Genomic DNA, 54,545 nt, shown 5'->3' with positions numbered 1-54,545 from the left:
TCAAACCCCAGAAAGGCCGGTGTGTGCAGCAACGCCTCGAGGTCGAGATCAGCGCTATCACACACCAGTTCGACGTCAAACGAGAAGGGGCTGCTGATCGCTTCGTCACCGCTGAATGCCAGCACCTGAACCGGGTGAGCGCAGGCCGTGAGGGTCAGACTGAACGTGTTGTCGCGAGGTAGTGCGGGCATCCATGATTCCTCTGACGTACGGGCGCACTTCAGAGGAAGCGGCCTCGACACAAAGGGATGAACGCTAAAGGATGGAGATCGGAGCGGATGTAGGACGCATCCGTAATCTGCGGAAGAAACAGGCCTTACTTCCAGCTATAAAAATGATCGTGCGAGCGATCATTTAAAAGATCAAAAGATCGCGAGCACGCTCGCTACACACAGAACGGGGCGTTCTCGGTCAAGCCGACGCCTGCAACTGCGTAACCCAAACTTCGAAGGCCACTGCGTCCAGCGGTCTGCTGATCAAGTAACCCTGCGCCGTGTCGCAGTGCCAGCGCTTGAGTAAGTCGAGGCTGTGCTGGTATTCCACGCCTTCGGCCACCACTTTAAGCCCAAGGTTGTGGCTCATTTCGATGGTCGATCGCACGATAACTGCATCTTCACTGGCTTCGTCTAGGTTACGCACAAAGGATTGGTCAATTTTCAATTCCTGCACCGGCAGCCGCTTAAGGTGTGCCAGAGAGGAGTAGCCGGTGCCAAAGTCGTCTACCGACAGGCTGATACCGCAATTACGCAGCCCTTCGAGTACGTTGAGCGAGTGTTCGGGGTCGTGCATCACTGCACTTTCAGTGATCTCAAAAATCAGTTGCTGAGCCGATACCTGGTAGCGGGCGAGCAACGCCGCAACCTTTGTCGCCAAGTCATCGCCACGTAAATCAGCGGCCGAAATGTTGATCGACAGTTGCAGGTGCAACCCACGCTGGCTCCACTCGGCCATCTGTCGAATACACTCCTCGATCACCCAATCTGTCAGCAAGTTCATGCTGCCTGAGCGTTCTGCCAACGGAATAAATTCTGCCGGCGATACCAGTCCAAACTCCGGGTGCTGCCAGCGCAGTAACGCCTCGGCCTGGCGCACATGACCATTACGCAGGTCTAGCTTGGGTTGATAGTGGATAAACAATTCGTCTTCGCCCGCCGCTCGGCGCAAGCCGCGAATCAACTGAATTTGGCGCTGGTGCGCCAAGTCTCGGTCTTGCTGATAGACCTGCAAGTAGCCCGGCGAGGACGCTGCATCACTGCGCGCAATGGCGGCTCGGGCGATCAAATCGTCGGCGGTTTGGCCGTGGGTCGGGTACACCGATATTCCCATGCAAATTTCCAACTGCACGTCGTGCCCGTCAATGTTGAACGGGCGACTTAGTAATCCATATAAGCGATCCGCCATCGCGACCCCGGCATCAACCTGGGTGTTTTCAAGCAGAAGTAAAAACTCGTTATCCGTGAGGCGCGCGGCGGTAGAACTCTCTGGGAGCGTTTCGAGCAGCATACGACTGGTTTCGCGCATGATCAGTCCTAACCCTTGCGGGCCGGAGCTTTCATTAATCAGGCGGTAATTTTCGATGCCAAAGTAAATCAAAACCACGCTCCGGCGGGCGCTGATGGCGCTGCCCAAACGTTCGATGACCAACGCACGATTGGGCAAACCGGTGAGGGAATCGTGAAGCGCGTTATGCGCCAATTGCTGTTCGCGAACGGCAATTCCGTTTTGCATCACGTTGAATACTCGGGCCAGAAAGCCCAGCTCATCGCGACGTTTGAGTACCACAGGCGTTGAGTAATCTCCTCGGCCAATGCGTTGCGCCGCTTCGGCCAACAGACTCACGGGGCGAGATACTTCGCGGGCCAGCCACAATGTACCCACTAACGACGCCAGCAAGGCTGCGAGGGAGATCCACAGGAACTTGCGATCCAGCGTGGCAAAGGCTTGAAGGGTTTTATCCAATGGGCTTTGCAACAACGCCAAAACCTGGCCGTTGGCTGCGTCGCCAGAGTTCGCCAGTTGTAACAACTGGCCCAAGAAGCGCTGATCGCCGAACTCACTGAAATGGGTCATGGGCCCCGGCGGATGGTCACGCAGAAACGCAACAATACCGGCGCCCATCGCCTCTGGCTGGGTGCTGACCAAGGTACCGGACTGGCCGTCTTTTATTGCCAGAAATGACACTTCGAGGTTACTCAGGGTTCGCAGTTCTTGAGCAAATACGTCATTCATCGGCATGCCCGAGACAACCCGCATCACAGGCAAAGGTGCCAATACGACACCTTGGACCATCATGTATGGCCGCCCGTCGAGCACACCGATCATCAGCGTCTGGGCAGCGCGCCGCGCCTGCCCCATGGCGCTGGCGTAGGGGAATTGCATCCCGGGCGGCAAGCTCTTCAGGGTACTGATGATGATCTTGTCTTGCATATCGAGGACAAACACATCACTGCCGCGAAGGCTCGGCTCGAAGGCTTCCAGTGCTTGCTCAATTATCTGCGGGCGACCGTCGATGGCGGCTTCACGAAAGTCTTGATCGTTGGTTAACCAGTTAAGGCCGTACTGAATCCGGCGCCCGCGAAAGTCAATAAAGCGCTCGAACACCCGGGTACCGTTTTTCAGTTGCTCTTCAGCCTGATCACTGGCCGCCGTCACCGTTGCCACTTTCACAGCAAAATACACCGATCCGATCACCAACAGCAGAAGCAGCCCCAACACCATACTGATATGGGCTTGAAAACTATTGCGCAGTTTCATGGGGGCACCCTCAATCCATTGACGATACCCAGCCTTTTTAAAAAAACCCTCTGGCATACGTGCACCCTCTGCATCCTGAAGAAAGTCAAATAACTGACTTTCTATTCAATCCTTATTGTTTTCTAGCGCCGTTGCCACGGGATAGAAGATCGCCTAATAAACACGGGCCGTCCACCGTCAAGTTGTTGGCGACAAAGCACTAACTGTTGGCAGACTTTCCACGCACTGTCGCCTTCCAGGAAAGAGTAAGGACATTAGCCTAATGTGGGTCATTGGCCGATTTACACGGTGAACAAAACTTCACCATTGAAACCTCTACCGCAGTGCCCCATCTAAGACACATACCCCATTGCGCAGGTGCCCCATGAGCGACCAGCAAGATTTTACGGACAACGCAGTTGAGTACACTGATGTAGAGCACACCGAGAACGAATCAACGGTACACACTGGAGGGACTGAGTTGGCTCTGCCAGGCCAGAATCTGCCGGACAAGGTTTACATCATCCCGATTCATAATCGGCCGTTCTTCCCGGCACAAGTGCTGCCGGTCATCGTCAATGAAGAACCTTGGGCCGAAACCCTCGACTTGGTCAGCAAGTCACCTCATCACTCGTTGGCGCTGTTTTTTGTCGACACGCCAACTGACGATCCGCGCCATTTCGACACCACCAGCCTGCCGGAGTACGGCACGCTGGTAAAAGTGCACCACGCCAGCCGAGAAAACGGCAAATTGCAATTCGTGGCACAGGGCCTGACCCGTGTGCGCATCAGCACGTGGCTCAAACATCACCGCCCACCGTATCTGGTGGAGGTCGAATACCCGCAAGAAATTAAACAGCCCACCGATGAGGTGAAGGCTTACGGCATGGCGCTGATCAACGCGATCAAAGAGCTGTTGCCGCTCAACCCGCTGTACAGCGAAGAGTTGAAAAACTACCTCAACCGCTTTAGCCCCAATGATCCATCGCCGCTGACCGACTTTGCGGCAGCGTTGACGTCGGCTACCGGCAACGAGCTGCAAGAAGTGCTCGATTGCGTGCCGATGCTTAAGCGCATGGAAAAAGTGTTGCCGATGCTGCGCAAGGAAGTCGAAGTCGCGCGACTGCAAAAGGAAATTTCGGCCGAGGTAAACCTTAAGATCGGCGAGCATCAGCGCGAGTTCTTCCTTAAAGAACAACTCAAGGTCATCCAGCAAGAGTTGGGGCTGACCAAGGATGATCGCAGCGCCGATATTGAACAATTTCAGCAGCGGCTGGAAGGCAAGACCCTGCCCGCCCAGGCGCGCAAGCGCATCGACGAAGAGATCAACAAACTGTCGATCCTTGAGACCGGCTCACCCGAATATGCCGTCACCCGCAACTACCTGGACTGGGCCAGTTCGGTGCCGTGGGGCGTGTTTGGTCAGGACAAACTGGACCTCAAACACGCGCGCAAAGTGCTCGATGCACACCACGCAGGGCTTGATGACATTAAAGACCGCATCCTCGAGTTCCTCGCGGTAGGGGCTTACAAAGGTTCAGTTAACGGTTCGATTGTCTTGTTGGTTGGCCCACCGGGTGTGGGTAAAACCAGTGTCGGCAAATCCATTGCTGAATCGCTGGGTCGCCCGTTCTATCGCTTCAGCGTGGGCGGCATGCGTGACGAAGCCGAGATCAAGGGCCATCGTCGGACCTACATTGGCGCCCAACCGGGCAAGCTAGTGCAGGCGCTCAAAGACGTTGAAGTGATGAACCCAGTAATCATGCTCGACGAAATCGACAAGATGGGGCAGAGCTTCCAGGGCGATCCTGCCTCTGCACTGCTTGAAACCCTAGACCCGGAACAAAACGTCGACTTCCTCGACCACTACCTGGATTTGCGCCTAGACCTGTCGAAAGTGTTGTTTGTGTGCACTGCCAACACCCTGGATTCGATCCCTGGCCCCTTGCTCGACCGCATGGAAGTGATTCGCCTCTCGGGCTACATCACCGAAGAGAAAGTCGCGATTGCAAAGCGTCACCTGTGGCCAAAACAGCTCGAAAAAGCCGGCGTTGATAAAACCAGCTTGAGCATCAGCGACAGCGCTCTGCGCACGGTCATCGACGGTTACGCCCGTGAAGCCGGTGTGCGTCAGCTGGAAAAACAGCTGGGCAAACTGGTGCGCAAATCTGTGGTCAAGTTGCTGGATAAGCCTGACGCAGTGATCAAGATCGGCCCCAAAGACCTCGAAGCCTCGCTGGGTACGCCAGTGTTCCGCAACGAGCAGGTCATCAGTGGGACCGGGGTAATTACCGGTCTGGCCTGGACCAGCATGGGCGGTGCAACCCTACCGATTGAGGCCACGCGCATTCACACGCTCAATCGAGGCTTTAAGCTGACCGGGCAACTGGGCGATGTGATGAAAGAGTCTGCCGAAATTGCCTACAGCTATGTCAGCGCCAACCTCAAACAGTTTGGCGGCGATCCGCGTTTCTTCGACGAAGCCTTTGTGCACTTACATGTGCCTGAAGGGGCCACGCCTAAAGACGGCCCAAGTGCCGGGGTAACCATGGCCAGCGCTTTGCTGTCCCTGGCCCGTAATCAGCCGCCGAAAAAAGGGATTGCAATGACTGGCGAACTGACGCTCACCGGGTATGTTCTGCCGATTGGTGGCGTGCGTGAAAAAGTGATTGCGGCGCGTCGGCAGAAGATTCACGAATTGATCTTGCCCGAGGCAAACCGTGGCAACTTTGACGAACTGCCGGAATACTTGAAAGAAGGCATCACCGTGCACTTTGCCAAGCGCTTTAACGATGTGGCCAAGGTGTTGTTTTAACAACATCTAGTAGGAGCGAGCTTGCTCTCGATCTTTTGATCTATTAAAAGCTCGCTCTTACAGTTGGAGCCGCACTGCAAGCCGTTGCAAACTTGGTTCCACTAAACACCCTGTTATTTCTGACAGTAGACACGTGTTTACATCCCATCGTTAATAGGGTTTTAGCCGACAGACATTAGCGTTGGGGATCACCATGCCACTTCATCATCCTGCGTATGAAAACCCTGATGTACTTTGGGCCAGTGTTCAGAGCCCGAATGTGTTCAATCCCATAACACGCGGCGAACTCAAGGCAGAGCTGCTAGACAGACCGTCTTTTGCCGCTCAGGAAATGACCTTCGCCAGCAGCCAAAAGAAAATTGTCATTACTGGGGAACTCGATGAGTTCGGTTCCACGTTATATCGCGCTATTTCCCTGACCCTGGACATCAACATTCAATCGGGTATTTACCTGTTCCGAAAAGGCGAGCATGGCCCAGTGCGGGCGATGTCTTACATCGAATGCGTCGAAGTCGATGGTCGCGATCGCTATCACTTGAACGAAGCCAATATCGGCACCTTGCACTTGAGCGTCATCGAGAGTTGCTACAGCGCCCGTCTGTTCACCCTTGAATGCCTAGACCACATGGGCGAATCGTTAGAGCTGTGTGGCGATTTTAAAATCAGCCCACCGCACGCCAGCTTCTAAACACTGACAAGGCTAGGTCACACGTGGCCGACGACACATAGCGCAGCCGCCATCATGGGTTATGCTGCGCGCTTGTGTTTGTCCGACCGGAGCCTTCAATGTCCCTCGCACGTCTTATTCCCCTGCTCAGCCTGAGCTTGCTGTCAGCCTGTACACATCAATCTGCCAACAACACCTTGACCGTTGAAGAACAGAGCGACTGCCCGATACAACTGCACACAGGGCAAAACCTGATTGTGTCGTTACCCAGCAACCCCACCACCGGCTATCGCTGGGCCATTCAAGACTCTGCCGGCGGCGTACTACGCAGCCTCGGCCCTGAGGTCTACCAAAGCAGCGATGACGGCCAACTGCTCGGCAGTGGCGGGCAATCGACATGGCGCTTTCAGGCCTTTGCACAGGGCACCGGACGCTTGCGCCTGACCTCTCAGCAACCGTGGGAGCCAGAGGCCGAACCCGCAGAAAGTGTTGACTGCCCAATCACCGTGAAATGACAGGGCGCGGTTTATCAGACAGACCGCGCATCCCGGCGCCAACTTGGCTAAAATGCGGCCCCTTTTCAACTCTCCAGCGCCGGAACTGTCGTGAGCAAAGAAGTCGTGAGCAAAGAACCTGACCGTATTTTCGCCCAGCCCCTGGCCCAGGTGCCGGACTTCGCCTTTAACGAAGACGTGGTGCGGGTGTTCCCGGACATGATCAAACGCTCGGTGCCCGGCTACCCGACGATTGTCGAGAACCTCGGCGTACTCGCTGCCCAATTCGCCCAGCCCAACAGCGTGTTGTATGACTTAGGGAGTTCGTTGGGCGCCGTGACCCAAGCGTTGCGCCGCCATGTGCGCAGCGAGGGGTGCAAGGTGATTGCCGTGGACAACTCGGCGGCCATGGTCGAGCGCTGCCGCGAGTACCTCAATGCACAAAACTCTATGTTTCAGGAGTTGCTGCCCGTTGAAGTGATTGAAGGCGACATTCTTGCGCTGGCGTTTGAACCCGCCTCGGTTGTAGCGCTGAACTTTACCCTGCAATTTATCGCGCCTGAGCAGCGTCTGGCCTTGCTCGGCCGGATTCGCAAATCGTTGCTACCAGGGGGAGCGCTGATCCTGTCAGAAAAGCTGCGCTTCAATGATTGTGAAGAACACACGTTGCTGACCGACTTACACATCGCGTTTAAGCGCGCCAACGGTTACAGCGACCTAGAAATCGCGCAAAAGCGCAGCGCCATCGAAAATGTCATGAAGCCCGACAGCCTCGAAGAACACCGCGAACGCCTGCTGGCGGCCGGGTTCTCGAAAGTCGTGCCGTGGTTCCAGTGTCTTAACTTTGCCTCGTTGATTGCCTTGCCATGATTGATCTTTCCCCCCTCGCCCGCCGTCTGGCGGGCACGCCATTGGCTGAATGGGCGAACACCCTGCAAGCACAACTCGACACCAAAATGGACAAAGGTCACGGCGACCTCGAACGCTGGCAAAGCGCGCTGGATGCATTGCCCAACGTACTACCCACCGAGATCGACTTGCTCAACGGCCTGACCCTGGACACTGACTGCGACGACGAAACCCGCGCACACATGCGCACAGCGCTGCTCGGCTTGTCGCCGTGGCGCAAAGGGCCGTTTGATCTGTTTGGCGTGCACGTCGATACCGAATGGCATTCAGATTGGAAATGGTCGCGGGTTGCGCCGCATATCGACCTCAAGGATAAACGCATCCTTGATGTCGGCTGCGGTAATGGCTATTACATGTGGCGCATGCTCGGCGCAGGCGCCCACAGCGTGATCGGTGTCGACCCGAACTGGCTGTTTTTCTGCCAGTTCCAGGCCGTGCAACGCTTCTTGCAGCAAGAAGCGGCTTGGCACCTGCCATTCCCATTTGAAGACCTGCCGCCAAACCTCGAAGGTTTCGACACCGTGTTTTCCATGGGCGTGTTTTACCACCGCCGCTCGCCTATCGAGCATTTGCTGGCGCTGAAAGACTGCCTGGTCAAAGGCGGCGAATTGGTGCTGGAAACCCTGGTGATCGAAGGCGACGTGAATCAAGTGCTGGTGCCTGAAGACCGTTACGCGCAGATGCGCAACGTGTGGTTCCTGCCCTCGATCCCGGCCCTTGAGCGCTGGCTGCGCCGTGCTGGCTTCAGTGACGTGCGCTGTGTAGACGTGAGCATTACCACGGTTGAAGAACAACGTGCGACCGAGTGGATGAAATTCCAGTCACTGAGCGACTACCTAGACCCAAATGACCCCAGCAAAACCATCGAAGGCCTGCCCGCACCCATGCGGGCTGTGATCGTCGCCAGGAAATAACCCTACCAAAACTCTGTGGGAGCCTGGCTTGCCAGCGATGCAGGCGATGCGGTTTTTCTGTTAAACCGCGTCGATACTTTCGCGAGCAAGTCCGCTTCTACAAAGATCGCGGGTTATTTGGCCCTACGGGCCTTAAAGAATTCGCTCAGGATAGCGCCGCACTCGTCGGCCAAGACCCCGCCTTCAAATAACACCCGGTGATTCAAAAAGCCCTGGGTAAAAAATTGCCCCTGACTTTGCACAATCCCGGCCTTGGGCTCCAGCGCGCCGAATACCACCCGCGCCACACGCGAATGCACAATTAAGCCCGCACACATGCTGCACGGCTCCAACGTGACGTACAGCGTGCTGCCAGGCAAACGGTAATTGCTGGCCCCAGCCGCAGCTGCACGAATGGCGACCATTTCGGCATGCGCGCTGGGGTCGCTGCCGCTGATCGGGCAGTTAAAGCCGCGACCGATGATTTCACCGTTTTGCACCAAAACCGCGCCCACCGGTACTTCGCCCAGCACTGCACCCTGAGTGGCCAGCGCCAGCGCTTCGCGCATAAAGTCTTGATCGCGGCTGCGGTCGATAATCTGGGGTTGACGCCCTTGTCGCATCAGGAAACCTCAATAGCGGCCATGAGGCCGGTTTCCATGTGGTCAATCACATGGCAGTGGAACATCCACACGCCGGGATTATCCGCCACCAAGGCCACGCGGGCACGTTCGTTTTTACCCAGCAGGTAGGTATCGGTGAAATACGGGGTGATCTTTTTGCGGTTGGAGGCCAGCACCTTGAAGCTCATGCCGTGCAGGTGAATCGGGTGCTGATACTGAGTCATGTTCTTCAATTCGAAGATGTAGCTTTTGCCCAGCTTAAGCTTTGCGATAGGTCGGTCGGCGCAGGTCTTGTCTTTGATGTCCCACGCCACGCCGTTGATCTGCCACAGGCTTGGTGGCTGGTCGGTGCCTAGGTTCTCAGACACGGAACCGACCCATTCAAAATTGAAGTTAATCTTCTCGGCATTCGCCACATCCGGCTCGGCAATTGGGTTGGCGGGCAATGCAGGCGGCCACTCGCTGGGCGCATCGTTATTGGCCACAGACAACAGCGTGCCCAAACGCACCGGGCCATCACGCAGCGACAGTTCTTCGCCTGCGGGCGGCGCCTTGATTGCCAGGCAAATACGCATGCCGGGGCCTAGCCAATATTCCTTGCCCAAGGGCCGTGGTTCGATAGGGTTGCCATCCAGCGCATAGATTTGCGCTTGCACATCAGGAATATTCAGGCGGTAGGTCAAGGTGTTGTCGAGGTTGAGAATACGTACGCGGGTAATCTGCCCGGCGGGCAACTCAATGGTCGGCACGTGCGTGCCATTAATCGTCGACAAGCGCCCCGGCGTACCACCGCGCGCGGCTTCGCGGGTGATGCTGAATGGCAGAAAACCGCCCTCTTCATCCACGTGCCAGTTTTTGATGCTCAAGGTACGTTCATGCTTGAAGCCGGTGGGCTCACGCTCTTCGATAATCAGCGGGCCGACCAGGCCACGGCCCAGTTCTTCGCTGCTGTTGACGTGCGGGTGATACCAATAGCTGCCAGCATCGGGCACGCGGAATTTGTAATCGAAGTATTCACCCGGTAACACCGGTAATTGCGAGACGTAAGGCACGCCGTCCATTTCCAGCGGCAGACGGATGCCGTGCCAGTGAATCGTGGTGGCGACGGGCAGATGGTTGATAAACCGTACGCGCAGCCATTCACCCTGACGCACCCGTAGTTCCGTGCCCGGCGCCGAAGGGCCAAAAGCCCAGGCTTCGGTCTGATGGCCCGGCACCAGCTCAACGTCCAGTGGGGCGGCAATCAACTCATAATCGTGACCGGCCTGCTCATCGGCCATCTTGCCCAACCAGTAACGCGAAGCGCCTCCTGCGCCAACACCCACCACTACCAGGCCAGCTAAACCACCGAGTATTTGTCGACGGGTAAAGGACATGGAATTAACTACCTCTCGTATCCGACGCGGGCTCAGCGCCCGCAAAAGGCGAATACGATACACCTGCAACTGCGAAACGGTAAGGGTGGGGTGACGATGGGCCTTAAAGCCCCACCAAATGCACTACACCACCCGCCAGCGTCATCACCCCCGGCACACCCGCCAACCGCAAGGCTTGTGGGTCGATGCGCGTTGCATCGTTGAGTTCGACGCGGATACGGGTCAGGGCCACTCGCTGTTCGCACTTGAGGTTGCTGGCACCGCCAAGGGCCGCCACGACTGCCGCGCTCAGGGTCGAGGACGATGCCTTCGGCTCATCCGCCACCAGATCTGGGGTCAGGGCTTTCCAAAACGCCTGCTGAAATTTTGCAAACATGTTCAGTTCTCCAACACCAGTGAGGGGGCGGCTTGGGCCGCTTGGGGCTGTTGCAGTGCGGCACGAACCTGATCGGCACTTTCCAACGCCAGCACCTGTTGCGCCAAGCGTTGACAGGCTTCGTAGCTCTGCTCGCGGACCCGCGCTTTAATCGCCGGAATCAACGGCACGCTCACCGATAACTCATCAACCCCCAGACCCACCAGTACCGGGACCGCCAGTGACTCGGACGCCAGCGCGCCGCACACACCCACCCATTTGCCGTGGGCATGCGCGGCTTTAACGGTGGTGGCGATCAGGCGCAATACCGCCGGGTGGAAGCTGTCAGCCTGACTGGCCAGACGCGGGTGGTCGCGGTCCATCGCCAAGGTGTATTGGGTCAAGTCGTTGGTGCCAATCGAGAAGAAGTCGACCTCGGGCGCAAACAGGTCAGCCATCAATGCGGCCGCTGGCACTTCAATCATGATCCCGAGTTTAGGCAACTGCTGGACGCCCAAGCGCTGCGCCTGTTCTTCCAGTAACTGGCGCGCCACGCGCAATTCAGATACTTGCGTGACCATCGGCAACATGATGTGCAGACGTGTCAGGTCGGCGCTGGCCAGAATCGCGCTGAACTGTTCACGCAGCAGTTCTGGACGCTCAAGGCATAGGCGAATCCCGCGCATGCCCAAAAATGGGTTGGCCTCTTGCTCCATCGGCACGTAAGCCAGTGGTTTATCGCCCCCCACGTCCAGCGTGCGTACGACCAGGTTGTAGTCAGGCCCCACGGTGCGGGCGATGGCGCTGTAAGTGGCGACTTGTTCATCGTGGCTGGGCGCGCTGCTGCGTTCCAGGTACAAGAACTCCGAACGCAACAAACCGACACCTTCCGCGCCCCGTGTCATGCCCTGCTCCGCCTCGGCCAGTGACGCAATGTTGGCCGACACCTCGATGTGACGCCCATCGCGGGTATCAGCCCGCAACGACGCGTGCGCCAGCTCGCGCTGTTGGCGAAGACGCTGTTGCTCACGCTTGGCCGTGAGCTGTTCAATCGCCGAGTCACTCGGCCGCACATGCAACTCACCCTGCTCAGCATCCAGTAACACCGGGGTACCGCTGGCCAGCGACAAAACCCGTGCAGGCAAACCGCACATCGCGGGCAAGCCCAAGGCACGCGCCAAAATCGCCACGTGACTGGTCGCGCCGCCACCGACGGTGGCAAAGCCCACCACCTTGCCCGTGTCGAGCCCTGCCGTTTGCGACGGGCTAAGCTGATCGGCAATCAGGATGGCATTGTCCGGCAGCGTTTGAAGGGTGTCCTCAACCCGCAAAATCAGCTTGAGCACGCGCTTGCCGACATCCGCCAGGTCTTGAGCCCTTTCAGCAAGGAAGGTGTTATCCATATTTCGAAACAGGTTTTCGTTCACTTCAACTGCATCGGCCCACGAGAAGGCGGCACTTTTACCTGACGCCAGCAACGCTTGCGCGTGCTCCAACAGGCTTGGGTCTTGCAGCAACTCACGGTGCGCAGTAAAGATCTGCGCTTGTGGCCCCTGACTGAACTCGCGGCCCAGCAGGTCGAGTGCTTGATCTGCCTCACGCAAGGCACGCTGCAATAGCGCCTGTTCAACCGATTCACCGGCGCCCGCTTGCGGGTAGTGCAGGGTTTGCTCGGCGATTTGCACCACCTGCCCGAACACGGCACCGGGCGAGGCACAAATGCCGCGCAGCAACGTGTCATCCACAGCAGGCGATTCAAGGGCCGTGACCGGCGCGGGTTCCACGCTGGTAGGCGCAACAGGCGTTACCGCCTCGCCGCAGCCCGCCAGTAACAGTTGCGACAACACGTTAATGGCCTGCTCGGCATCGTCACCTGTCGCACTGACTCGCACTACATCCCCGTGGGTCGTTTGCAGGGTCATGATGGCGACCAGCGACTTGGCGTTGATGCTTTCTTCGTGTTTGTGCAACACGATGGTTGCGCGAAACCCCTTGGCAGCCTGCGCGAAAACCGCTGCCGGACGCGCATGTAAACCGTTGGGGTTGGGCAGCGCAATGGGCGCCGAGAACACTGCTTCACCTTGGCTCACAGCCCCCAGCGGCGCGGCCTGCGGCTCGGTGGCGCCCAGGCGCAATACTGGCTGGCCGCACTCGACCAATGTGCTGTTGCCCGTTTCTGGGGTAAAACGTTGGCCGCTTACCACCAACATCAACGTCAGCAGGCTGCGCGCATGCTGAGCGATGTAGTCGGCATCAAACTCGATCAACGCTTGCCCGGCCGTCACCTGCTGCCCCTCTTTGACCAAGGCGGTAAAGCCCTGGCCGCCGAGGTTCACTGTGTCCAGGCCAATATGCAGCAACACTTGCACACCATTAGCGTGAGTGATGCTGACCGCATGCCCACTGTGTTGCAGGTTGCTGACCACCCCGGCCAGCGGCGCGCACAGCACCTGCGACGTGGGGTCGATACACAGGCCATCGCCCATCAAGCGGCTGGAGAACACCGGATCAGGAACGTGATCCAGTGGCATCAGAACACCCGACAGCGGCGCCAGCAGTTCCAGTTGTGGGGATGTGATCATGTGACTTCACCTGCGGTTGATTCGGTTAAATGCCGATGGAGCACGAGCCCCGACAGCGTCGCTTATTTCCACCAGTACTCAATTTGTACACCGGCGTTCGAACCATGCCGCGCCGAGCCAAAGGCGCCGCTGTCAGACAATGCCGAACCTGCATCGAACTCATTGGCCGCACGTTGCGCCGCCGCGTTCCAACGGGCGTAGGTGTAGTACAAACGAACCTCGGGGCGCGCCCAAAAGCTTGGGCCGTTGGGGGACCACGTCGGTGCGAACGTAAACTTGCTCAGCGTGCGTGTGCCATCGGTGGCCTTGACCTGATCATGACCAAACTCGGTCACCAGCTTGAACCGCTCGGTGATCGCATAGGTAGGACGCACGCCCAGCGAAAGCCACTCTTGGTTGCCACCGTCCGGGCGGAAGTCCTTTTGATACACCGCTTCGATCTGCCCACCAAAACGTGGCGTCACTTGCCAGTCAAAGAACTCGACCACCCGATAACGCTTGCTGCTGTTATCCAGTTGGGTATTGCCGGTGTAGCCCAGGCCCGTGCCGGAGCCTTCGCCGTACTGCACGGCGAATTTGTTTTTACCGCCCAAAAAATCGCTTTGCACGTGCTGTGCGGTGATCGCCCAGCCGCTGTGTGCATCCGTTTTCTGCGGTTTTTCAAGGTAACTGAGGCCGAACTCTAGCTGACCGCCAGGGTTGGTATTGAAGCCCGCGACGTTGAAATCGTGACGCGTGACGTAGTCTTCCTGATACAGGCTGTCTTTGCGCGACAGGGCGTAGCTGTATTTCAAACCACCGATTAACACGTCTTCGATACCGGCGCCCGTGGCGCTCTGGTTCCAGTAATAGAAGTCGGAAATGTGAATGTCGTTACGTTTGTAGTAGCGCCGCCCGGCCCACACCGAACCGCCATTGAGGCTCGGCAGGTTGGACCACTGCGCGTACAACTGCGGCAACCGTGCCGAGCCGTTGTCGCCCTGAAAGGTCAATTGACGGTTGTATTGGTTGTACAGCGAGGCCATGCCGTCGACGCTAAGTACCGAGCCGTCCTCAAAGCTGTAAACGTCTTGGCGCAGTTCGAGCTCTGCATACTGTTCGCACTCGTTGCCCAAGCGATATTTGGACTCAGCGCCGGGCAGTTTGAAGCACGATTGCTTGCCACCTTCGAGCGAGTTGCCGATGCCGCTGCGCAAATACCCCGCAAACTCCAGGGCGTGGGCTGAAAGAGGTGCCAGCAGGCACACGCATGCGGTGAAAAGACTGCGGTTGAGCGTTGTATTCATGTGTGGCCTTTTTATTTTTATTGTTGGATATGAAACGTTTTGATCTGTGTAGAAGCGAGCTTGCTCGCGATCTTTTGATCGTTAAAAGATCGCGAGGCAATCGAGCGTCGACCGGCTGCTCCTACAGAGTTATTGCGTTGTCAGGTGCAGGGCGAACGACTCGTAGGGGCGCAAGGTGATACGCCGTGTACGCAACGGGTTGTCGTTGTAGTTGCTGATCAACAGGCGCTGCGTCATGCCATCGGTGATCACGTCATCCGGCAGTTCGATTTCGCACGGCGTGCCATAGAAGTTGTTGAGCACCAGCACGCTTTCGCCCTCGCCCTGGCGCAGATACGCCCAGACCTGCGGGTGCTCGGCCAGCAGTTGACGGTATTGGCCGAGTGACAGCAGCGGCTCTTCACGACGCAGCGCAATGAGCCGTCGGTAGTGATGCAACACCGAATCCGGGTCATTCATCTGCACTTCGACGTTGATCTGCGCGGCGTTTTCAGGAATGCCGATCCATGGTTCAGCCGTGCTAAAACCGGCATTGGTCTGGTGATCCCATTGCATCGGCGTGCGGCTGTTGTCCCGCGATTTCTGCATGATCGCGGCCATGCATTCGTCATGCGACACACCGGCTTCACGCTTGAGGCGATAGATGTTGAGGGTTTCGACGTCGCGGTACTGGTCGATGCGCTCGAAGCCAGGGTTGGTCATGCCAATTTCTTCGCCCTGGTACACATACGGCGTGCCTTGCAGGCAATGCAGTGCGGTGGCGAGCATCTTGGCTGAAACCCCGCGAAACGCACCGTCCTCGCCAAACCGCGACACGGCGCGGGGCTGGTCATGGTTACACCAGAACAAGGCGTTCCAGCCGCCACCCGCCTGCATGCCCACTTGCCAGTCCGACAGGATGCGTTTGAGTTCCAAGAAGTCGAAGTCAGCGCGCACCCATTTCTGCAGGTTCGGGTAATCAACTTTCAGGTGATGGAAGTTGAAGGTCATCGACAGTTCTTGGCTTTCTGGGCGCGAGTAGCGAATGCAGTGTTCAAGGCGGGTGGATGACATTTCACCCACGCTGACCAGATCGTGCCCGGCGAAGACTTCGCGGTGCATCTCTTGCAGGTACTCGTGCACGTTAGGGCCATCGGTGTAGAAGCGCCGACCATCGGTGTTGTCTTCCGGGAAATGCGCGGGTTTGGAGATCAGGTTGATCACGTCAAGACGGAAACCGCCCACGCCTTTGTCACGCCAAAAGCCCATCAGTTTGTAGACTTCGGCACGGACCTTGGGGTTGTCCCAGTTCAAGTCGGCTTGGGTGTGGTCAAACAGGTGCAAGTAGTACTGACCGGTTTGTGCCTCGTATTCCCAAGCCGAGCCGCCAAACTTGGACTCCCAATTGTTCGGCTGATCGCGCCAGATATAAAAGTCGCGGTATGGGTTGTCGAGGCTGCTGCGCGCCTGCTGAAACCACTCGTGTTCAATGGAGGTGTGATTGACCACGATATCGAGCATCAGCTTGATCCCGCGCGCCTTGGCTTCGCTGATCAACAACTCGCAATCGGCCATGTTGCCGTAGCTCGGATCGATTGCGTAGTAGTCGCTGATGTCATAGCCATTGTCGCGCTGCGGCGAGCGCAGAAACGGCGTCAGCCACAGGTAATCAACGCCCAGCCATTGCAGGTAATCCAGTTTGTCGACCACGCCCAGCAAGTCACCGGTGGCGTTGCCTGCGTGGCTGTAAAAGCTTTTTGGGTAGATCTGATAGATCACCGAACGCTGCCAGTCTTGCATGAGAGGCTCCTTGCATACTCTTTGTTAAAGGGGCCGCTTCGCAGCCCATCGCAGCCTTCGGCAGCGACTACGGAACGAGGGTCAGGCGACGCGATAGCCGGGGCGAATGATTTTCAGGCTCAGCGCACACGTCAGGACAAAGGGCACGACCAGCGCAACCAACATGCCGATCACGAACATCGGGATGTACTGCGGAATAATCGAGATAAAACCCGGTAGGCCGCCGACCCCGATGGCCGATGCCTGGACCTTGTTCAGCGACAGGAAAATGCTGCCCAGCGCCGAGCCGATCAAGGCGGCGTAGAACGGAAATTTGTAGCGCAGGTTGATCCCGAACATCGCGGGTTCAGTGATGCCGAAATATGCGGATACCGCCGAAGTCGACGCCATGCTGCGTTCGCGCACATTGCGGCTCATGTAGAACACCCCAAGCGCCGCGCTGCCCTGGGCGATATTGGACATGACAATCATGGGCCAGATAAACGTACCGCCTTGCGTCGAGATCAGTTGCAGGTCAACGGCAAGGAACATGTGGTGCATGCCGGTGATCACCAGCGGTGCGTACAGCAGGCCAAAGATCATCCCACCGAGTACCGGCGCCAGATCAAACAGCATGACCACGCCTTCGGTGATCAAAATGCCCAGGTGGCGAGTCACCGGGCCAATGATGGCTAGCGCCAGCACCCCGGTAATCACGATGGTGGTAATGGGCACCACCAACAATTGAATGGCATTCGGTACGCGTGCGCGCAGCCACTTCTCGATCACGCTCATGACGTAGGCGGCCATCAGAATCGGCAAAATTTGCCCTTGGTAGCCAACCTTCTCAATTTGGAATACCCCCAGGATGTTGAAGTACGGCAGGCTCTGACCGTCGAGTCCGGCCACGGCCTTGCCGTAGTTCCAGGCGTTGAGCAGATCCGGGTGGACCAGCATCAGGCCAAGCACGATGCCGAGAATCTCGCTGCCGCCAAAACGCTTGGCCGCCGACCAGCCCACCAGCGCGGGCAAGAATACAAACGATGTGTTGGCCATCAGGTTGATCAGGCTCCACACGCCGTCCAGTGACGGGTAGGCATCGAGCAGGGTTTTATCGGCGATAAACATGCCTTTGGCGCCAAGCAGGTTGTTAACCCCCATCAGCAGGCCGGCAATGATCAGCGCGGGCAGAATTGGCATGAACACATCAGAAAACACCCGCACCAGACGCTGGAGGGCGTTGGTCTTGTCGGCGCCCTTTTGCTTGACGTCAGCAATGGTGGAGGCGGCGAGACCGGTTTGTTCTCGCAACGCGGCGTAAACCTTTTCGACGTCGCCGGGGCCGATGACCACTTGGTACAGGCCACCGGTAAAGAAGGAACCTTTTACCAGGTCAATCTGATTGAGGGTCGCGCTGTCTACCAGGCTCGGGTCTTTGAGCGCCAAGCGCAGACGCGTGACGCAATGCGCTGCCTGCTCCAGGTTGTCGGCGCCACCAAGGCTGTGCAGTAACTCGCTGGCGATCTTCGAATAATCGTGGCTCATGCGTTGTCTTCCGCGCGAAATTTTTATTATGGAGCGTCGTTATGGCAGCACGCCTAAGCGAAAAATACTCGTCTGTACGAGTTAAAGCAACAACTGGTACAGACGAGTTTAAGAAATCATTAAGAGCATCTGCTTAACTGTGCAGAAGTCGGCGATTACAGCAATCAGTTGCATCCAGAAAGCGTGTCTGAAAACTCCTAACATGCCGTCTTTGCAGCAAGACTTGCGCTGCCTACCCCCTGCCCTTAAGGTTCGGGCCCAGAACACCCAACGGCAAAGACCCATCGTCATGAGTAAATACAGCCAGATCTACACCGATCTGCTTGCGAGCATCACCACTGAGCGTCTGGCGCGCGGGGCTCGCTTGCCGTCTGAAACCGAGTTAATGACTCGCTACCAAGCCAGTCGCGGTACGGTGCGCAAGGCGATTGAGCAGCTTCAGGAACGTGGCTTTGCGCAGAAAGTCCATGGCAAAGGCACCTTTGTGTTGTCATCCAGCCCGATTGAGTTTCAATTGGGCGGCATCGTCAGTTTTCAGGAAACCTACCCAAGTTTGGGCAATGACGTGAGCACTGACGTGGTCGAGTTCACTCACTTTGCGCTGGAAGGCGCGCTGTGCGAAAAGATCGACGCCGAAGCAGGCAGCCTGATTACCCGCATCAAACGGGTACGGCGAATTGACGGAAAGCGGGTGATTTTAGACATCAACTGTTTCGTCAGCGAGCTGATTCCGGGCCTGGATCAAGAGATTGCCCAGCACTCGATTTACGCGCATATCGAACAAACCCTGAACCTGCAGATCAGCTACGCGCAGCGCACCATCGAAGCGGTGCCGCGCAGCAAGGACGATCAACTGCACCTCGATCTGGATGGGCAAAGCCATGTGATTGTGGTGAGCAACCAGACGTTTTTGCAGGATGGCAGGCAGTTTGAGTACACCGAATCGCGGCATACGTTAGACAAGTTTTACTTTTCAGATATTGCTCGGCGTTAAGCGACTTCTAGGAGGAGCTTGGCGCTGGGCATGGCCGCATCTTACGCACAGTCATGAGGCGGCCTCCAAGATGACAACCCCCTAAGGCTGCACTGAGAACTCGCGCTGAACAGGCCATTGCAGTGTGAAACAAGTACCTGCACCCGAGGGCTGACAAACGGCATGACCGCCGTGCGCCTCAGCAATGGCCTTGACCACTGCCAAGCCAAGGCCGCTGCCGCCACTGCTCCTGGACCTTGACGGGTCACCACGGCGAAACGCCTCAAACACACTAGGCGCAATATCAGCTGAAATACCGGGTCCCTCGTCTTCAACACTCACCGTGAAAAGACCGTCCTTCACGCGAGCACTGATTTTTAAAACCCCAGGATCGGCATGATTCAGGGCATTCTCCAGTAAAACACTCAGCGCTTGGCGCAGACGAAAGGCATCGCAGACCGCAACGTCTTGCGCTTCAAGTTCAACCTGCAAGCTGAAACCACGGGCTTGCAAGTGGCTCGTGAATGCCTGAACGGTGGAAGACACGTCTTCAGCAATCCGTGTCGGCGCCAAGTCCAGTTGCAGGTGCCCGCTGTCATTGAGACTAACCACACGCAGGTCTTCGATCAGTCGGCTGAGCCCTTCTACCTGGCGCAACAGACCATCGAACATCTCGGTACTGGGCACGAATACGCCCTCGGCCAGACCTTGCAGACGACCGCGCAGGATCGTGACCGGTGTGCGCAATTCATGAGCCACCGCAGCGTTCCAGAACTGCTGCTCGTGGGTCATGCTCTGCAAGCGTTCAGCCATGGCATTGAAGTCCCTGACCAACTGGCCAGTCTCGCCAAGCGAGTAGTCATCAGGGCTGGCACGGGCGTGCAAATTACCTTGGGCCATTTCTCGTAGGCTGTGGGCGACCGAGTTCAGCGGCGTGAGGATACGCCGTGAAAGCCTGATCGCCACATAACCGGCCACGCACAACGCCACAATGATGGTGCCGATCATCCAAACCAACTCTGCCCTGGACGGCATCCACGTTTGCGAGATACTGCCGGGCGAATAGGTGGACGCCACCGCGTAGAACACATAGGTGCCCACCACCGAGAGCAGAATGACGCCCAAAACCATCAGGCTCAACGACAATGCGATCTGCCTGAGCAGGCTTGCCCTGCGGCTCATACGCCGTCCCCAAAGCGATACCCCACGCCACGCACGCTGACCGGCGTACCGTGGATGCCCAGACCTTCCAGCTTTCTGCGCAGTTTGCTGATGTGACTGTCCACCGTGCGCTCCTGAGTGTCGCCTTCAGGAAGACAGCCAACCAGCAGCTCGCCACGACTGAACACGCGCTTGGGTGAGCGCATCAGGGTGGCCAGTATCTTGAATTCAGTGAGTGTTAGGTCAAGCGTATGCGGCTGATCACGACAGGTGACAGTAGCCTCGTGTTGATCCAGGTCGATCTGAAACAGCCCCACACGCAACAGCCTGCTGTCAGCGGCACCATCGGCCTTGGTGCGCCTTAGCACTGCCGCGACCCGGGCGACCACTTCTGCGGGGTTAAAAGGCTTGACCACATAGTCGTCGGCGCCAATGCGCAGCCCCATCAGTTTGTCGATGTCCTGATCGAACGCGGTAAGCATGATCACCGGTGTTTCGCCCCGGTGACGAATTTCACTGAGGACTTGCCAACCGTCTATGTACGGCATCAGCACGTCGAGCAGAACCAAGTCCGGCTTGAGGGCCGAATGCAGGGCAAGGGCCTCGCGACCGTCGCGAGCATGGACAGTGCGCAACCCACCTCGCTGTAGATAAGCCATAAGAATTTCTGCGATTTCGCACTCATCCTCGGCGATCAAGATTAAGGCGCTATTCAGACCAGACGGGGCAGTCTTGCTGATCGGGTACTCGGGTGTGGGGCGCAACGTCATAAAATCCACCTTTTATTTCGGCCTCCACATTATCTCCACAATAGCTCGAACAAATCCCGACTGTTTGCGCAGAAACTCGCGTTTTAATGCTGCCCGCCCAAGCGAGCAGCAGCGATTCATCTGGCGAAGGCGGCGAGTTATGAGTAGTCGAAAAACACAGTATGTCGCGGGGCTTTGTCTGTGCGCTCTGATGCTGGGCGGTTGCGACTCTGCAGAGCAGGATCAAGAGACAACAGTTGCGGCCAAGGTGTCGGTACTCACGCTGGAACCGGCAGCACTGAACATTAGCGAAGACTTGCCCGGACGTGTCGCGGCGTTCCGAACGGCAGAGATCCGTGCACAGGTCGGCGGCATCGTGCAGCAACGGTTGTTCGAGCAAGGCGCCGATATCAAGGCCGGTGCCGCGTTATTCCAGATCGACCCTGCGCCCTTCAAGGCCGAGGTGCAAACCTCTGCCGCGGCCTTGCAACGCGCCCAAGCAGTGCTGGCAAGGGCGCGCCTTCAAGCCGTACGCCTGGAACCGTTGGTGCAGGCTGAAGCTGTCAGCCAGCAACTTTACGATGATGCCGTGTCCCAACGCGATCAGGCCGCGGCCGATGTAGCACAGGCGCAGGCGGTATTGGCCCGCAAACAGCTCGACCTGACGTTCGCCACAGTCAAGGCGCCAATTGCCGGGCGTGTCGACCAGGCCGTGACCTCGGAAGGTGCGCTCGTTGCAACCACCGACAGTTCACCCATGGCCACCGTCCAGCAGATCGACAAGGTGTATATCGATGTACGCCAGTCAGCGACCAGCCTTGAACGCTGGCGCGATGAGCTGGGCGAACAGCTGACGACAGGCGGCGTTACCGCGCAGGTACTCGACAGTAACGGCAAGGCCTATGGGCTGAACGCGAAAATTTTGTTTTCCGGGATCAGTGTCGATCCTGGGACCGGCAACGTGCTGTTGCGCATTCAAGTCGACAATCCCACCCACCAACTCCTGCCCGGCATGTACGTCCTCGCGAAAGTGCCTAGAGCTCATCACGCCGCGGCCCTGAGCGTGCCTCAGGAGGCCGTGTTGCGCCGCAACGGGCAGGCCAGCGTGTGGGTGGTAAACGAGCATGAGCAAGCCCATCGCGTGCCGGTTGAGGTGGGCGAGCTTGCCAATCGCCATTACCGCATTAGCAGCGGACTCAACACAGGTCAGCGCGTGGTGATCGAAGGGACTGAGCGCTTGGTCGAGGGCGCGCCCGTCAGCGCCAGTGTCTGGCTGCCTCCAGCCCAGCGCTCGCAGGAGCAAAAATAATGCCGGAGTTTTTCATCCATCGCCCAGTGTTCGCCTGGGTGATCGCGCTGTTCATCGTGTTGTTTGGCGTGATTGCCATTACACAATTACCCATTGCTCGCTACCCGTCAGTGGCGCCGCCATCGGTGACGCTCTACGCCAGCTACCCGGGCGCTACGCCCAAAACGCTCAACGATTCGGTGGTCAGCCTGATCGAGCGCGAGCTGTCAGGCGTCAAGCACTTGCTGTATTTCGAGTCGTCGGTCGACACCTCAGGTACCGCGCAGATCACCGCGACATTCAAACCGGGGACCGACCCTGAACTGGCTCAGGTGGATGTGCAAAACCGCATCAAGGCGGTAGAGCCTCGCTTGCCCCAAGCCGTGCGACAAAACGGCTTGCAGATAGAGTCTGCCGCCTCGGGCTTTTTGATGATGGTCGGCATAACGTCGCCCGGTGGACAGTTCAACGAAGTGGCCCTGAACGACTATCTGGCCCGTAACATCGTCCAGGAATTGCGCCGCATCGAAGGTGTGGGGCGGGTTCAGTTGTTCGGTGCCGAGCAGGCGCTACGTGTCTGGGTCGATCCCAACAAGCTGATCGCTTATGGCCTGACCATGACCGATTTGGCCCAGGCCATCGAACAACAGAATGCGCAGATCGCACCGGGCCGGGTTGGCGATGAACCGGCCTTGCCCGGTCAACGCTTGACCCTCCCGCTGACCGTCGAAGGGCAGTTAGAGACACCTGAGCAGTTTGCGGCCATCGTGCTGCGGGCCTCCGCTGACGGTGCTCGAGTGGTGATCGGCGATGTCGCGCGCGTCGAGTTGGGCGCGCAGTCCTACGGTTTTTCCAACCGCGAAAACGGCGTGACAGCGACCAGCGCTGCCATTCAGTTATCACCCGGTGGTAATGCGGTGCGAACGGCCCAAGCGGTGCGCGAGCGACTGGCCGAACTGGCATTGAGCATGCCCTCGGGCATGACGTATTCGGTACCGTTCGATACGGCGCCGTTCGTCAAAGTGTCCATCGAAAAAGTCGTTTTCAGCCTGCTAGAAGCGATGGTGCTGGTGTTTCTAGTGATGTACCTGTTTTTGCAGAACATGCGCTACACCCTGATCCCGGCGATTGTCGCGCCTATCGCGCTGCTGGGTACGTTTGCGGTGATGCTGCTCGCCGGATTTTCGATCAATTCACTGACCATGTTTGGCATGGTGCTGGCCATCGGCATCATCGTCGACGATGCCATCGTGGTCGTAGAGAACGTCGAGCGGCTGATGGCAACCCACGGGCTTTCGCCGCGCGAGGCGACTTCGCGGGCTATGAAGGAAATCACCGGCGCGGTGATCGGCATCACCTTGGTGCTCACCGCGGTGTTCATTCCCATGGCGTTCGGCAGCGGCTCGGTGGGGGTGATTTACCAGCAGTTCACCGTGTCGATGGCCGTGTCGATTCTGTTTTCTGCCTTCTTAGCGCTGACCCTCACACCGGCCCTGTGCGCGACGCTGTTGCGCCCGGTGAGCGCCGACCATCATCAAAAGCGCGGGTTCTTTGGCGCCTTCAATCGCGCTTTCGAGCGCCTGACGGACCGTTATACCGGGCGCGTTGCCCGAACGGTCGCGCGCAGCGCAAGGATGATGGTGGTCTTCGCCTTGTTGTGCGGTGTTTTGGTCTTGGTTGCACGGGAACTGCCGTCATCGTTTCTGCCCGAAGAGGATCAGGGTTATTTCATGACCTCCATCCAATTGCCCAACGGTGCAACCAGTGAGCGCACGCTCGATGTAGTCAAACGCTTCGAGGCCCACGTCGCGTCACGCCCCGCATTGGATGCGAACTTGGTGGTTCAGGGGTTTAGCTTTTCTGGATCAGGCACCAATGCGGCAATGGCCTTTACCATGCTTAAAGACTGGGGCCAGCGTGACGGCGCCACGGCGGCCGAGGAAGCCGAGTTGGCACAGCACGCCATGGCTGACAGCGTTGAAGGCACGGTAATGAGCCTGATGCCGCCTGCTATCGACGAGCTGGGCACCTCATCGGGGTTCACGCTGTTCCTTCAAGACCGGGGCAACCGGGGCCAGGCCGAGCTGCTCAAGGCCCAGGCGCAGTTGCTGACATTGGCCGCGCGCAGCAAGATCGTCAGCGACGTTTACCCCGATGGCCTGCCACCGGGCGAGAGTATCCGCCTGAACATTGATCGGCAGAAGGCCGAAACAATGGGCCTGTCGTTCTCGGCGGTGAACAGCACGCTGTCCGCGGCGATGGGCTCACTGTACGTCAACGACTTTCCAAATGGCGGGCGCATGCAACAGGTCATTCTGCAAGCTGATGCAGCCGCGCGCATGCAACTGGACGACGTCCTGAACCTGCGTGTGCGCAACGCCACTGGCGGCATGGTACCGCTGCGCGAAGTGGTCACCCCGGTATGGAGCGAATCACCGCAGCAGATGATGCGCTTCCAAGGCTTTGCTGCCGTGCGTATCTCCGGGGGGGCGGCGCCAGGCGTATCCAGCGGTACGGCCATGACCGAGATGGAAAATCTGGTGGCGCAATTACCGCCGGGGTTCGCCGTCGCCTGGACCGGGCAGTCGTTGCAGGAGCGCCAATCGGCCAAGCAAGCGCCGATGTTGATGATGCTGTCCGCCCTGGTGGTTTTTCTGGTGCTGGCCGCCTTGTACGAGAGCTGGTCAATCCCGCTGTCGGTGATGCTGGTAGTGCCACTGGGTCTACTCGGGGCCGTGGCCGCTGTGATTCTGAGAGGCTTGCCTAATGATGTGTTCTTTAAGGTAGGCCTGATCACCATCATCGGCCTGTCAGCGAAGAACGCGATCTTGATCGTCGAGTTCGCCCGGCAATTGCACGCCGAAGGCCGCACGCTGGTTGATTCTGCCGTGACTGCATCGCGCTTGCGCTTGCGGCCTATCCTGATGACCTCATTGGCCTTCACGCTTGGGGTGGTGCCACTGATGGTCGCCTCCGGCGCCAGCGCCGAAACCCAACACGCCATCGGTACCGGGGTATTTGGCGGGATGATCAGCGGCACCTTGCTGGCGATTTTCTTCGTACCGGCGTTCTTCGTCTTCGTGATGGGTGCGCAAAAGAAAATTGAACGTTGGCGCGGTAAGCCCGGTGGCGTCGATCAGCCTATGTCTAGGGAGCAATGAAAATGCGTGTATTCGTTCTGTTATCCCTGGTGTGCAGTTTGTCGGCCTGCTCCCTGACTCCGACGCTGCACCGCCCTGATTTACCGGTACCGGCCAGCTTCCCGAGCCTGGCCCCTACAGTGGCGGTTGGCGAGGCCACTGAGCCGGCGAGCGAGCGCGGTTGGCGGACGATGTTCGCCGATCCACAGTTGCAGCACTTGATTGCGCTCGCCTTGCTGAACAATCGCGACTTGCGCTTGGCAACGCTGAATGTGCAGGCGGCGCAGGCCATGTCAGGTATTCAACAGGCCGCACGGCTGCCGTCGTTCTCGCTGGATACCAACCACTCCCGCGAGCGGGTACTGGCCGCTAACGAGAGCGCTGATGCTCGCCGCCAAACCCAGCAACAGACGGGCGTCAGCATCGGCGTCAGCGCCTTCGAGCTGGACCTGTTCGGCCGAGTCAAGGCGTTGTCCGAGGCGGCGCTGGCCCGCTATCTGGCCAGCGAGCAAGGGCGCGACGCCGCACAGATCACCCTCATTGGCGCCGTGGCCGAAGCCTACTACGCCCAGCAACTGGCGCAGGAGCAACGTCAGTTGGCCGAGCACACCCTGACGGACTGGCAGCAATCATTGAACCTGGCTCGCCTGTTGCAAAAGGCCAAACAGAACAACGGCCTAGACGTGGCTCAAGCCGAGAGCCAGGTGGCCACTGCAGAAGCCGATATACAGGCCCGTCAACGCGCACTGATTCAGGCAAACAACGCACTGCAGTTGCTGGTTGGCGACACACTGTCCAACGATTTGCCGCCGCGCCTAGCCTTGCAGCAACCGCCGCTGATAGCCCCTCTGCCCAGTGGGCTGGGGTCCGATCTGTTGCTAACACGCCCTGATTTGCGTCAGGCCGAACTGGCGCTCACGGCGGCAAATGCCGATATCGGGGCAGCACGCGCGGCGTTCTTTCCACAGATATCACTCACCGCGTCATTCGGGTATGCCAGCTCTTCGCTAGGCAACTTGTTCGATCCTGCACGTCAGGTCTGGCGTTTCGCACCGCAACTCTCGCAACCGCTGTTCCAGGGCGGGCGACTGCGTGCCGAGCTGCGCCTGGCCAAGGTGCGTAAATCAGAAGCCGTGGCCCAGTACGAGCGCACCATTCAGATTGCGTTTCGCGAGGTGGCTGATGCGCTGGCGGGTACGGCCACACTCGACAAGCAACTCCAGGCCCAGTCACGGGCAGTGGCCAGCGCACAACGCCGGGTGACGCTGTCTGCACTGCGCTACCAAGCCGGGCTCGATGGCCGACTGGAACTGCTGGACGCCCAGCGCCAGCTTTATACGGCGCAGCAGGCAGAACTGGAACTGCGGCGCGATGAGATCATCAACAGCGTGGCATTATACAAAGCGCTGGGCGGCGGCCTGCACGAGCGTAATACCCTGCCGCTGGCGGCGAACAGGGTTACTGGCGTTATCCCGCTAACTGATCATCGAGAACCTTAGTCATGCCCACTGCTGCCTCCAAACGCTGGTTGATTCTGATCGCCGTAATGCTGGCCTTTGTGCCGATCGTGATTGATATGACCATCCTGCATATTGCAGTGCCGTCGCTGACGCTGGCGTTAGGCGCCTCTGGGGCGCAGGTTTTGTGGATCATCGATATCTACCCGCTGCTAATGGCTGGCTTGCTGGTGCCCATGGGCACCCTCGCCGACCGAGTTGGTCATCGACGCATCCTGCTTTACGGCCTGAGTGTGTTTTGGGTGGCCTCATTGCTCGCGGCGTTCGCCCCGACGCCCGCCATGCTGATCGGTGCCCGGGTACTACTAGCGCTGGGCGGCGCGATGATCATGCCCTGTGTGCTGGGCATTATTCGTCGCACCTTTGAGGACGAAAAAGAGCGTGCATTGGCCCTCGGCCTGTGGGGCACGGTAGGTGCTGCTGGCGCCGCGGTCGGCCCACTGATCGGTGGTGCGCTGCTTGAGCATTTCTGGTGGGGGTCGGTGTTTTTGATCAACGTCCCGATCATGGCGGTGGTCATCCCGGTGGTGTTTGTGCTGTTGCCGCGTGTCGAGCAGACCACACCCGGCAAGTGGGCCGTAGGCCAGGCGCTGGTGCTCATCGCGGGGATCATCGGCGTGGTGTACGGCATCAAAGCCAGTATCGGCGCCACACAATCGTTGCTGTTCGCCATGCTGGTGCTGGCAGTTGGGCTTGCACTACTGGTGCTGTTCGCTCGCCAGCAACTGCGCTCCGCCACGCCGATGCTAGACCTCTCGCTGTTCGCCCACCCGGCGCTGCTGGGCGGCATGATCATGGCGCTGGTGACCATCGGCGCGCTGGCCGGTGTGGAGTTGACCCTAGCGATGGAGTTGCAGTACGTACTGGACAAGACGCCGCTACAGGCGGGGATCTTCCTGATTCCGATCATGGCCGCCGCCGCGCTGGGCGGCCCGGTCGCCGGTTATCTGTCCAACCGTTTTGGCCTGCGCGGGGTCGCCAGCTTGTCACTGGCCACATCAGCCGGGGCGTTGGGTTTTCTGGCCTTTGCCGATTTCAATGCTGGCGGCATGGCGGTGCCGGCCATGCTGGCGGTATTGGGGCTGGCGCTGAGTATCGGCCTTACCGCTTCGTCGATTGCCATCATGGGCTCGGTGGACGCCAGCAAAGGCGGCGCGGCTGGCTCGCTAGAAGCGACGGCTTACGAACTGGGCACCGGCCTTGGCATCACCCTCTTTGGGGTGTTCATGTCCAAAGTGTTTGCAAGCACCCTTGAACTGCCCAGTGGACTGGCGCCACCGCTTGCCGAGCGGGCTGCCAGGTCCATCGGCGACAGTTACGTGGTGGCCGGTGAATTGCCTGCTACGCAGGGCAACGCCTTGATTGAAGCGGCCAAGCTGGCGTTTTCGAGCACCCATTCGGTATTGCTCACCACGTCAGCCGTCGTAATCGCCTTGCTGGCAGTGGTGGTGTTTGTTCTTTTCGGGCGCCAACAGCAATAGGCATTGAGTGGCCGGGGCACGATCAAACGATCACAAGGCAATCGGCCCCACAAAGACCGTACGGCCCTGAAAACCAAAAGCCCGCAATTAAGCGGGCTTGGGGGGGCTGTTCACATCACGACGTGATCAGTTTGCGGCAGCTTTTTTATCGGGAGTGCCAACAGTTTTGCGTTCACCCGTTGCGGAGACTTCATACACGTTCATGACCCACGTGTCGGCAATTACGGTTTCAACCACGTAATTCTTCTTAGCTTGAGGTGTGAACTGCTGCGCAACAGGCTGTGCCTTGTCGAACGGTGTCGGCATTGGAATACCGTTAAAGGTGAACTGTTTGGCCTTAACCGTCCCCTCCACGTGCACCACTTTGTCTGCATCAACCAGCTTACTAATGCTGTCTGTGCCACCGGCGATTCTCTTCAGATAGGCCGGTATGCGTTTGAAGTAAGCCGTGTCATAAATACGATCACCCGCGTCATCTAATCGCCCATCGGAGTACCCGTACATGTAACTAACAGGGTGATCACCCTCACCGCCGATGGTACGGAAGGTCACGCTGGCTTGATGGTCATTCATGACCAGTGGCACCACTGGCGCTGAAGTGACATCACCCGCCTTACGGCTACTGCAACCGGTCATGACAAGGGCGAGAGCGAGGGTGGTGGCTAACGGAAACGCCAAAGATATTTTCATTCGATCCCTGAATAGTCTAGAAGATGGACCGTATTGAACCATTTGCAGAACGAAAGTTCCCTTTACGCTGTAGGCACATCACACTCAATTCGAGTCAAACCCTAAGGATTTTCGCCATGTGTACAAGGAGTCTGCTGCTGAGTTTTTGTGCTGTGTTACTGGTTGGCTGCACGGGCAGAGGCTTTCAACCGCCGCCCGGGAACTACACACAGTGGTACAAAAAGGGGCTAACCCAATCGGATGTCGACAACGCCATGCGTGCGTGCGGGTATACCAATCTTGATGGCGTTGGCGACAAATCGCCCATTGATGTGGTGCTGACGCGCTTCTACTGCATGAAGGATTCGGGGTTCAAGCGCAGGGACAATATGGACTTGTGCAAGCAAGGCCGCGTCGGCGAATCCCCGGTGTGCGATGGACGCCGGTAACGCAACAGCAAAAGAGACGGCACGTTACAGCTTGATCACAGGTGCGGCAGGTACCGGTACCACGACCTTTTCAGTTAATTATCAAAGAGCATTAGTGATTTCATATGAGTAGCCTTAGAAAAACTGCGCTTGTCACGGGGGCTGGACAGAGCATCGGGAGGGGAATCGCCATTCGCCTTGCCAAGGAGGGCGCTGATATTGTGCTGGTCGATAGTGACGCAACGTTACTGCGCGCTACAGCCGAGGAAATCACGAAAGTGGGGCGTCGCGTTTCAGTTTTCCTGAGCGATCTGACGACACAGGCACAGTTTTTTGAGGCCGTTGATCATGCGGAAAAAACGTTTGGCCGCTTAGACATCATGGTCAATAACCCCGGCTTTGAGAAACAGTGCCTCAACGCGGATATCAGCTATGACGACGTTGCACGGTTGATCAATCACAGTGTTCAAAGCACACATTGGGGAATTCAAGCGGCGGCGGATAAGTTTCGCCAGCGTTGCCAAAAGGGAACAATCATCAACGTATCGTCCAGTGCTGGGCATGAAAACCCGACGCTGATAGATATTCACACCGCCTCAAAAATGGCGGTACGGGTGCTGACTCAGGCCGCCTCCAAAGATCTGGCCCCAGCGGGAGTCGTCGTGACTCTGCAGTGTTTCGGATCCATCATTCCAACAGCTAGATACGTGTCGTAACAAAAGGCTTACCTCAGCCCGGAGCAGTTTGAGCTTGCCCATGCCGCTTAGCTGGATGTCCGCTAATCGAGGGCAAGATCATCTGCTGCACGTTCCTTTACGGCTCAGCCGTTTGCCAGCGAGGAAAAATCACAAGCGAAGCGATGATCGCTAACAGTGCTCCCCCGGTGCTGTAGAGCATCCGCAAAAATACCAAGTCGAGCTCCGATCCTCCTGACTGGCCAATTTGCGCGACCAGAATGAAATGTGGGGTGAGGAACATCAAATAGCTGATGTGGCTCACAGAGCGCCCAGCGAGGGTGCCAATAGAGACCGGCAGTATCAGCGCAGCCAACAAAACCGGATCATGGATTGCGTAACCCAGAACGGCAGCAATGGCTCCCCCTAAGAAGGTGCCGCCGACTCGTTCCAGCGACATTTTCAACGTTGAAGACATGTAGGGCTGCATGATCAGAAACACCGTGAGGGTCATCCAGTACCCGTAATGCAACGACCACACTTGAACCAACCAAACTGACAGTGCTCCCGACAGCGCTACGCGAAGCCCATGCAGAAAGAGGTTAGATTTCGGTGTGAAATTTTTCCTGAGGGCCGACCATGAAAGTGGCTGCCTTGCAGCGTCAGGCTGGTCGTTCTGACACCATTGGAAGAGCAATGCGGAGCCGGTGGCCCATAGGCTGCCGTAGAGAAAGTAACGTGCATAAGCCAGTCCCTGGGCAAAGTCCTTGGCCGGAAATGCCGTGGATACCGCAAATGCCGTCGCTGTCAGCAAAGCGGGAATGCTAATGCGCGCGCCGCAAACTTGGGCGTAAGCACCCGCAAACGCGAAGAGGGCCGACAGCGCTATAGCCAGTTGCGGCCATTCCATCGTCCAAGCACCTAGGCCTGACGCCACGGCGCCGGTCATGCCGAAAACCAATCCGACGATACAACCCTTAGAGGACTTATCACTCGGGATCGACAGATAGCTCCAGAATGCGGCAATCGCTGACCAACAGAATAAAGGGTTGTGTAAGCGAGCCGCGAGGAGCGCGGGCACCGTACAGACAACACCCCCACACACTACGTAGCCAATGGGTACCTTGCGTACCGCATCTAACATCTTAACGGTCAGTGCTTGCCGCATGGTCGAACCTTCATTACTCAACTGGAACCAATGCGGTTCGATCGATCTTGTCAATCGAGGTGACACCCGTGAGCGTCATTGCCACGCGCATTTCTTGCGAGAAGATATCCAGCATATTCTCTACCCCGTGCTGTCCATCGGCGGCCAGAGCGTAAACCGTCGAGCGTCCCAGCAGGCATGCCTTGGCGCCTAAGGCGAGCATACGCACAACATCCAGCCCGGAACGAATGCCAGAGTCCACCAACACTGTCAGGTCATCGCCTACTGCGTCGGCAATGGGAGGCAAAGCCTTAGCGGTGGACAGCACACCGTCCAATTGGCGACCGCCGTGGTTGGAGACCACGATGCCATCAGCGCCGAAACTGACTGCGTCCTTGGCGTCCTGTGGATCAAGAATGCCCTTGATAATCATCGGCCCCTTCCAAAACTCGCGGATCCATTCCAAGTCTTTCCAACTGATCGAAGGGTCGAAGTTATTACCCAACCAGCCCACATAATCTTCCAAGGTGGTGGCTTTACCCAGGTACTTGGAGATGTTGCCCAAATCATGCGGACGACCAAGGATGCCGACATTAAACGCCCAACTCGGCCTAGTAGTGGCTTGCAGGATGCGCCGTGACGCTGCGAATGGCCCAGACATGCCCGAGTGGGCATCCCGGTAACGCGCGCCCGGTGTCGGCATATCTACGGTGAACACCAGTGTGGTAACGCCAGCAGCTTGAGCACGCTCCAGGGCATTACGCATAAATCCGCGATCCTTGAGCACATAGAGTTGAAACCAGATCGATTGCGAACTCTGAGAAGCAACCTCTTCAATCGAGCAGACCGACACTGTGGACAGGCAAAAGGGGATGCCTTTTGTGGCCGCAGCCTTGGCCGCTTGGACTTCACCACGACGGGCGTACATACCGGTCAGCCCAACGGGGCTGAGAATGATCGGCAGACTCTGTTCCTTTCCAAAGAGCGTCGTCTTGAGACTCAGGCTGTCAACATTTCTCAAGATGCGTTGGCGCAAGCTGATGTTGGCGAGGTCAGAGCTATTGGCACGCATTGTGTGTTCGGCATAGGCACCGCCGTCGATGTAGTCGAACAGAAATCGCGGCAACTTGCGTCTAGCGGCTTCGCGATAGTCGGATGCCGATGAAATAATCATTGTCTACAACTCCTAGGTCTCTAGAAAACTTCAGCAAAGCAGGACGTTGCTGAGTGGATTTCACGATAAGGGTTTGTTGAGCATGATAAAAACAACTTTTCCTACTCGAAATAAGTCGCTTTTGGAATACACATGAATCTCAGAACGCTGCGGGTGTTTGTAGAAGTAGTGCGCCAGGGAGGTTTCTCTCAAGCCGCGCAGGTTGTGTCGTTGACTCAGTCCTCGGTCAGCAAGGCGGTCAGGACGCTCGAAGATGAGTTAGGTACGCCACTCCTGAACCGTATCGGCCATAAAAGCGAGTTGACGGCCGCAGGTCAGATTGCCTATCGACGCGCACTGGTTTTACTCGCAGAGCGCAACGATCTGATCGCCGAGATCAACGAACTGCGTGACCTGAAGGGCGGTACGCTGCGGATCGGCTTGCCGCCTGTAGGCTGCGGGGTATTGTTCGCTGAGATGTTTGCCACTTATCGCAGCCGCTATCCGATGGTGAATATAGAACTGATAGAGCACGGCAGTAAGAAACTGCGTGAGTGCCTGGAGGCCGGAGAGGTGGACTTGGCAGCACTGCTGATTCCGACCGATGAAACCTTCGCTTATCAGGAGGTGCGCAACGAACCCTTGGTGGTTGTGCTGCCTAGCTCCCATTCGCTTTCGCGACGCAAGCGAATGGATTTCAGTGACCTGGCGGATTCGCCATTCATCCTCTTTGAGGAGGGGTTTGCGCTTAACGCATTAATTATGGCCGCTTGTGATCGAAGAGGGATTGTGCCCCGAGTGACGGCCCGTAGCGGGCAGATTGATTTCATTGCCGACTTGGTAGCTGCAGGTTTGGGGGTGGCATTTTTACCGCGAATGCTTGCGCAAAAACATAAACATGCGGGCATCGCTCTGGTACCTCTTGATGAACCAGACACGGATTGGAATATTGCATTAGCGTGGCGTGCCGGTGCCCATTTGCCTCCGGCTGCAACGGCTTGGTTAGATCTGGCCAAAGAGCTGAGATAGTGCAAAGGCTTTTGCTCGGATGACGATGCAGGGTATCGATCTCAGAAGGTGCTTGCCGAGTCCGCCGTTCGGTATCGGTCAGTGCCGGACGCCCAAGCATTCCCACCCTCTTATCACTTCATCACTCAAAGCCTTATAAAACAGGAAATGCAGACCAAACAAAATCAAGAAGCCATGAACCATGCCATGCACAGTAAATGTCGCTTAAGAGACAGGGGCAGACTTTCGCATGGCAGAGGCAGCCAATGGCTGTCTTTAACGTTTTGCCAAGGACTTTGTCGAGAGCTATCCAGCCACTCGGTCACTTTGTTGGACAAGCGTTTTGTCAGCACTGATCCGTTGTTAAGTATTCAAAACGCTGAGCAAGACAGGCACTGGATGATCCCCGAGCGAAGGCTAACGACGTGCGGTGGCTTTAGAGCGTTTCGATCAACACGTCTATGAAAGCACGCACAGCCGGGTTGGCGCGACGACTCTCAGGCCATATGGCGGTGATGTTGTGCCGGTTTACCGCAAATTCGGACAGAATCGGAATTAACTCTTGGCGTTTCACCCAGGGAGCAGCCATAAAGCTGGCTGCCATTCCAATGCCTGCGCCCGCTGCAATTGCCACTATCACGGCTTCACTGGCATCAACGATCAACGGCGATGAGGGCAATAGTTCAATCTCTTTATCCCCCATCCGAATCGGCCAGCGAAACGCTTGCCCTGTGCTTTGATAACGCAGATTTACCGTTTCGTGCGCCGCCAGCTCATCAGGATGAACAGGGGTTCCGCACCTAGCCAAATAATCGGGCGATGCGTAGCAGCAGAGCGTGTAGGGCGAGAGTCGGCGAGAAAGGAGAGATGAATCTGCAAGGTCACCGATCCGTATCGCAAGGTCGATTCCCTCCTCAACGATGCCAACGAAGTGGTCGCTCAGCCTCAAGTCGACCATCACCTTAGGGTAACGTTTGCGAAACTCCGTAATGGCCGGGACGATCATGTGCAACCCAATCGGGAGTGATGTCGCAATGCGTAAAGTCCCTGCTGGTTCGGAACGAGCTGACTTCGCTACCTGCTCAATCTCTTCTGCATGGCGCAGTAGCTGTAGCGCGCGCTCATGCAGGTCTCGGCCTTGCGCTGTTAGCGTCAAGGAACGCGTTGTACGTGTGAAGAGAGATACGCCGAAATGACGTTCCAACCGCTGCACGCTTTTGCTTATAGCGGACGGAGAGACCCCTAACGAGCGAGCTGCGGCAGTGTAACTGCCTAGAGAACCAGCGCGGGCGAACGCGATTAAGCCTGTCAGGCTTTCGAGACCAATTTGTGCCTTCATGGCAACATTAAAGCGAACGAGAGCACTATTATCAACCCTGCCGAACCCTAATAACATCTGTCATCCAAGTGATTCTCTGAACGAGATTATGATGATCAACATGATGAAAGCGGTGCAACTACACGAATTCGGTGGTCCCGAAGTCTTGCGCTATGAAGATGTTATTCGGCCCTTAGCCGGGCCCGGTGAAGTCTTGGTTCGCATAAGCGCAGCAAGTATCAACCCTCCAGACCTATACCTGCGAGATGGCTTCCGTTCTCTGCCGCCTGAATGGCAGCCGGATCCAACCTTTCCGCTGATCCTCGGTACCGATATATCTGGCGTCGTTGCGGCAATTGGCGACGAGGTATCCGGGCTAAGCGTGGGTGATGAAGTCTACGCAATGGTGCGCTTCCCGGCAGACCTGATGAAGGGTAGTGGCGCCTATGCCGAATATATCCGCGTCGCTGTATCCGAACTGGCCTTGAAACCCAATGGTATCGACCATGTACAGGCAGCCGGTGCGCCGATGTCTCTGCTAACTGCCTGGCAGTTTTTGATTGACCCTGGTCATGATTTGCCAAACCCACTCCAATCGTTCCGACATACACCGGTCTCACTGAAAGGCAAAACGGTTATGGTTAATGGCGCTGGGGGTGGAGTTGGGCACTTGGCAGTGCAAATTGCCAAATGGAAAGGTGCGCGAGTAATAGCAGTCGCCTCAGGGAAGCATGAAGGACTTCTTCGCGACCTAGGAGCCGATGAGTTCATCGACTACACCAAAGTTGCAGCCGAGACGGTCGCAAGTGATGTTGACCTAGTGATTGACGCTGTCGGCGGCCGGAATATGGAACGTTTTTTGAGTGTTATCAAACAGGGAGGCTCGCTCTTCTTGGTCAACCCTCTAGGCTTCTCGGGACACGATGAAGCAGCTGGTTTAGGGGTCACTGTTTCCTCGACACAAGTGCGCTCCAATGGCGCCCAATTAGCAGAGGCAGGGCGCTTGCTTGAGGACGGTAGTATCCGTGTCGTGATCGACAGCATATTCCCCTTGGCCGAAGCCTCGGCTGCCCATGCGCGAGCTTCACTGGGCGGTATCCAGGGCAAGGTGGTGCTTATCACCTGAGTAACCGATTTCCCGACCAAACATTCAATGCTGCGTCGGGGCAGTCGCGCAAGGAAGCACATGCTAATAATTACGGGTGACCTCTACATCGCTCCAACTGATCTGTCCCAATTTCTCGCTGATTTTCATGCTCTTTCCGTCGCCACACGACAGTGTGAGCGAGGCGATCTACTAGGGAGCGCTGACAAACATTCCAGCGGGGCAATGCCTGACGCGGGATCATTCGCACTAGGAGATAAACAATCATAAAAAACCGATATAAATCATTGCTTTATTTAGATCATTTCTGCCGACACCACGAAAAACACCCTAGACGAAAACCTGTTTTCACGAGCACTGCATCATTCATGCGATGTGGTGATCGGCTTGGCAATTGACCCGTCTGCCAATACCGCCCTGATCCTATATTGACTCAAGATCCAATGTTTGAAAGTACTCGTAGACCAGCAGTCACGGGCAGTGAAATGTTGGTCAATGGACCAATACTTCATAAGCTGAAACACGCTCGCCTATGGGAATGACTGAACGTGCTGGACGGCAATCAAACAGTGCATAACCGCTATGAGGATACCGGGGACGCTTGCAAACCCTTCTAGAGCGACTCACCCTACGGCGTCTCACACTTATCCGAGTCAACTCTTAAGGAAGAACGCCATGTTCACGAGGAGCCTGTTGCTGGGTTTTTGCGTTGTGTTACTAGTTGGCTGCACGGGAAGGGGCTTTCAACCTCCGGCTCCGGATTACACAAAATGGTACAAGGAGGGCGTATCGCAGGCCGGGATCGTTGCTGCGATGCGTGCGTGCGGATATACCAATGTTGATGGCGCAGGAGACAGGTCGCCAATCGATGTGAGGTTAACGAATTTCTATTGCATGAAAGACGCAGGCTTCAAGCGCAAAGATAACGTGGACATGTGCAAGCTCGGTCGCATTGGTGAGTCTGCGGTGTGTGACGGGCGCCGGTAATCGGGCACAGTCCGGGGCGCTCATGGACATGGAGAATGTGATGTTGCTGACTCGAAATCAGTTGTTGGGCCTGAGCCTTCTGGTAGTAGTTGGGGGCTGTACCCCTTTTCAACCGCCGCCAGGGGACTACACCCAATGGAAAAAGAAGGGCGTCTCCCAGCAGGGCGTCGATGACGCAATGCGGGCTTGCGGGTATACCAATCTTGATGGCGTTGGCGACAAGTCGCCGATTGATGTGGTGCTGACGCGCTTCTACTGCATGAAGGATGCGGGTTTTATCCGCACGGACGATCTGGACCTGTGCAAGCTAGGCCGCATTGGCGAATCGCCGGTGTGCGACGGCCGCCGTTAACCCATCACCAAAAGGACACAGGGAATGAACAATCTACGCAACGGATTGTATGGTGCCGCATTGGCCCTGGCGGCAACAGCGCTGGGCGGTTGCGCCTCCTCGGCCGCGATCACCGGCGAGCCTGGGGTAAACATGGGCGACAGCTATCAGAAGGTGCTCGCGGTGGTCAGCCGCAACAATACCGTGACCAAACAGGTCGATGGCCAAGGCTTCCGGGCGGAGGGTTACTCAGCGATGTTCAAGGACTGTCGCGTCAAATACTTCCTGTTCCAGGACGCCGATGGTTTGCAGCGCGTGAGCTATGAGCCGGCGCCACATCTGTCGGTCAACCAGAACTGCCGCCAGCCTTAACTTGCCCCTACGAGTCGATGCCTGATGAGAGTGTTGCCTGTAATCCCCGCCGTGCTGCTGCTAGCGCTCGGCGGCTGCGGCCAAGTGGCGAACGTGCGTTCGTTATCCACTGGCTACGTGCCCCCGCAGGGCGGCGAGACCGCGCGTATCCGCCTGCTCACCGACGGCCTGGTGCGCGCCGTGCCGGGGCGTGATTGCCTCGACTGGAACGTGCCCGGCGCAGGGGTGATGGCGTCGGCGAAACCCGGCTTCCCCGACCATAACGGCGAAAACCTCGGCATTCCCGGACCGATCTTTTCGTGGGCTGGTGCGGTATCGTCGGAGCTAGTGGTGCCGGCGAACAAGCCGATCGCGTTCCATTACCTGAGGCGCCTGCAATATTCTAGGCAGTGTGCCAAGACCATGACCTTCGTGCCTCGGCCTGGCGTGGACTACATGGTGCAGGCCACCATGTCGGCGGACTGTTCGTTCCAGCTGGATGAATTGGAGGCGGGCGGCAAGCAGTGGGCAATGGTCCAGCCGCAGCCAGCGGGGAAGGTGTCGATGTGCAACGCGATTGATAACTTCTAGCCCGAAATCTGCGCGGGTTGAAGGCTGCGCGTGAGTTTCTTCAAAACACGCGCCAGCACCCTAGGGGTGATGGGCAAACAGTTAGTGCTGACATCTGCGCTGCTAAGCGTTCTCGATACCATGCCGGCAATCCCTGTCCAGGACATGGTATCGATGTAGCTCTCTCACATCCGTACGATGTGCGCCATAAAAAACGCCATTGATGACGTATCAAACATCATTATCTGTTTTTATTTTTTTAATAAAATCAAATAGTTGGGAGAAAACCTCACTCCCACTCAATCGTCGCTGGCGGCTTGCTCGACACGTCGTAGGTGACGCGTGAGATGCCTTCGATTTCGTTGATGATGCGACCGCTCACGGTTTCGAGCAGTTCGTAAGGCAGGTGCGCCCAACGTGCCGTCATGAAGTCGATGGTTTCTACAGCACGCAAGGCCACAACCCATGCGTAACGACGACCATCGCCTACTACACCCACCGATTTAACCGGTTGGAAAACAACAAATGCTTGGCTGACTTTGTGATACCAGTCGGCTTTGCGCAGTTCTTCGATGAAGATGTGGTCAGCACGACGCAGGAGGTCGGCGTATTCCTTTTTCACTTCACCCAAGATGCGTACACCCAGACCCGGGCCCGGGAACGGGTGGCGGTAGACCATGTCGTACGGCAGGCCGAGTTCCAGGCCTAGACGGCGGACTTCGTCCTTGAACAGCTCGCGCAGGGGTTCAACCAGCTTGAGGTTCATTTCTTCCGGCAAGCCACCCACGTTGTGGTGCGACTTGATCACGTGTGCCTTGCCGCTTTTAGCGCCAGCCGACTCGATCACGTCGGGGTAGATGGTGCCCTGCGCCAGGTACTTGATGTTGTCCAGCTTGCAGGATTCAGCATCGAATACGTCGATGAAGGTACGGCCGATGATCTTGCGCTTTTTCTCTGGGTCGCTTTCGCCAGCCAGGTTGTTCAGGAACTGATCAGCAGCGTTGGCGCGGATCACTTTAACGCCCATGTTCTCAGCGAACATGGCCATCACTTGCTCGCCTTCGTGCAGGCGCAGCAGGCCGTTGTCTACGAATACGCAGGTCAGCTGATCGCCGATGGCCTTGTGCAGCAAGGCAGCCACTACCGAAGAGTCAACGCCGCCGGACAAACCCAGCAGTACGTTGTCGGTGCCGACTTGGGCGCGGACGTTGGCGATTGCGTCTTCAGCGATTTTCGACGGGGTCCACAGGGCTTCACAGCCGCAGATGTCGAGGATGAAGCGCGACAGGATGCGACCGCCCTGCTTGGTGTGGGTCACTTCCGGGTGGAACTGCACGCCGTAGTAGCCGCGTTCGTCGTTGAACATGCCGGCAATCGGGCAGCTCGGGGTGCTGGCCAGGACGTGGAAGTCGGATGGCATTTTGGTGACTTTGTCACCGTGGCTCATCCACACGTCCAGACCAAACAGGCCGTCTGCGTCGATGTGGTCTTCGATGCCGTCGAGCAGGCGGCTTTTGCCAACCACGTCTACGCGGGCATAACCGAATTCACGCAGCTCGGAACCTTCAACCTTGCCACCCAGCTGTTCAGCCATGGTCTGCATGCCGTAGCAGATACCAAATACTGGTACGCCGAGGTCAAATACAGCTTGTGGTGCACGCGGGCTGTTGGCTTCGTGTACAGACTCAGGGCCACCGGCAAGGATGATGCCTTTAGGGGCAAATTCGCGGATCGCTGCGTCGTCCATGTCGAACGGGTGCAGTTCGCAGTAAACGCCGATTTCGCGCACGCGGCGAGCGATCAGTTGGGTGTACTGGGAACCGAAGTCCAGGATCAGAATGCGGTGGGCGTGAATGTCGAGGGACATAGCAGAAACTCTTAAAAGCAGTTGCAAGCGTCAAGCTGCAAGCTGCAAGTAATCGGGGCTGGGCGGTAACTGCGTTTACGCAGTACCGCTTGCAGCTTATAACTTGTGGCTTCTAGCTGGCGGCTTTAGCCGACGCGATAGTTAGGTGCTTCTTTGGTGATCTGCACGTCGTGGACGTGGGATTCAGCCATGCCTGCGCCGGTGATGCGCACAAACTCAGGCTTGGTGCGCATTTGCTCGATGTCGGCGCTGCCGGTGTAACCCATCGAGGAACGCAGACCGCCCATCAGTTGGTGAATGATCGCCGTCAGCGAGCCTTTGTACGGCACGCGACCTTCGATGCCCTCCGGCACCAGCTTCTCGGCACCCGCAGAGGAATCCTGGAAGTAACGGTCGGAGGAACCTTGGGATTGCGACATTGCACCCAACGAACCCATGCCGCGATACGCCTTGTACGAACGGCCCTGGAACAGTTCGATTTCGCCTGGCGCTTCTTCAGTACCGGCAAACATCGAACCCATCATCACGCTGGAAGCACCTGCGACGATGGCTTTAGACAGGTCACCCGAGAAACGGATGCCGCCGTCAGCGATCAACGGTACGCCTGTGCCTTCAAGCGCTGCCGCTACATTGGCAATGGCGCTGATTTGTGGAACACCCACACCGGCCACGATACGGGTGGTGCAGATCGAACCTGGGCCGATACCGACTTTAACTGCGTCAGCGCCCGCTTCTGCCAGGGCCAGAGCCGCGGCGCCAGTGGCGATGTTGCCGCCAATGACCTGGACTTGAGGGAAGTTCTGCTTGACCCAACGTACGCGGTCGATCACGCCTTTGGAGTGACCATGTGCGGTATCGACGACAACAACGTCAACGCCAGCGGCGACCAAAGCCGAAACGCGATCTTCGGTGTCTTTACCGGTACCGACCGCTGCGCCGACGCGCAAACGACCCTGGTCATCTTTGCTAGCCAGCGGGTAAGCCTTGGCTTTTTCGATGTCGTTGACAGTCATCATGCCTTTGAGGGCGAATTTGTCGTCGACGATCAGCACGCGCTCGATGCGGTGCTTGTGCAACAGTTCACGAGCTTCGTTCTTATCGGCGCCTTCCATGACCGTGACCAAACGCTCTTTAGGCGTCATCACTTCACGAACAGTGGCTTCGAGACGGTTTTCGAAACGCACGTCACGGGACGTCACGATGCCGACCAGGTCGCCATTGTGCAGTACAGGTACGCCGGAGATGTTGTGCAGGCGGGTCAGTTCGAGCAGTTCACGAACCGTCGCGTCAGCTTCGATAGTGATGGGTTCTTTAACCACACCGGCTTCGTAGCGTTTGACCTTGCGCACTTCGTGAGCTTGCTGCTCGATGGTCATGTTCTTGTGGATGATGCCAATACCGCCTTCCTGAGCCATGGCAATCGCCAGTCGGGCTTCAGTCACGGTGTCCATTGCGGCGGAAACCAGCGGAATATTCAGTTCAATGCCACGGGTCAAACGAGTCTTTAGACTGACTTCGTTCGGAAGAACCTCGGAATAACCGGGAACGAGAAGGATGTCATCGAATGTGAGTGCTTCTTGGCTGATACGCAGCATCGCTGGGGCTCCCGAGCGGGAAAATGGAAGCGCGCCATTGTACTCAAAACACCTGTAGCTCTCAACGGAAACCTTTAGAGAGTTTTGCGCTAAAGGCTATGGTTTATTGACTCCAGAGGCAGAAAACTCCCTTACAACTCAACGTTGACCCACGCCACCGGCTGATCCAGCCAATCAGCAAACTCATCCAGAAAGCGCTGCTTGAAACCCGCCTCGGCCCAATTATTGAAGATAAACCCCAGATTGGAAAACGCGCAGGGCTGCAAAAACAGGAAGCCGTTGATGTCATCTTCATGGCCACACAGGGGGCAAGTGAAGTTGTCAGTGCGCCCTGGCATCCAGTCTTCGAGGCTGTCGAACAGGGCTTCTCCAACTTCCTTGCGGCATTCGGCGCAGCCTGCTTCTTCAAGAAAGCCCTTGGCCGGGGTGTAGATGCAGCGCTTGGTGACGATCTCTAGGCCATTGATTGGATGACCGAACGGCAGCGCTTCAGGGTGCAACACAACGCTCGCCGCACCCGGGGCGATGGCATACGCCATGCCATTACCCGTGCGGCCGCAGGTGCTGAGTTCTTCTTCAATGATGTTCTTGCGCACCAGCCAACGCACGATCGCGCGGGCACGCGGCTCGTGGACCGGCAGAGTGGAGATTTTAGGAACGATGATGCTTTGCGAATTCATGGGTACGGCACATATAGATAAAAAGAAACAGGCACGGTAGGCGCTAGCTTGCCTCGCGCCTACAAGAAATCAAGTGCTCAAGTAGCGCGCAATCAGCGCAACGCCGCTTGCCAGCACCAGCCAGGTCACCAGCCGGACAAAGGCTTCGCGTGACAATTTGATCGCTAGTCTACGCCCTATCCAAAGCCCCAACGCCATCGCCGGCAACAGACAGACGGCCAACCACAACAACTCACCGTCGGTGTACACACCCGCGATCACGAACAGGCTCAAACGCACCACAGTGCTGCAACTGATCAACGCACTTTGCGTGGCCCGTGCCGCGTCCTTGGCCAGCCGCGCATTCAAGTACAGCGCGTATAAAAAGCCGCCGCTGCCAAAAAGAGCACCAAACAACCCGCCTATGACCCCCGTCGGCACCGCCCACCCCGCCGCCACTTGGCGGGGCCGAACTTTTACCGCCAGGCTGTACACCGCGTAGGCACTGATAAACACGCCCATCAACAGCAGTAACAGGTCGGATTTAAGGTTCAGCAAAAAGACCACACCGACGATGCAACCGACCGCCATGCAGGGCAGCAAGCGGAGTAACTCTGGGCGCGCCACATCACGCCGCGAGGGCAACCAGTTGCCAAAGGCAGCGACAAAATCGAGCAACACCAGCAGCGGGATAATTTTCGACAACGGCAAGCACAGGATCAAAATCGGCCCGGCGACCAGCGCCGTCCCAAAACCCGCCACGCCAAACACGATGTAAGCCAAGGCAATGGCCAGCCCAATCAACACCCACTCACCGCCGGTAAAAGGTAAATCCATTGCCCTACTTCCTTGTATTTAGTGCGTGGACTTTAACCAGATAGGTGCAGCCAAAACAATCCGCCCTTATGATGGCCCGCATGATTAAAGATCCTTTTGCACGACTCAATCTCGACCGAGAAGTCCTGACCGTCAGCCAGCTCAACGGCCGGGCGCGGGTCTTGCTCGAAGACGTGTTCAGCAACATCTGGGTCGAGGGCGAAATCTCCAACCTCGCCCGCCCAGCGTCTGGGCATATTTACTTCACCCTCAAAGACAGCGGTGCTCAAGTACGCTGCGCGTTGTTTCGCAACAACGCTGCGCGGGTGCGTCAGGCGCTGAAAGACGGTCTGGCGGTCAAAGTACGCGGCAAGGTCTCGCTGTTTGAAGGCCGTGGCGATTACCAATTGATCCTCGACACTGTCGAACCGGCGGGTGATGGCGCGCTGCGCCTGGCCTTTGATGCGCTGAAAGAAAAGCTCAGTGCAGAAGGTTTGTTCAGTGCCGAGCGCAAAGTGCCGTTGCCTGCACACCCGCAGCGCATCGGCATTATCAGCTCGCCCACCGGCGCGGTGATTCGCGACATCATCAGCGTGTTTCGCCGCCGCGCCCCTCAGGTTGAACTGACCCTGATCCCCACCGCCGTGCAGGGCCGTGAAGCGACCGCGCAAATTGTCCGGGCGTTGAAACTGGCCGATGCGCGGGGCTTTGACGCGTTGATTCTGGCCCGTGGTGGTGGTTCCCTCGAAGACCTGTGGTGCTTTAACGAAGAAGCCGTTGCGCGGGCGGTCGACGCCTGTGTCACCCCAATCGTCAGTGCCATCGGGCACGAAACTGACGTATCGATCAGTGACTTTGTCGCAGACGTGCGCGCACCAACGCCGTCTGCTGCTGCGGAACTGCTAGCACCGGACGCCAGTGATCTGCAACACCGGGTCGACAGCCTGCATCGCCGACTGGTCATGCGTATCCGCGATCGCCTGATGCGCGACCGCCTGCGCCTCGATGGCTTGGCGCGGCGTCTGCGCCATCCGGGTGAACGGTTGCGCCAGCAAGCTCAGCGTCTCGATGACCTGGACATGCGTATGCGCCGCGCGTTTGAGCGCAGCCTTAATACGCGCCGCGAACGCTTGATCCGCCTCGAAACACGATTGGCCGGGCAACATCCAGGCCGCCAACTGGCATTACTGCGCCAGCGCCTCGACAGCCTCGCCGAGCGCTTGCCGCGTGCCATGCGTGAAGGCCTCAAGGCCCGTCGTCTCAATTTGCAAAGCCAAATGCAAACCCTGCATGTGGTCAGCCCATTGGCCACTTTAGGTCGCGGCTACAGCATATTGCTCGACGAGCGCGGCAATGCCATTCGCAGCGCCGATCAGACCCACAATGGCCAGCGCCTGAAGGCCCGATTGGGCGAAGGCGAATTACAGGTACGGGTTGAAGACAATCACCTGACGCCCGTGACCCTTTCTTTACTGGATTGAGCTAATGCCACGCTTTTTTACTGCCGCTTTATTGCTGTGCCTAGCCTTCAACGCTTCGGCCGCCGACAGCTACATCACCCGACTGCTCAACAAGCCAGTGCCGGGCGGGGTGGCGGTGCTTGACCTAGGCAATGGCGCGCAACGGCCAGAGGCTAAATACGATGGCAAACCGGTGTTGGTGGTCAAAGAACAGGACACTTGGCGCGCGATTGTCGGTATCCCGCTGACCGTCAAACCGGGCACCCAAACACTGAATGCTAATGGCCGAAGCCTGACCTTCAGCGTGGGCAACAAGAAGTACCCTGAGCAGCACATCACCCTGAAAAACCAGCGCCAGGTCAACCCAAACCCGGACGACCTCAAACGCATCGAGAACGAGCTAGCGGTGCAAATCAAGGCGTACCGCACCTTCAGCCCGAACACGCCGAGCAACTTATTGCTGGACAAGCCCGTCAACGGCCCGCTGTCGAGCAAATTTGGCGTGCGCCGTTTCTTCAACGGCGAAGAGCGCAACCCGCATGCGGGCCTAGACTTCGCCGTGCCCGCGGGCACACCGATCAAAACCCCGGCAGCCGGTAAAGTCATCCTAATCGGCAATTACTTTTTTAATGGCAATACCGTGTTTGTCGATCACGGCCAAGGTTTTATCAGCATGTTCTGTCACATGTCGAAAATCGACGCCACGCTTGGCCAACAACTGGCACGCGGCGATGTGGTCGGCAAAGTCGGTTCAACCGGCCGCGCTACCGGGCCACACATGCACTGGAACGTCAGCCTGAACGATGCGCGGGTCGATCCTGCCATTTTTATCGGAGCCTTTAAGCCCTGAGCCTAACGTAAACGCGGCATCAGCCAACCCTGGCGCCCCTGACAGATCTGGCGCGGCATGCCCAAGTGGCCAAACGAATAGGTGTTGGGGCCCAGCTTCAATACTTGTGCGTATACGTCTTCCCCGGGTTCGCTCATGAAGGCCAGGCTCTGTTCGTCACTCAGTGTATCTCCCCGTTTGCGCGTAATTTTAGTGACGGTTTTTTTCAGATAAGGCCCCGCCTGCATGTACTTGAAATCGACAAAACGATGAAAGTTGTAGACTTGGGATTTAGTGTCCTTCAACAGGAGTACCTTGCGGCCACTGATTCTGGAAAAACCAATGTTATTACCGTTAAAAAACTGACTGTAAGAACCCAACGTACGCGCGTCAGTAAAGTCGGATGACACTACAAGGACTTCAAAGTCCAGATGACACTCCCAAACGACCCGATCGGCAGAGTAAAACCACAGAGCGACGACCCAAGGCAAACCCAGCAGTGCAACTATAACGATCCCGCGCGTACTCCATTTGACAGCCGCCATTACTCGGTTTCATCCACAACTAAATAGGATATGCACCCCGACACACTGACTTCTATCGGGTCCTGGCATAAAAAATACCCATACGCGTTATCCCTTAGCCCACCGTTAAAATAGACATAGGCGTAACTCGCCAAACCGGTAAACGCGGGTGGTTTGCTCTTCAACTTAAACAGATGAGCCTTGATTCGTTCAGGACTTATGTTTAAACCCGGTGCCGAAAATAGATGCAGGTTGTTACCCCCCGGCACCGGCATGTAACTAAGCTCAATGGCAGAAGACAGCGGCGAACTTAACTGCCCACCTTGCCAACCAAAAGCCAGAAGGGTGTTAAAGAACAACAACCCGACCAGGCAGAGTAACGTACGCCTGCTCCTGCGCTCTGGCGGGGCAATCACTGAGATCTCAGCACCACCCACAGCCAGTATCGGTGCGCTGTAAGCCTCACAATTCGGTGCTGGTGCACTGTCACTGAGCCTCTCAATTGACAAGGTATCGCTGATTTTGTAACCAATGCGGGGCACCGTAACGACAAAATAAGAGTGCCCTACAGTGGACAAACAACGGCGAATCTGGGCAATAGACTGATTGACGCTGTTAGCGGAAACTTGCTGGCCATAACGCTCCCACCCTGCATACAACAACGCCTTTTTAGTCACAATGGCGCCTTGGGCTTCAAGCAATGTCGATAAGCAGCGACTGGCGGCAGCCCCAATGACGATGGGTGCAACGCCGCTACCCAAGTCTGAGACTTCATACAGTTCATCATCAAACAACATTACGTCGGCTATTAAATACCGGGCCATATTGCAGCCTTAACTTTCGATCTTCTGAAGTGTACCCCCCTCGTTTACAGACTTATATAACAAAGGCCAAAAAGCTTTAACAGCACTCTGGTCAATCAGCGACAATACACACTTTAGTAACACACCGACTCTTTATTCATGTCAGACAAAGCCTACATTTAAACTTTTAATTTCCTCACCTGCTGATACGCCGTTCACCCCCACTCTACTCACAGGTTCACATCAAAAATAAGCGTCGCTAAACCGCTGTAGGTACTCCCCGGATAACGCATCATCTCTGTGACATGTTGCGCGTTTACGTCGTAATGCATGGTTGCTGTTTGCGCCCCATGCAAACCGCCCATTTTAAACACCGCGGCCTGCTCAGCCCCGTACTTCAGAGGCACCTTTAACGCAGGTGAACTCCCCGGCCATTGAACAATACTGGCCGGCAAACTGACTGAAATATCGACCGGTACTTGCGAAGATCCAGTGCCTGTATCTGTGCTGATTGCGCAGTCAAGACCGATCACATATTCACAGTTCAGATACGCCTTGAAGTAACCTGTGCCGGCTATTTTAAAGAGATGACGCGCACTCAGCGACGGTGCCGATTTCCCGCCACTCATGCTGTTTTCCCAGCCCTGCTCAGGTTGTAAAACAGCTCGATAAGACCCTGCTGGAAATTCAACTTTTAGCGAGGTATTAACCCGCAATTCAAAATTAATGATCAGGGCATGGTCACTGGCAACAGTCCTGTCGCCAAAATCGATGTCCGCGCCCGGACCCACGCTGTACATAAGACTTCCTTTATAAGTACCGGCATCCATGTCCACCGGGTTGGGTGTCAGCAGCGAATAGGCCACATTAACGTTGGTGTATTGGAACGGTCCGGAAATATCAAAGACCGGGAGTTTGACGCACGAACGTTTTTCATGCGGCGTGCGCCAAAAGAAGTCAAACGTCAGGTTGGTATACCCTGGCGTCGCCCCGCCAAAACAGGGAATAGGCGCTTGCCACCACGCCCCTCCCGGATCAGTTTTGCCCCACCATAGTTGGTCGTGCCCCTTAGTACCGTCCACGGGCTTATTGAGTACGTAACGGCCACCGTAGCCCGCCAGCGCAAACCTGAGGGTACGGGTATTGCCCGTTGCTTCATTGGTCAATGTCACAAATCGAAAAGCGCCATCCATACTGAAAAAAGCACCTGAACGCTCATTGGCATACGCCTCTCTGGCAATAAGCCCAACATCCGATACTGCGCCAAATTGGGTCAGAAAACTTCTCAGCCTGTCCGGCGTACACAGCCGCGGGACTTCAACACAAACGCCTCCATCCACGCTGGTATTAATAAACATCGTATTCCCGGGATTGTCAGGATCCGGCGTGTATTCGGCGGTGATCGTGTACTCACTTGCCATGCCCTGCCCTGCCCACATCAGGCAACTGAGGCTGACCGCTCTAAGTGCTTGCCCTCTCTCTAAAAACAGGCGCTTTAGCGTGCATTGCACACGCTTGATGATTAATACACTCACGGCTCAGACTCCCTTTGCTGCAACGGTTGAAGCCGACACACACACAATATCTGGCACCACCAGCACATTGTTTTCCCGTTTATGCTTATTCGGTTCCAGCACAACACTGCACGCGGGCTGACCTCGATGACTCACGTTCAACGTGGGTGATGACTCGCTCATTTCTAGGACAAAGAACCCGTCCACCTCCGAGACTCCGCTGCCGACAGGATTTTGAATAAGGGCACCGCCCATTGGCCGTCCTTGGGGGTCGACCAGACGCCCGAGCACTGACACGGTTTTATGCACACGCAGTTGCTGGTAGGCGACACCTCCTTTATTGACGTGGTAGCGGCTGACGTTTGGGTAGATTGTCGCGGCAGGGTCGTCGCTCCCTGCAAAATCGAAATGCACAGTGCCGGTCTTATAAGCACTTACCGGGACGATATTACGCCCTGGCTTGAGCAGCGCACCGTAACTGCCGCCCATCTCATCGGCGCGCAGTAGCACGCTGTCGACATCCGATTCAAGGTCAACAATCATTGCCCCCTCGCCCCCATAAAAACTACCGCTGGCCGCCACTGCACCTGCCCCTATCGCCACGGTACTGGCAAGGTTTAAACCGCCGCTGATTTCGCCGTCATAAGAAGAGCGCAGAGCATAGGCATCGCCGTTCAGCATTCGGGTTTCGAATTGGGTCGAGCCATTCAGGCCAGCGCCATAACTGTCCGCGGTAAGCCCAGCGGAATAACTTTTGAAGAAGTCGCCCTCAAGGACCTTGTTGTAGCCCAACGAGCCATTGAGTTCGCGTGCGCCCTCGCGGGATGTGCGGCTACCGATACTGGCCGAAAGGCTACCGCCAGGTTTGCCCAGCGCTAGGTTGATACTGACGTCGATTCCGCGATTACGCTGGCTGCCAGTGCTGATGCTTGCAGGTCGGTCAAACACTGACACCTGCCAGTTCGCATCGCTGCCAAATAACCTGCTGCGACGCAACCAGCTCAAATCAACCCCTATTCCATTGGTATTGCCGCTGCTGTGGCTGACTCGGGCGGTCAGGCTGCTGGTCACGTTCAAATGGTGATTCAGTGACAGTGCCGTACTCTGAGTGCGGCCGTTGTAGCGATATTTTGGACGAATCGCGACGGTGTCCAGGTAATCAATGTCATTTCGGGTATCTAACCAAGCACGTGAGTGAGAAAGCAGCGCACTCCCCCCCTGATATTGATAACGGGCCTGAATATCCATACCCGTGCCATAGCCAGCTGTTTGATAAACATTGCTGTAGAGGCTGATCTTGTCCGTGAAACCCCAGTCGATCGAACTGCCGTATTGCATCTTTTGCGCCACGCGCTGGGCATCCACACCAAGAATCACCCGTGGGTGCAGCAGGTAATTGACCAGAGCCCCATAGGTCAAACCCTGATCGTACCGCTGGTTATCACCCCAGTTATTCAATAGTTGACGCCGTTTACCGCCAAAGACGTTGTAGCGCCAAGGTTGATCGGCATTACGCCAGTTATTGGGCTTGTAGATCACTTCCTCGGTGGTGGAGGTCACGTGTCCGTCCTCAATCAAGCGCACCTGAACGGGGTAAATGCCTCCGGGCAACCGCCGAGTGTCGAGGGTCTGCAAGCCAGTAGTCACGGCCTGGCTGTAAATCAGCACACCGCCGCGATACACCTCAACCAGACCCTGACGGCTGGCCGTCACATAAACAGGATAGGTACTGGGGCTGGAACTGTTAACCGCCAGGCTATCGCTGGTACCGTACATAACGCCAAGCGTAGTGTCAGGGCTACCTCCAAAATTACGCGGCCGCCGATAGACGCCCAGCGCATCCGGGGTGAAATACCCCAGGCGGAAAAAATTGCCGGCAAATTCGCGCTGCGCGTAAAGCTGGTTCAGTGAATGATACGTGGGTGAGTCGGGCTCACCGGTGCGCGCCATTTCGGCCGACGCCATCTGCGTCCAGTTGCCGATGCTGCTGGTGGCCTGAACGTTATATCGCGCCGCCGTGCTGGTTTGAGAGCCACCGCCGCGCGCAATGTTTAATTGATTATGCAGAATCAAACCTGCACTCCCGCCTTCGGGCAGGGCATGGTATTGAGCCGGAGCGAGCGCGCGCTCAGCATCATCGGTCAATATTGAAAACTGTGAGTCTTGCAAGTTGTAATGCAAGGCCAGCAAACCGTTAGCACAGTTATTAGTGCAACTGCCCAGCACTGTGGGTGTGGACAATATCGCCAACCATTCGGCACGCTCAGACTCGGGCAATTGGCTTTCTTGGGTATCTGTGAAGCTGAGCAAACGCACTTTTTCTTCACGACTGAGAATGACCAACGCGTCCCCCAGCACCTGTGAATTCACATCGACCCGTACCGCGAGCGGCACATCAAAGAAGTGTTCCTGAAAGCCAGCGGGCAAAGACTCAGCCTGACGCAATACTCCCAACGTTGAAGGTTGATGGACCTCAGCGTTAATGCCGACCGACAGAATAATCGAACAACCTACAGTCAGGGCACGACCCATTAAAGAGTTCAATAGTAATTATCCAGACACACGGACATTGTTTATGTAAAACCTGCACCTCCGCTTTTCAGGCAGCCGAACGCGTCGCTGACAGTTCGACTGCCTGAAAAGAGAGTCTTAAAACTTAGGTATTACTCAACTCGACTTACAGTGATCGAGGGGGAACGGCATCAAACGTCATATTCACAATACCCGTGTACTCTCCCGCCGGAATACCGACGCCGGTTTGACTGGTAGCAATAGTCAAATCAACACGTTTACCGGCAGCAGCTTCAGTGGCGCTGATCACCTCCTGAGCGGTAATGGGGTTTAGTTCCTGGTTGTTGAAATGAACATCAAGGGGCACCATGCCAGTTCCGTTTGAAAGGAAGGCACCGCCACTGTCGGTGAGACGTGCTGCAATCGCCCCCGAACTGTTTTTAACATCGAAGGCTTTACGCAGTGTACTCAGCTTGCCGCCGCCTGGTGCGACCGGATCCGGCGTCCATTCCAGACGCTGTGGAACGCCAATCCAGCCTGTATCAGCCGGTACCACATAAAATGAGGTCGATGGCACACTGGCAATCAACTGAACCTGTACTTCAATAGGATCAGCCGCCAAAGCATGTGCAGCGCTCAGCGAGGTCAACAACGCAAGGGCCACAGGACTGACAGTGGCCATAAAAGTACGTTTCATTATTACTTCCTTTTTTAGTTTAGGTGTACAGGGTGAAACAGTGTCAAAGACGGATTAACTCAAGTAGTCGGGATAGAGATAGCGCGTTTCGACGCACCTTCTTGAAGCACGAAACTATGGGTTTTATTTTCTTCTTTGGTAAATGTATAAGTGCGGCCAGGCAGTACGTAATGTTGCGCAACCGGCGAACACTCACTGGCCTTTTCAACATGGCAGCTTTTAACAAAGTCTAAAGCAACAACACTGTTGCCAGCGTTATGCACGCTGTAGGTGCCCTTTTCGTCTTTAAGACGGGTATCAAAAATAACGTTATCGGGCCTGACAAACATAAACGTGCCAAAGCCTGTTAACAGCGTCACTTGTGCTGTCAGCGCTTCTTTATAATTTTTCTGGTCATCGTCACTTTGATCGAAACGGTCATCACTCGATGGCAACACCGGAATAAAACGAACCCGGTAATAACGTTCCTGTTCGCGACTGCCCAGAAATAACAACCGCGTCGACTGCATACCATTGGCGGGAATAATCATCCGCGCCGGACTCGCCAACAAAGTGTTCTGTTGAGCCATTGGCACTGTAGAGAGTGCCTTGGGGGGTTGTTCTATAGGCTGCCCCCGATTGTCGTAAATGATTTCCTGAACCACGACCTTTACGAACGCCGTACTGGACCCAGCGTTATAAATACGTTTCAGGACTGCACTTTTACCGTTATCAAGAAAACCGAACATTGGCCCCGGATTGATAGACGGCGAAGCAATTGCCCCTGCCCCCCACATACAACCCATCATCAGAAACAGATAGCTATAAGCTCGCATCGAAATACCTGGCTGCTGATTATTGTTCTCTCCAGAGCGTGTGGCGCTGCTGTGGAAGCGCCAATAAGTATTGCGACAATTTGAGTGATGAAGTGAAAACGCTCATCAGTGCTCATGCTTGAGCAGCGCAACACAGGGCTTTTCACGGTATTTCAGGGTTTTTCACAAGGATTTGCAGACCCTCTTCAACACTTAAATGTTCATAAAGCCCGGCAGTCCCCCATTCACGTTCAAACAGCACGCATTTGTAACGCCTGCTTACCTCGGCAGCCTATCGCTGGAAGATACGTAGACAGCGCAATTAAAAAAGCCATTTCAACTTTATAGAGCTATAAAAAACCGATTAACCGCCAAAATCGAGCAGTCCTCTCAATTTTTTTTGGCGACTTGCCATCTTTCTCACCAATGGTTAGGGTTGAGTCCATGAACGCACCTCACATCCTCATTCTGCTTCGCCAACACCGCAGCCTTTGCCTCGTCAGTGCACGACTGCAAAGCTAGTTGCGGTGCCTCGCCTTCTGCTTTGTATTTCTTCAGCTAGCCGCCTCTTGAATAGCCGGCTCGCCTAAAAAGGATTGCCTGATGACCATGCTCAAAGACCCTTCGTCCAAATACCGCGCTTTCCCGGTCATTGACCTGCCTGACCGTACCTGGCCTTCGAAAACCATCACAGAAGCACCTATCTGGTGCAGCTCCGACTTGCGCGACGGCAACCAGTCGCTGATCGAGCCAATGGATGCGGTAAAGAAGCTGCGCTTCTGGAAAACCCTGGTCAGCGTTGGCGTAAAAGAAATTGAGGCGTCGTTCCCGGCCGCTTCGCAGACCGACTTTGACTTTGTGCGTACGCTGATCGAAGACGGCCACATCCCGGAAGACACCACCATTCAGGTGTTGACCCAAGGCCGTGAAGACCTGATCGCACGAACGTTTGAATCGCTGCGCGGCGCGAAAAAAGCCATCGTTCACTTGTACAACGCAACCTCGCCGTCGTTCCGCCGCATCGTCTTCAACCAAGACAAAGACGGCATCAAGGAAATCGCTGTCAGCGCGGCCAAACTGTTCGTCAAATATGCCGCCGAGCAGCCAGACACCCAGTGGACCTTTGAATACTCGCCAGAAACCTTCAGCGCCACCGAACTGGAGTTTGCCAAGGAAGTGTGTGACGCGGTGATCGAGGTGTGGAACCCGACGCCAGAGCACAAAGTGATCCTCAACTTGCCCGCCACCGTTGAGTGCGCCACCCCGAATATTTACGCCGACCAAATCGAGTGGTTCGGCCGCCATATCAACCGCCGTGACAGCGTGATTATCAGCCTGCACACCCACAACGACCGTGGCACCGGTGTTGCCGCCACTGAACTGGGCTTGATGGCCGGTGCTGATCGCGTCGAAGGCTGCCTGTTTGGTAACGGCGAACGCACTGGCAACGTTGATCTGGTGACCGTGGCCCTGAACATGTACACACAAGGCCTGGACCCACAGTTGGACTTCTCCGATATCGACGGCGTGCGCAAAGTGGTTGAAGAGTGCAACCAGATTCCGGTTCACCCGCGTCACCCGTATGTTGGCGATCTGGTGCACACCGCGTTCTCAGGCTCGCACCAGGACGCTATCCGCAAAGGTTTCGCCCAGCAGAAGCCGGACGCCCTGTGGGAAGTGCCGTACTTGCCGATTGACCCGGCCGACATTGGCCGCAGCTATGAAGCCGTGATTCGGGTGAACAGCCAGTCGGGCAAAGGCGGGATTGCTTACCTGCTGGAGCAGGAATACGGCATCAGCTTGCCACGCCGCATGCAGATCGAGTTCAGCCAGGTGGTTCAGCGCGAGACTGATCGTCTTGGTCTTGAAATGAGCGCACAGCAAATACACAGCTTGCTGCACAGCGAATACCTGCAAGCCAACACGCCTTACGCGTTGGTGAGCCATCGTCTGCAGGAAGAAAACGGCCACAGCGCCGTCGACGTTGAGGTCTCTGCTCAAGGCGCTGGCGAGACTAACCTGCGTTGGAGCGGCAAAGGTAACGGTGCGCTGGAAGCACTGGTGGCGGGCCTGCCTGTGAATGCCGAAATAATGGATTACAACGAACATGCCATTGGTGCAGGCACCAACGCCAAGGCCGCGGCCTACATCGAGCTGCGGGTGAATGGCGAGCGTGCTGTACACGGCGTGGGCATTGATGAAAACATCACCACCGCCAGCTTCAAGGCTCTGTTCAGCGCCCTGAACCGCTCGCTGAGCGAAGCCGACGCTAAAGCCGCGTAAGTAATAGCCATAAACACAAAAGGCCCTGAGGTGTGAAAACCTCAGGGCCTTTATGTTGGGTTCTGAACTGCCCCCAAAAAGTTGGACACCCATCCAACTTTTTGGGT

The 54,545-nt window shown here is 56.7% G+C and carries 46 protein-coding genes and 1 pseudogene; 22 read left to right on the top strand and 25 right to left on the bottom strand.

Annotation, left to right across the window (positions count from 1 at the left end):
* Nucleotides 1–191: hypothetical protein (locus B347_RS0101355; protein ID WP_026013927.1), on the bottom strand; the 191-nt coding region annotated here is incomplete at its 3' end.
* 220 nt (nt 192–411) lie between these two features.
* Nucleotides 412–2,754, bottom strand: a complete 2,343-nt coding sequence (locus tag B347_RS0101350) for a putative bifunctional diguanylate cyclase/phosphodiesterase (RefSeq protein ID WP_019407929.1) — start codon at nt 2,752–2,754, stop codon at nt 412–414.
* Nucleotides 2,755–3,118: 364 nt separating this feature from the next.
* Here B347_RS0101350 and lon point away from each other — a divergent pair, with 364 nt between their 5' ends.
* The 5 genes from lon to cmoB all read left to right on the top strand — a co-directional run bounded on the left by lon (nt 3,119) and on the right by cmoB (nt 8,532).
* A complete protein-coding gene (lon, locus tag B347_RS0101345) occupies nt 3,119–5,548 on the top strand; it encodes an endopeptidase La (protein WP_019407928.1) in 2,430 nt (809 codons plus the stop codon).
* Between the two features lie 193 nt (nt 5,549–5,741).
* Nucleotides 5,742–6,236, top strand: a complete 495-nt coding sequence (locus B347_RS0101340) for a hypothetical protein (RefSeq protein WP_026013926.1) — start codon at nt 5,742–5,744, stop codon at nt 6,234–6,236.
* Nucleotides 6,237–6,334: 98 nt separating this feature from the next.
* A complete protein-coding gene (locus B347_RS0101335) occupies nt 6,335–6,730 on the top strand; it encodes a protease inhibitor I42 family protein (protein ID WP_019407926.1) in 396 nt (131 codons plus the stop codon).
* A gap of 105 nt (nt 6,731–6,835) precedes the next feature.
* Nucleotides 6,836–7,579 carry a carboxy-S-adenosyl-L-methionine synthase CmoA gene (gene cmoA, locus B347_RS0101330; protein ID WP_026013925.1) on the top strand — a complete coding sequence of 248 codons (744 nt, stop codon included), beginning with the start codon at nt 6,836–6,838 and terminating at the stop codon, nt 7,577–7,579.
* Complete coding sequence (cmoB, locus tag B347_RS0101325; protein ID WP_019407924.1) at nt 7,576–8,532, top strand: tRNA 5-methoxyuridine(34)/uridine 5-oxyacetic acid(34) synthase CmoB; 957 nt, start codon at nt 7,576–7,578, stop codon at nt 8,530–8,532. Before cmoA ends, cmoB begins: the two co-directional genes overlap by 4 nt.
* A 113-nt stretch (nt 8,533–8,645) precedes the next feature.
* Here the strand turns inward: cmoB and tadA are convergent, their stop codons facing one another.
* The 7 genes from tadA to treP form a co-directional block, all read right to left on the bottom strand.
* The gene (gene tadA / locus B347_RS0101320) at nt 8,646–9,134 is read right to left on the bottom strand and encodes a tRNA adenosine(34) deaminase TadA (protein WP_019407923.1); all 489 of its coding nucleotides are present in this window, start codon (nt 9,132–9,134) and stop codon (nt 8,646–8,648) included.
* Nucleotides 9,134–10,510 (bottom strand): multicopper oxidase family protein, encoded by a 1,377-nt coding sequence (locus tag B347_RS0101315; protein WP_026013924.1) that lies wholly within the window; start codon nt 10,508–10,510, stop codon nt 9,134–9,136. Before B347_RS0101315 ends, tadA begins: the two co-directional genes overlap by 1 nt.
* A 103-nt stretch (nt 10,511–10,613) precedes the next feature.
* Nucleotides 10,614–10,886, bottom strand: coding sequence for a PTS transporter subunit EIIB (locus B347_RS0101310; RefSeq protein WP_019407921.1), 273 nt, complete (start codon nt 10,884–10,886; stop codon nt 10,614–10,616).
* A 2-nt stretch (nt 10,887–10,888) separates the two neighbouring features.
* Nucleotides 10,889–13,447 (bottom strand): phosphoenolpyruvate--protein phosphotransferase, encoded by a 2,559-nt coding sequence (ptsP, locus tag B347_RS0101305; protein ID WP_019407920.1) that lies wholly within the window; start codon nt 13,445–13,447, stop codon nt 10,889–10,891.
* A gap of 62 nt (nt 13,448–13,509) precedes the next feature.
* Entirely contained in the window at nt 13,510–14,733 is a 1,224-nt protein-coding gene (locus B347_RS0101300) for a maltoporin (protein WP_019407919.1), read from the bottom strand.
* A gap of 129 nt (nt 14,734–14,862) precedes the next feature.
* Nucleotides 14,863–16,512, bottom strand: coding sequence for an alpha,alpha-phosphotrehalase (gene treC / locus B347_RS0101295; RefSeq protein WP_019407918.1), 1,650 nt, complete (start codon nt 16,510–16,512; stop codon nt 14,863–14,865).
* An 81-nt stretch (nt 16,513–16,593) separates the two neighbouring features.
* Nucleotides 16,594–18,036 (bottom strand): PTS system trehalose-specific EIIBC component, encoded by a 1,443-nt coding sequence (treP, locus tag B347_RS0101290; RefSeq protein ID WP_019407917.1) that lies wholly within the window; start codon nt 18,034–18,036, stop codon nt 16,594–16,596.
* 289 nt (nt 18,037–18,325) lie between these two features.
* On the opposite strand from treP, the gene treR reads away from it, so the two are divergent.
* The gene (treR, locus tag B347_RS0101280; protein WP_019407915.1) at nt 18,326–19,030 is read left to right on the top strand and encodes a trehalose operon repressor; all 705 of its coding nucleotides are present in this window, start codon (nt 18,326–18,328) and stop codon (nt 19,028–19,030) included.
* 81 nt (nt 19,031–19,111) lie between these two features.
* Here treR and B347_RS0101275 read toward each other — a convergent pair whose 3' ends face one another.
* Both B347_RS0101275 and B347_RS0101270 read right to left on the bottom strand, forming a co-directional pair.
* On the bottom strand, nt 19,112–20,191 hold the full coding sequence (locus tag B347_RS0101275; RefSeq protein WP_019407914.1) for an ATP-binding protein: 1,080 nt from the start codon (nt 20,189–20,191) through the stop codon (nt 19,112–19,114).
* The gene (locus B347_RS0101270; RefSeq protein ID WP_019407913.1) at nt 20,188–20,940 is read right to left on the bottom strand and encodes a response regulator; all 753 of its coding nucleotides are present in this window, start codon (nt 20,938–20,940) and stop codon (nt 20,188–20,190) included. The genes B347_RS0101275 and B347_RS0101270 overlap by 4 nt, the downstream gene beginning before the upstream one ends.
* Before the next feature lie 139 nt (nt 20,941–21,079).
* On the opposite strand from B347_RS0101270, the gene B347_RS0101265 reads away from it, so the two are divergent.
* The 4 genes from B347_RS0101265 to B347_RS0101250 are packed head-to-tail and all read left to right on the top strand — an operon-like array spanning nt 21,080 to nt 28,345.
* A complete protein-coding gene (locus B347_RS0101265; protein WP_026013922.1) occupies nt 21,080–22,228 on the top strand; it encodes an efflux RND transporter periplasmic adaptor subunit in 1,149 nt (382 codons plus the stop codon).
* Nucleotides 22,228–25,368: a multidrug efflux RND transporter permease subunit gene (locus tag B347_RS0101260; protein WP_019407911.1), complete on the top strand. Its 3,141-nt coding sequence runs from the start codon at nt 22,228–22,230 to the stop codon at nt 25,366–25,368. Before B347_RS0101265 ends, B347_RS0101260 begins: the two co-directional genes overlap by 1 nt.
* 2 nt (nt 25,369–25,370) lie before the next feature.
* Nucleotides 25,371–26,846: an efflux transporter outer membrane subunit gene (locus B347_RS0101255; RefSeq protein WP_202800809.1), complete on the top strand. Its 1,476-nt coding sequence runs from the start codon at nt 25,371–25,373 to the stop codon at nt 26,844–26,846.
* A 2-nt stretch (nt 26,847–26,848) separates the two neighbouring features.
* Nucleotides 26,849–28,345: an MFS transporter gene (locus tag B347_RS0101250; protein WP_019407909.1), complete on the top strand. Its 1,497-nt coding sequence runs from the start codon at nt 26,849–26,851 to the stop codon at nt 28,343–28,345.
* A gap of 126 nt (nt 28,346–28,471) precedes the next feature.
* Here B347_RS0101250 and B347_RS0101245 read toward each other — a convergent pair whose 3' ends face one another.
* A complete protein-coding gene (locus B347_RS0101245) occupies nt 28,472–29,035 on the bottom strand; it encodes a hypothetical protein (RefSeq protein WP_026013921.1) in 564 nt (187 codons plus the stop codon).
* Between the two features lie 116 nt (nt 29,036–29,151).
* Here B347_RS0101245 and B347_RS0101240 point away from each other — a divergent pair, with 116 nt between their 5' ends.
* Together B347_RS0101240 and B347_RS24545 are read left to right on the top strand one after the other, a co-directional pair.
* Nucleotides 29,152–29,463: a hypothetical protein gene (locus tag B347_RS0101240; RefSeq protein ID WP_019407907.1), complete on the top strand. Its 312-nt coding sequence runs from the start codon at nt 29,152–29,154 to the stop codon at nt 29,461–29,463.
* Between the two features lie 104 nt (nt 29,464–29,567).
* Nucleotides 29,568–30,158: an SDR family NAD(P)-dependent oxidoreductase gene (locus tag B347_RS24545; RefSeq protein WP_019407906.1), complete on the top strand. Its 591-nt coding sequence runs from the start codon at nt 29,568–29,570 to the stop codon at nt 30,156–30,158.
* 97 nt (nt 30,159–30,255) lie between these two features.
* Here B347_RS24545 and B347_RS0101230 read toward each other — a convergent pair whose 3' ends face one another.
* Both B347_RS0101230 and lldD read right to left on the bottom strand, forming a co-directional pair.
* Nucleotides 30,256–31,284, bottom strand: a complete 1,029-nt coding sequence (locus tag B347_RS0101230; protein ID WP_019407905.1) for an FUSC family protein — start codon at nt 31,282–31,284, stop codon at nt 30,256–30,258.
* A 13-nt stretch (nt 31,285–31,297) separates the two neighbouring features.
* Nucleotides 31,298–32,437: an FMN-dependent L-lactate dehydrogenase LldD gene (gene lldD / locus B347_RS0101225; RefSeq protein ID WP_019407904.1), complete on the bottom strand. Its 1,140-nt coding sequence runs from the start codon at nt 32,435–32,437 to the stop codon at nt 31,298–31,300.
* 132 nt (nt 32,438–32,569) lie between these two features.
* Between lldD and B347_RS0101220 the strand changes: the two genes are divergently transcribed.
* Both B347_RS0101220 and B347_RS27110 read left to right on the top strand, forming a co-directional pair.
* A complete protein-coding gene (locus B347_RS0101220; protein WP_019407903.1) occupies nt 32,570–33,445 on the top strand; it encodes a LysR family transcriptional regulator in 876 nt (291 codons plus the stop codon).
* Between the two features lie 265 nt (nt 33,446–33,710).
* A pseudogene (locus tag B347_RS27110) lies at nt 33,711–33,847 on the top strand (IS4 family transposase); the annotation flags it as partial.
* 13 nt (nt 33,848–33,860) lie between these two features.
* Here the strand turns inward: B347_RS27110 and B347_RS0101210 are convergent.
* On the bottom strand, nt 33,861–34,820 hold the full coding sequence (locus B347_RS0101210; protein ID WP_019407902.1) for a LysR family transcriptional regulator: 960 nt from the start codon (nt 34,818–34,820) through the stop codon (nt 33,861–33,863).
* Nucleotides 34,821–34,854: 34 nt separating this feature from the next.
* Here B347_RS0101210 and B347_RS0101205 point away from each other — a divergent pair, with 34 nt between their 5' ends.
* The 5 genes from B347_RS0101205 to B347_RS0101185 all read left to right on the top strand — a co-directional run bounded on the left by B347_RS0101205 (nt 34,855) and on the right by B347_RS0101185 (nt 38,107).
* Complete coding sequence (locus B347_RS0101205) at nt 34,855–35,868, top strand: NADP-dependent oxidoreductase (protein WP_019407901.1); 1,014 nt, start codon at nt 34,855–34,857, stop codon at nt 35,866–35,868.
* 654 nt (nt 35,869–36,522) lie between these two features.
* Nucleotides 36,523–36,834, top strand: coding sequence for a hypothetical protein (locus tag B347_RS26810; protein WP_019407900.1), 312 nt, complete (start codon nt 36,523–36,525; stop codon nt 36,832–36,834).
* 40 nt (nt 36,835–36,874) lie between these two features.
* Nucleotides 36,875–37,186, top strand: coding sequence for a hypothetical protein (locus B347_RS0101195; protein WP_019407899.1), 312 nt, complete (start codon nt 36,875–36,877; stop codon nt 37,184–37,186).
* A gap of 24 nt (nt 37,187–37,210) precedes the next feature.
* A complete protein-coding gene (locus B347_RS0101190) occupies nt 37,211–37,537 on the top strand; it encodes a hypothetical protein (RefSeq protein WP_019407898.1) in 327 nt (108 codons plus the stop codon).
* A gap of 24 nt (nt 37,538–37,561) precedes the next feature.
* The gene (locus B347_RS0101185; RefSeq protein WP_019407897.1) at nt 37,562–38,107 is read left to right on the top strand and encodes a hypothetical protein; all 546 of its coding nucleotides are present in this window, start codon (nt 37,562–37,564) and stop codon (nt 38,105–38,107) included.
* A 268-nt stretch (nt 38,108–38,375) separates the two neighbouring features.
* Here the strand turns inward: B347_RS0101185 and guaA are convergent, their stop codons facing one another.
* The 4 genes from guaA to B347_RS0101165 form a co-directional block, all read right to left on the bottom strand.
* On the bottom strand, nt 38,376–39,953 hold the full coding sequence (gene guaA, locus B347_RS0101180; protein WP_019407896.1) for a glutamine-hydrolyzing GMP synthase: 1,578 nt from the start codon (nt 39,951–39,953) through the stop codon (nt 38,376–38,378).
* 125 nt (nt 39,954–40,078) lie between these two features.
* Nucleotides 40,079–41,548, bottom strand: a complete 1,470-nt coding sequence (gene guaB / locus B347_RS0101175) for an IMP dehydrogenase (protein ID WP_019407895.1) — start codon at nt 41,546–41,548, stop codon at nt 40,079–40,081.
* 131 nt (nt 41,549–41,679) lie between these two features.
* Nucleotides 41,680–42,228, bottom strand: coding sequence for a hypothetical protein (locus tag B347_RS0101170; RefSeq protein WP_019407894.1), 549 nt, complete (start codon nt 42,226–42,228; stop codon nt 41,680–41,682).
* 69 nt (nt 42,229–42,297) lie between these two features.
* A complete protein-coding gene (locus B347_RS0101165; RefSeq protein WP_019407893.1) occupies nt 42,298–43,044 on the bottom strand; it encodes a sulfite exporter TauE/SafE family protein in 747 nt (248 codons plus the stop codon).
* Between the two features lie 80 nt (nt 43,045–43,124).
* On the opposite strand from B347_RS0101165, the gene xseA reads away from it, so the two are divergent.
* On the top strand, nt 43,125–44,504 hold the full coding sequence (gene xseA, locus B347_RS0101160) for an exodeoxyribonuclease VII large subunit (protein WP_019407892.1): 1,380 nt from the start codon (nt 43,125–43,127) through the stop codon (nt 44,502–44,504).
* A gap of 4 nt (nt 44,505–44,508) precedes the next feature.
* A complete protein-coding gene (locus tag B347_RS0101155; RefSeq protein WP_019407891.1) occupies nt 44,509–45,333 on the top strand; it encodes a M23 family metallopeptidase in 825 nt (274 codons plus the stop codon).
* A 2-nt stretch (nt 45,334–45,335) separates the two neighbouring features.
* On the opposite strand, the gene B347_RS0101150 is transcribed toward B347_RS0101155, so the two are convergent.
* From B347_RS0101150 to B347_RS0101125, 6 genes are all read right to left on the bottom strand, one after another.
* Entirely contained in the window at nt 45,336–45,857 is a 522-nt protein-coding gene (locus tag B347_RS0101150) for a hypothetical protein (RefSeq protein ID WP_019407890.1), read from the bottom strand.
* Complete coding sequence (locus B347_RS0101145) at nt 45,857–46,660, bottom strand: winged helix-turn-helix domain-containing protein (RefSeq protein WP_019407889.1); 804 nt, start codon at nt 46,658–46,660, stop codon at nt 45,857–45,859. The genes B347_RS0101150 and B347_RS0101145 overlap by 1 nt, the downstream gene beginning before the upstream one ends.
* 209 nt (nt 46,661–46,869) lie before the next feature.
* Complete coding sequence (locus B347_RS0101140) at nt 46,870–48,174, bottom strand: hypothetical protein (RefSeq protein ID WP_019407888.1); 1,305 nt, start codon at nt 48,172–48,174, stop codon at nt 46,870–46,872.
* Between the two features lie 3 nt (nt 48,175–48,177).
* Nucleotides 48,178–50,685 carry a TcfC E-set like domain-containing protein gene (locus B347_RS0101135; RefSeq protein WP_019407887.1) on the bottom strand — a complete coding sequence of 836 codons (2,508 nt, stop codon included), beginning with the start codon at nt 50,683–50,685 and terminating at the stop codon, nt 48,178–48,180.
* A gap of 145 nt (nt 50,686–50,830) precedes the next feature.
* On the bottom strand, nt 50,831–51,361 hold the full coding sequence (locus tag B347_RS0101130; protein ID WP_019407886.1) for a CS1 type fimbrial major subunit: 531 nt from the start codon (nt 51,359–51,361) through the stop codon (nt 50,831–50,833).
* Between the two features lie 59 nt (nt 51,362–51,420).
* Nucleotides 51,421–52,176 (bottom strand): hypothetical protein, encoded by a 756-nt coding sequence (locus B347_RS0101125; RefSeq protein ID WP_202800808.1) that lies wholly within the window; start codon nt 52,174–52,176, stop codon nt 51,421–51,423.
* Between the two features lie 582 nt (nt 52,177–52,758).
* On the opposite strand from B347_RS0101125, the gene leuA reads away from it, so the two are divergent.
* Nucleotides 52,759–54,438, top strand: coding sequence for a 2-isopropylmalate synthase (gene leuA, locus B347_RS0101120; protein WP_019407884.1), 1,680 nt, complete (start codon nt 52,759–52,761; stop codon nt 54,436–54,438).
* Nucleotides 54,439–54,545 lie beyond the last annotated feature (107 nt).

The organism is Pseudomonas psychrophila HA-4, assembly GCF_000282975.1.
GTDB classification, from domain to species: domain Bacteria; phylum Pseudomonadota; class Gammaproteobacteria; order Pseudomonadales; family Pseudomonadaceae; genus Aquipseudomonas; species Aquipseudomonas psychrophila_A.
Note: the sequence above shows the minus strand (reverse complement) of the source record. Positions and strands in the feature narration are given on the sequence as shown.

What these genes read in the sequence shown, in the direction of transcription:
- B347_RS0101350 (WP_019407929.1), bottom strand. Translation starts at nt 2,754, where the DNA reads ATGAAACTGCGCAATAGTTTTCAAGCCCATATCAGTATGGTGTTGGGG.
- lon (WP_019407928.1), top strand. Translation starts at nt 3,119, where the DNA reads ATGAGCGACCAGCAAGATTTTACGGACAACGCAGTTGAGTACACTGAT.
- B347_RS0101340 (WP_026013926.1), top strand. Translation starts at nt 5,742, where the DNA reads ATGCCACTTCATCATCCTGCGTATGAAAACCCTGATGTACTTTGGGCC.
- B347_RS0101335 (WP_019407926.1), top strand. Translation starts at nt 6,335, where the DNA reads ATGTCCCTCGCACGTCTTATTCCCCTGCTCAGCCTGAGCTTGCTGTCA.
- cmoB (WP_019407924.1), top strand. Translation starts at nt 7,576, where the DNA reads ATGATTGATCTTTCCCCCCTCGCCCGCCGTCTGGCGGGCACGCCATTG.
- tadA (WP_019407923.1), bottom strand. Translation starts at nt 9,134, where the DNA reads ATGCGACAAGGGCGTCAACCCCAGATTATCGACCGCAGCCGCGATCAA.
- B347_RS0101315 (WP_026013924.1), bottom strand. Translation starts at nt 10,510, where the DNA reads ATGTCCTTTACCCGTCGACAAATACTCGGTGGTTTAGCTGGCCTGGTA.
- B347_RS0101310 (WP_019407921.1), bottom strand. Translation starts at nt 10,886, where the DNA reads ATGTTTGCAAAATTTCAGCAGGCGTTTTGGAAAGCCCTGACCCCAGAT.
- ptsP (WP_019407920.1), bottom strand. Translation starts at nt 13,447, where the DNA reads ATGATCACATCCCCACAACTGGAACTGCTGGCGCCGCTGTCGGGTGTT.
- B347_RS0101300 (WP_019407919.1), bottom strand. Translation starts at nt 14,733, where the DNA reads ATGAATACAACGCTCAACCGCAGTCTTTTCACCGCATGCGTGTGCCTG.
- treC (WP_019407918.1), bottom strand. Translation starts at nt 16,512, where the DNA reads ATGCAAGACTGGCAGCGTTCGGTGATCTATCAGATCTACCCAAAAAGC.
- treP (WP_019407917.1), bottom strand. Translation starts at nt 18,036, where the DNA reads ATGAGCCACGATTATTCGAAGATCGCCAGCGAGTTACTGCACAGCCTT.
- treR (WP_019407915.1), top strand. Translation starts at nt 18,326, where the DNA reads ATGAGTAAATACAGCCAGATCTACACCGATCTGCTTGCGAGCATCACC.
- B347_RS0101275 (WP_019407914.1), bottom strand. Translation starts at nt 20,191, where the DNA reads ATGAGCCGCAGGGCAAGCCTGCTCAGGCAGATCGCATTGTCGTTGAGC.
- B347_RS0101270 (WP_019407913.1), bottom strand. Translation starts at nt 20,940, where the DNA reads ATGACGTTGCGCCCCACACCCGAGTACCCGATCAGCAAGACTGCCCCG.
- B347_RS0101265 (WP_026013922.1), top strand. Translation starts at nt 21,080, where the DNA reads ATGAGTAGTCGAAAAACACAGTATGTCGCGGGGCTTTGTCTGTGCGCT.
- B347_RS0101260 (WP_019407911.1), top strand. Translation starts at nt 22,228, where the DNA reads ATGCCGGAGTTTTTCATCCATCGCCCAGTGTTCGCCTGGGTGATCGCG.
- B347_RS0101255 (WP_202800809.1), top strand. Translation starts at nt 25,371, where the DNA reads ATGCGTGTATTCGTTCTGTTATCCCTGGTGTGCAGTTTGTCGGCCTGC.
- B347_RS0101250 (WP_019407909.1), top strand. Translation starts at nt 26,849, where the DNA reads ATGCCCACTGCTGCCTCCAAACGCTGGTTGATTCTGATCGCCGTAATG.
- B347_RS0101245 (WP_026013921.1), bottom strand. Translation starts at nt 29,035, where the DNA reads ATGAAAATATCTTTGGCGTTTCCGTTAGCCACCACCCTCGCTCTCGCC.
- B347_RS0101240 (WP_019407907.1), top strand. Translation starts at nt 29,152, where the DNA reads ATGTGTACAAGGAGTCTGCTGCTGAGTTTTTGTGCTGTGTTACTGGTT.
- B347_RS24545 (WP_019407906.1), top strand. Translation starts at nt 29,568, where the DNA reads ATGAGTAGCCTTAGAAAAACTGCGCTTGTCACGGGGGCTGGACAGAGC.
- B347_RS0101230 (WP_019407905.1), bottom strand. Translation starts at nt 31,284, where the DNA reads ATGCGGCAAGCACTGACCGTTAAGATGTTAGATGCGGTACGCAAGGTA.
- lldD (WP_019407904.1), bottom strand. Translation starts at nt 32,437, where the DNA reads ATGATTATTTCATCGGCATCCGACTATCGCGAAGCCGCTAGACGCAAG.
- B347_RS0101220 (WP_019407903.1), top strand. Translation starts at nt 32,570, where the DNA reads ATGAATCTCAGAACGCTGCGGGTGTTTGTAGAAGTAGTGCGCCAGGGA.
- B347_RS0101210 (WP_019407902.1), bottom strand. Translation starts at nt 34,820, where the DNA reads ATGTTATTAGGGTTCGGCAGGGTTGATAATAGTGCTCTCGTTCGCTTT.
- B347_RS0101205 (WP_019407901.1), top strand. Translation starts at nt 34,855, where the DNA reads ATGATCAACATGATGAAAGCGGTGCAACTACACGAATTCGGTGGTCCC.
- B347_RS26810 (WP_019407900.1), top strand. Translation starts at nt 36,523, where the DNA reads ATGTTCACGAGGAGCCTGTTGCTGGGTTTTTGCGTTGTGTTACTAGTT.
- B347_RS0101195 (WP_019407899.1), top strand. Translation starts at nt 36,875, where the DNA reads ATGTTGCTGACTCGAAATCAGTTGTTGGGCCTGAGCCTTCTGGTAGTA.
- B347_RS0101190 (WP_019407898.1), top strand. Translation starts at nt 37,211, where the DNA reads ATGAACAATCTACGCAACGGATTGTATGGTGCCGCATTGGCCCTGGCG.
- B347_RS0101185 (WP_019407897.1), top strand. Translation starts at nt 37,562, where the DNA reads ATGAGAGTGTTGCCTGTAATCCCCGCCGTGCTGCTGCTAGCGCTCGGC.
- guaA (WP_019407896.1), bottom strand. Translation starts at nt 39,953, where the DNA reads ATGTCCCTCGACATTCACGCCCACCGCATTCTGATCCTGGACTTCGGT.
- guaB (WP_019407895.1), bottom strand. Translation starts at nt 41,548, where the DNA reads ATGCTGCGTATCAGCCAAGAAGCACTCACATTCGATGACATCCTTCTC.
- B347_RS0101170 (WP_019407894.1), bottom strand. Translation starts at nt 42,228, where the DNA reads ATGAATTCGCAAAGCATCATCGTTCCTAAAATCTCCACTCTGCCGGTC.
- B347_RS0101165 (WP_019407893.1), bottom strand. Translation starts at nt 43,044, where the DNA reads ATGGATTTACCTTTTACCGGCGGTGAGTGGGTGTTGATTGGGCTGGCC.
- xseA (WP_019407892.1), top strand. Translation starts at nt 43,125, where the DNA reads ATGATTAAAGATCCTTTTGCACGACTCAATCTCGACCGAGAAGTCCTG.
- B347_RS0101155 (WP_019407891.1), top strand. Translation starts at nt 44,509, where the DNA reads ATGCCACGCTTTTTTACTGCCGCTTTATTGCTGTGCCTAGCCTTCAAC.
- B347_RS0101150 (WP_019407890.1), bottom strand. Translation starts at nt 45,857, where the DNA reads ATGGCGGCTGTCAAATGGAGTACGCGCGGGATCGTTATAGTTGCACTG.
- B347_RS0101145 (WP_019407889.1), bottom strand. Translation starts at nt 46,660, where the DNA reads ATGGCCCGGTATTTAATAGCCGACGTAATGTTGTTTGATGATGAACTG.
- B347_RS0101135 (WP_019407887.1), bottom strand. Translation starts at nt 50,685, where the DNA reads ATGGGTCGTGCCCTGACTGTAGGTTGTTCGATTATTCTGTCGGTCGGC.
- B347_RS0101130 (WP_019407886.1), bottom strand. Translation starts at nt 51,361, where the DNA reads ATGAAACGTACTTTTATGGCCACTGTCAGTCCTGTGGCCCTTGCGTTG.
- B347_RS0101125 (WP_202800808.1), bottom strand. Translation starts at nt 52,176, where the DNA reads ATGCGAGCTTATAGCTATCTGTTTCTGATGATGGGTTGTATGTGGGGG.
- leuA (WP_019407884.1), top strand. Translation starts at nt 52,759, where the DNA reads ATGACCATGCTCAAAGACCCTTCGTCCAAATACCGCGCTTTCCCGGTC.